54 protein-coding genes and 1 riboswitch (1 of these 55 running past the window's edge) are annotated in these 55,625 nt (G+C 71.5%); of the genes, 23 read left to right on the top strand and 31 right to left on the bottom strand.

What is annotated here, in order from left to right; all coding sequences use genetic code 11:
• The 8 genes from ACFYR3_RS26970 to ACFYR3_RS26935 form a co-directional block, all read right to left on the bottom strand.
• On the bottom strand, positions 1-1,012 hold the 5' portion of the coding sequence (locus ACFYR3_RS26970; protein WP_389284890.1) for a type IV secretory system conjugative DNA transfer family protein. The gene continues 788 nt to the left of window position 1, outside the view; the window shows 1,012 of its 1,800 coding nt (coding positions 1-1,012); it begins with the start codon at positions 1,010-1,012; the stop codon falls past the left edge of the window.
• Positions 1,009-2,517, bottom strand: a complete 1,509-nt coding sequence (locus ACFYR3_RS26965) for an ATP/GTP-binding protein (protein ID WP_389284924.1) — start codon at positions 2,515-2,517, stop codon at positions 1,009-1,011. The genes ACFYR3_RS26970 and ACFYR3_RS26965 overlap by 4 nt, the downstream gene beginning before the upstream one ends.
• 317 nt (positions 2,518-2,834) lie before the next feature.
• Positions 2,835-4,328: an SCO6880 family protein gene (locus tag ACFYR3_RS26960; RefSeq protein ID WP_389284889.1), complete on the bottom strand. Its 1,494-nt coding sequence runs from the start codon at positions 4,326-4,328 to the stop codon at positions 2,835-2,837.
• Between the two features lie 246 nt (positions 4,329-4,574).
• Positions 4,575-5,804 (bottom strand): hypothetical protein, encoded by a 1,230-nt coding sequence (locus ACFYR3_RS26955; RefSeq protein ID WP_389284888.1) that lies wholly within the window; start codon positions 5,802-5,804, stop codon positions 4,575-4,577.
• Between the two features lies 1 nt (position 5,805).
• Positions 5,806-6,558: a hypothetical protein gene (locus ACFYR3_RS26950; RefSeq protein ID WP_355841254.1), complete on the bottom strand. Its 753-nt coding sequence runs from the start codon at positions 6,556-6,558 to the stop codon at positions 5,806-5,808.
• A gap of 18 nt (positions 6,559-6,576) precedes the next feature.
• Positions 6,577-6,885, bottom strand: a complete 309-nt coding sequence (locus tag ACFYR3_RS26945) for a hypothetical protein (protein WP_355841256.1) — start codon at positions 6,883-6,885, stop codon at positions 6,577-6,579.
• Positions 6,886-6,964: 79 nt separating this feature from the next.
• Positions 6,965-7,246 (bottom strand): hypothetical protein, encoded by a 282-nt coding sequence (locus ACFYR3_RS26940; RefSeq protein ID WP_355841258.1) that lies wholly within the window; start codon positions 7,244-7,246, stop codon positions 6,965-6,967.
• Complete coding sequence (locus tag ACFYR3_RS26935) at positions 7,243-7,857, bottom strand: hypothetical protein (RefSeq protein WP_389284887.1); 615 nt, start codon at positions 7,855-7,857, stop codon at positions 7,243-7,245. The genes ACFYR3_RS26940 and ACFYR3_RS26935 overlap by 4 nt, the downstream gene beginning before the upstream one ends.
• 660 nt (positions 7,858-8,517) lie before the next feature.
• Between ACFYR3_RS26935 and ACFYR3_RS26930 the strand changes: the two genes are divergently transcribed.
• The 3 genes from ACFYR3_RS26930 to ACFYR3_RS26920 all read left to right on the top strand — a co-directional run bounded on the left by ACFYR3_RS26930 (position 8,518) and on the right by ACFYR3_RS26920 (position 11,052).
• Positions 8,518-9,345: a transglycosylase SLT domain-containing protein gene (locus tag ACFYR3_RS26930; protein ID WP_355841262.1), complete on the top strand. Its 828-nt coding sequence runs from the start codon at positions 8,518-8,520 to the stop codon at positions 9,343-9,345.
• 11 nt (positions 9,346-9,356) lie between these two features.
• Positions 9,357-10,256: a hypothetical protein gene (locus ACFYR3_RS26925; RefSeq protein ID WP_389284886.1), complete on the top strand. Its 900-nt coding sequence runs from the start codon at positions 9,357-9,359 to the stop codon at positions 10,254-10,256.
• Positions 10,257-10,443: 187 nt separating this feature from the next.
• A complete protein-coding gene (locus ACFYR3_RS26920; protein WP_355841265.1) occupies positions 10,444-11,052 on the top strand; it encodes a sigma-70 family RNA polymerase sigma factor in 609 nt (202 codons plus the stop codon).
• A 126-nt stretch (positions 11,053-11,178) separates the two neighbouring features.
• Here the strand turns inward: ACFYR3_RS26920 and ACFYR3_RS26915 are convergent, their stop codons facing one another.
• Together ACFYR3_RS26915 and ACFYR3_RS26910 are read right to left on the bottom strand one after the other, a co-directional pair.
• Positions 11,179-14,121, bottom strand: coding sequence for a BTAD domain-containing putative transcriptional regulator (locus ACFYR3_RS26915; RefSeq protein WP_355841267.1), 2,943 nt, complete (start codon positions 14,119-14,121; stop codon positions 11,179-11,181).
• 123 nt (positions 14,122-14,244) lie between these two features.
• Entirely contained in the window at positions 14,245-14,724 is a 480-nt protein-coding gene (locus ACFYR3_RS26910; RefSeq protein WP_355841269.1) for a GNAT family N-acetyltransferase, read from the bottom strand.
• A gap of 249 nt (positions 14,725-14,973) precedes the next feature.
• Here ACFYR3_RS26910 and ACFYR3_RS26905 point away from each other — a divergent pair, with 249 nt between their 5' ends.
• Entirely contained in the window at positions 14,974-15,627 is a 654-nt protein-coding gene (locus tag ACFYR3_RS26905; protein ID WP_355841271.1) for a rhomboid-like protein, read from the top strand.
• Positions 15,628-15,636: 9 nt separating this feature from the next.
• A complete protein-coding gene (locus tag ACFYR3_RS26900) occupies positions 15,637-17,043 on the top strand; it encodes an NAD(P)/FAD-dependent oxidoreductase (protein ID WP_389284885.1) in 1,407 nt (468 codons plus the stop codon).
• 21 nt (positions 17,044-17,064) lie between these two features.
• On the opposite strand, the gene ACFYR3_RS26895 is transcribed toward ACFYR3_RS26900, so the two are convergent.
• From ACFYR3_RS26895 to ACFYR3_RS26885, 3 genes are all read right to left on the bottom strand, one after another.
• Positions 17,065-18,564, bottom strand: a complete 1,500-nt coding sequence (locus ACFYR3_RS26895) for an MFS transporter (protein ID WP_355841275.1) — start codon at positions 18,562-18,564, stop codon at positions 17,065-17,067.
• A gap of 80 nt (positions 18,565-18,644) precedes the next feature.
• Positions 18,645-19,625, bottom strand: a complete 981-nt coding sequence (locus ACFYR3_RS26890; protein ID WP_389284884.1) for a zinc-binding dehydrogenase — start codon at positions 19,623-19,625, stop codon at positions 18,645-18,647.
• 234 nt (positions 19,626-19,859) lie between these two features.
• Positions 19,860-21,026, bottom strand: a complete 1,167-nt coding sequence (locus tag ACFYR3_RS26885; protein WP_355841279.1) for an NAD(P)-binding protein — start codon at positions 21,024-21,026, stop codon at positions 19,860-19,862.
• 186 nt (positions 21,027-21,212) lie between these two features.
• Between ACFYR3_RS26885 and ACFYR3_RS26880 the strand changes: the two genes are divergently transcribed.
• Complete coding sequence (locus ACFYR3_RS26880; RefSeq protein ID WP_355841281.1) at positions 21,213-21,935, top strand: pentapeptide repeat-containing protein; 723 nt, start codon at positions 21,213-21,215, stop codon at positions 21,933-21,935.
• A 72-nt stretch (positions 21,936-22,007) separates the two neighbouring features.
• Here the strand turns inward: ACFYR3_RS26880 and ACFYR3_RS26875 are convergent, their stop codons facing one another.
• Positions 22,008-22,508 carry a hypothetical protein gene (locus tag ACFYR3_RS26875; RefSeq protein ID WP_355841283.1) on the bottom strand — a complete coding sequence of 167 codons (501 nt, stop codon included), beginning with the start codon at positions 22,506-22,508 and terminating at the stop codon, positions 22,008-22,010.
• Between the two features lie 324 nt (positions 22,509-22,832).
• On the opposite strand from ACFYR3_RS26875, the gene ACFYR3_RS26870 reads away from it, so the two are divergent.
• The gene (locus ACFYR3_RS26870; protein WP_389284883.1) at positions 22,833-24,242 is read left to right on the top strand and encodes a M1 family metallopeptidase; all 1,410 of its coding nucleotides are present in this window, start codon (positions 22,833-22,835) and stop codon (positions 24,240-24,242) included.
• 178 nt (positions 24,243-24,420) lie between these two features.
• Here the strand turns inward: ACFYR3_RS26870 and ACFYR3_RS26865 are convergent, their stop codons facing one another.
• Positions 24,421-24,996 carry a TerD family protein gene (locus ACFYR3_RS26865; RefSeq protein WP_355841287.1) on the bottom strand — a complete coding sequence of 192 codons (576 nt, stop codon included), beginning with the start codon at positions 24,994-24,996 and terminating at the stop codon, positions 24,421-24,423.
• Positions 24,997-25,207: 211 nt separating this feature from the next.
• Between ACFYR3_RS26865 and arfB the strand changes: the two genes are divergently transcribed.
• Entirely contained in the window at positions 25,208-25,636 is a 429-nt protein-coding gene (gene arfB / locus ACFYR3_RS26860; RefSeq protein ID WP_355841289.1) for an alternative ribosome rescue aminoacyl-tRNA hydrolase ArfB, read from the top strand.
• A gap of 87 nt (positions 25,637-25,723) precedes the next feature.
• Positions 25,724-26,674 carry a sigma-70 family RNA polymerase sigma factor gene (locus ACFYR3_RS26855; protein WP_389284882.1) on the top strand — a complete coding sequence of 317 codons (951 nt, stop codon included), beginning with the start codon at positions 25,724-25,726 and terminating at the stop codon, positions 26,672-26,674.
• A gap of 88 nt (positions 26,675-26,762) precedes the next feature.
• Here ACFYR3_RS26855 and ACFYR3_RS26850 read toward each other — a convergent pair whose 3' ends face one another.
• Entirely contained in the window at positions 26,763-27,326 is a 564-nt protein-coding gene (locus ACFYR3_RS26850) for a flavin reductase family protein (protein ID WP_355841293.1), read from the bottom strand.
• Positions 27,327-27,808: 482 nt separating this feature from the next.
• On the opposite strand from ACFYR3_RS26850, the gene cdgB reads away from it, so the two are divergent.
• Positions 27,809-29,533: a diguanylate cyclase CdgB gene (gene cdgB / locus ACFYR3_RS26845; protein ID WP_355841295.1), complete on the top strand. Its 1,725-nt coding sequence runs from the start codon at positions 27,809-27,811 to the stop codon at positions 29,531-29,533.
• Between the two features lie 117 nt (positions 29,534-29,650).
• Entirely contained in the window at positions 29,651-30,607 is a 957-nt protein-coding gene (locus tag ACFYR3_RS26840) for a carbohydrate-binding protein (protein ID WP_355841297.1), read from the top strand.
• A gap of 104 nt (positions 30,608-30,711) precedes the next feature.
• Here ACFYR3_RS26840 and ACFYR3_RS26835 read toward each other — a convergent pair whose 3' ends face one another.
• From ACFYR3_RS26835 to ACFYR3_RS26820, 4 genes are all read right to left on the bottom strand, one after another.
• Positions 30,712-31,068, bottom strand: a complete 357-nt coding sequence (locus tag ACFYR3_RS26835) for a peptidase inhibitor family I36 protein (protein WP_355841299.1) — start codon at positions 31,066-31,068, stop codon at positions 30,712-30,714.
• A 134-nt stretch (positions 31,069-31,202) separates the two neighbouring features.
• Positions 31,203-32,120 (bottom strand): 1-phosphofructokinase family hexose kinase, encoded by a 918-nt coding sequence (locus tag ACFYR3_RS26830; RefSeq protein WP_355841301.1) that lies wholly within the window; start codon positions 32,118-32,120, stop codon positions 31,203-31,205.
• Between the two features lie 144 nt (positions 32,121-32,264).
• On the bottom strand, positions 32,265-33,449 hold the full coding sequence (gene nagA, locus ACFYR3_RS26825; RefSeq protein ID WP_355841303.1) for an N-acetylglucosamine-6-phosphate deacetylase: 1,185 nt from the start codon (positions 33,447-33,449) through the stop codon (positions 32,265-32,267).
• Between the two features lie 7 nt (positions 33,450-33,456).
• Positions 33,457-34,452 (bottom strand): ROK family protein, encoded by a 996-nt coding sequence (locus ACFYR3_RS26820; protein WP_389284881.1) that lies wholly within the window; start codon positions 34,450-34,452, stop codon positions 33,457-33,459.
• 194 nt (positions 34,453-34,646) lie between these two features.
• Between ACFYR3_RS26820 and ACFYR3_RS26815 the strand changes: the two genes are divergently transcribed.
• Together ACFYR3_RS26815 and otsB are read left to right on the top strand one after the other, a co-directional pair.
• Complete coding sequence (locus tag ACFYR3_RS26815) at positions 34,647-34,874, top strand: DUF3263 domain-containing protein (RefSeq protein WP_328669776.1); 228 nt, start codon at positions 34,647-34,649, stop codon at positions 34,872-34,874.
• 113 nt (positions 34,875-34,987) lie between these two features.
• Complete coding sequence (otsB, locus tag ACFYR3_RS26810; protein ID WP_355841307.1) at positions 34,988-35,842, top strand: trehalose-phosphatase; 855 nt, start codon at positions 34,988-34,990, stop codon at positions 35,840-35,842.
• A gap of 234 nt (positions 35,843-36,076) precedes the next feature.
• Here the strand turns inward: otsB and ACFYR3_RS26805 are convergent, their stop codons facing one another.
• Both ACFYR3_RS26805 and ACFYR3_RS26800 read right to left on the bottom strand, forming a co-directional pair.
• On the bottom strand, positions 36,077-37,528 hold the full coding sequence (locus ACFYR3_RS26805) for a trehalose-6-phosphate synthase (protein WP_355841309.1): 1,452 nt from the start codon (positions 37,526-37,528) through the stop codon (positions 36,077-36,079).
• 79 nt (positions 37,529-37,607) lie between these two features.
• Positions 37,608-38,552 carry a glucosyl-3-phosphoglycerate synthase gene (locus tag ACFYR3_RS26800; RefSeq protein ID WP_355841311.1) on the bottom strand — a complete coding sequence of 315 codons (945 nt, stop codon included), beginning with the start codon at positions 38,550-38,552 and terminating at the stop codon, positions 37,608-37,610.
• A gap of 205 nt (positions 38,553-38,757) precedes the next feature.
• A riboswitch (SAM riboswitch) is annotated at positions 38,758-38,914 on the top strand.
• Between the two features lie 15 nt (positions 38,915-38,929).
• Here ACFYR3_RS26800 and thrC point away from each other — a divergent pair.
• The 5 genes from thrC (at position 38,930) to ACFYR3_RS26775 (ending at position 44,631) form a co-directional block, all read left to right on the top strand.
• Positions 38,930-40,237, top strand: coding sequence for a threonine synthase (thrC, locus tag ACFYR3_RS26795; RefSeq protein WP_355841313.1), 1,308 nt, complete (start codon positions 38,930-38,932; stop codon positions 40,235-40,237).
• Positions 40,234-40,509: a MoaD/ThiS family protein gene (locus ACFYR3_RS26790; protein ID WP_261701880.1), complete on the top strand. Its 276-nt coding sequence runs from the start codon at positions 40,234-40,236 to the stop codon at positions 40,507-40,509. The genes thrC and ACFYR3_RS26790 overlap by 4 nt, the downstream gene beginning before the upstream one ends.
• Positions 40,510-40,951: 442 nt before the next feature.
• The gene (locus ACFYR3_RS26785) at positions 40,952-41,155 is read left to right on the top strand and encodes a cold-shock protein (protein ID WP_005315736.1); all 204 of its coding nucleotides are present in this window, start codon (positions 40,952-40,954) and stop codon (positions 41,153-41,155) included.
• A 439-nt stretch (positions 41,156-41,594) separates the two neighbouring features.
• The gene (gene groL / locus ACFYR3_RS26780) at positions 41,595-43,217 is read left to right on the top strand and encodes a chaperonin GroEL (protein ID WP_355766807.1); all 1,623 of its coding nucleotides are present in this window, start codon (positions 41,595-41,597) and stop codon (positions 43,215-43,217) included.
• A 292-nt stretch (positions 43,218-43,509) separates the two neighbouring features.
• Positions 43,510-44,631, top strand: coding sequence for an NADH:flavin oxidoreductase (locus ACFYR3_RS26775; protein WP_356780491.1), 1,122 nt, complete (start codon positions 43,510-43,512; stop codon positions 44,629-44,631).
• A 74-nt stretch (positions 44,632-44,705) separates the two neighbouring features.
• On the opposite strand, the gene ACFYR3_RS26770 is transcribed toward ACFYR3_RS26775, so the two are convergent.
• Both ACFYR3_RS26770 and ACFYR3_RS26765 read right to left on the bottom strand, forming a co-directional pair.
• Positions 44,706-44,975, bottom strand: coding sequence for a DUF397 domain-containing protein (locus ACFYR3_RS26770; RefSeq protein ID WP_356780489.1), 270 nt, complete (start codon positions 44,973-44,975; stop codon positions 44,706-44,708).
• On the bottom strand, positions 44,956-45,798 hold the full coding sequence (locus tag ACFYR3_RS26765) for a helix-turn-helix domain-containing protein (RefSeq protein ID WP_389284880.1): 843 nt from the start codon (positions 45,796-45,798) through the stop codon (positions 44,956-44,958). Before ACFYR3_RS26765 ends, ACFYR3_RS26770 begins: the two co-directional genes overlap by 20 nt.
• A gap of 121 nt (positions 45,799-45,919) precedes the next feature.
• On the opposite strand from ACFYR3_RS26765, the gene ACFYR3_RS26760 reads away from it, so the two are divergent.
• Both ACFYR3_RS26760 and ACFYR3_RS26755 read left to right on the top strand, forming a co-directional pair.
• On the top strand, positions 45,920-46,150 hold the full coding sequence (locus ACFYR3_RS26760) for a hypothetical protein (protein WP_389284879.1): 231 nt from the start codon (positions 45,920-45,922) through the stop codon (positions 46,148-46,150).
• Positions 46,147-46,347 (top strand): hypothetical protein, encoded by a 201-nt coding sequence (locus ACFYR3_RS26755; RefSeq protein ID WP_355841458.1) that lies wholly within the window; start codon positions 46,147-46,149, stop codon positions 46,345-46,347. Before ACFYR3_RS26760 ends, ACFYR3_RS26755 begins: the two co-directional genes overlap by 4 nt.
• A 96-nt stretch (positions 46,348-46,443) precedes the next feature.
• On the opposite strand, the gene ACFYR3_RS26750 is transcribed toward ACFYR3_RS26755, so the two are convergent.
• The 5 genes from ACFYR3_RS26750 to ACFYR3_RS26730 form a co-directional block, all read right to left on the bottom strand.
• Positions 46,444-47,031: a hypothetical protein gene (locus ACFYR3_RS26750; protein WP_389284878.1), complete on the bottom strand. Its 588-nt coding sequence runs from the start codon at positions 47,029-47,031 to the stop codon at positions 46,444-46,446.
• Between the two features lie 46 nt (positions 47,032-47,077).
• The gene (locus ACFYR3_RS26745) at positions 47,078-48,529 is read right to left on the bottom strand and encodes a PTS transporter subunit EIIC (RefSeq protein ID WP_389284877.1); all 1,452 of its coding nucleotides are present in this window, start codon (positions 48,527-48,529) and stop codon (positions 47,078-47,080) included.
• Between the two features lie 16 nt (positions 48,530-48,545).
• Positions 48,546-49,481 (bottom strand): N-acetylmuramic acid 6-phosphate etherase, encoded by a 936-nt coding sequence (murQ, locus tag ACFYR3_RS26740; protein ID WP_389284876.1) that lies wholly within the window; start codon positions 49,479-49,481, stop codon positions 48,546-48,548.
• A gap of 208 nt (positions 49,482-49,689) precedes the next feature.
• Positions 49,690-50,610, bottom strand: coding sequence for a MurR/RpiR family transcriptional regulator (locus ACFYR3_RS26735; protein ID WP_355841329.1), 921 nt, complete (start codon positions 50,608-50,610; stop codon positions 49,690-49,692).
• 60 nt (positions 50,611-50,670) lie between these two features.
• Positions 50,671-51,297 carry a TetR family transcriptional regulator gene (locus tag ACFYR3_RS26730; RefSeq protein WP_355841331.1) on the bottom strand — a complete coding sequence of 209 codons (627 nt, stop codon included), beginning with the start codon at positions 51,295-51,297 and terminating at the stop codon, positions 50,671-50,673.
• 148 nt (positions 51,298-51,445) lie between these two features.
• Between ACFYR3_RS26730 and ACFYR3_RS26725 the strand changes: the two genes are divergently transcribed.
• The 3 genes from ACFYR3_RS26725 to ACFYR3_RS26715 are packed head-to-tail and all read left to right on the top strand — an operon-like array spanning position 51,446 to position 53,303.
• Complete coding sequence (locus ACFYR3_RS26725; RefSeq protein ID WP_389284875.1) at positions 51,446-52,588, top strand: FAD-dependent oxidoreductase; 1,143 nt, start codon at positions 51,446-51,448, stop codon at positions 52,586-52,588.
• A gap of 59 nt (positions 52,589-52,647) precedes the next feature.
• Positions 52,648-53,043 carry a hypothetical protein gene (locus ACFYR3_RS26720; RefSeq protein ID WP_355841335.1) on the top strand — a complete coding sequence of 132 codons (396 nt, stop codon included), beginning with the start codon at positions 52,648-52,650 and terminating at the stop codon, positions 53,041-53,043.
• Complete coding sequence (locus tag ACFYR3_RS26715; RefSeq protein WP_355841337.1) at positions 53,040-53,303, top strand: DUF4031 domain-containing protein; 264 nt, start codon at positions 53,040-53,042, stop codon at positions 53,301-53,303. The genes ACFYR3_RS26720 and ACFYR3_RS26715 overlap by 4 nt, the downstream gene beginning before the upstream one ends.
• Positions 53,304-53,400: 97 nt before the next feature.
• Here ACFYR3_RS26715 and ACFYR3_RS26710 read toward each other — a convergent pair whose 3' ends face one another.
• Together ACFYR3_RS26710 and ACFYR3_RS26705 are read right to left on the bottom strand one after the other, a co-directional pair.
• On the bottom strand, positions 53,401-54,507 hold the full coding sequence (locus ACFYR3_RS26710) for a GNAT family N-acetyltransferase (protein ID WP_355841339.1): 1,107 nt from the start codon (positions 54,505-54,507) through the stop codon (positions 53,401-53,403).
• A gap of 192 nt (positions 54,508-54,699) precedes the next feature.
• On the bottom strand, positions 54,700-55,383 hold the full coding sequence (locus ACFYR3_RS26705; RefSeq protein WP_356780470.1) for a hypothetical protein: 684 nt from the start codon (positions 55,381-55,383) through the stop codon (positions 54,700-54,702).
• Between the last annotated feature and the right edge of the window lie 242 nt (positions 55,384-55,625).

Raw genomic sequence — 55,625 nt, 5'->3', positions numbered from 1 at the left:
CGGTCTCGTAGATGCCGTCCCGGGTCTCCACCGCGCCGCGCACCGTGCCCTGCAACTGCTCGGCCATCGCGACGAGTCCGACCTGGCGAAGGAGGTCGATCGGGGAGCGGTCGGCGGGGTCGGCGAGCCAGGCGAGGAGCTCGGTCAGCGGGGCCCTGCCGCGCGCGGCGGCGAGGAAGAGCGCGGTGAGCGTGTTCTGGGCGGCCGAGATCCAGAAGTCCTTCTTCGCGGTGTCGTCGTTGACGGACGCGACGAAGTGGCCGGCCATCCGGCGGGCGCCCTCGATGGTGTGGCACTCGCCGAGGATGTTCCACCACATCGCGCGCGGGGTGTGGGCGATGCCCTGCGGGTCGAACGTCCAGACCGTGCCCGCGTTCGCGCGCTCGGCGCGGGTGACGGCGTACACGTCGGCCTTGTTGGACGTGAGCAGGACGGCGCCCTGGGCGCGCAGCACCCGGGGCACGGCTATCCCGGTCGACTTGCCGGCCCGGGGCGCCATGAGGTCGAGCTCCACGTCCTCGTAACTGCTGCGCAGCTCGGGGCCCTTGGGCTCCAGGTCGCCGAGGAGGTTGCCGGTCTCGTCCGGGTGCACCCGGTCGCGGCCCTGGAGACCGGGGCGCAGGTCGCGGGCGCGGGCCTCGATGCCCTTGGGGCACAAGGCGGCGAGTTCACGCCGCCCGGCCAGGCCCTTGGGGCGGGCCGCACGGTCCAGGACGAGGCGTACGACGAGGGCGACGGGCACCGCGACGAGCGCCAGCAGGCCGAGCATGCCCGCGTAGACCGTGGCGGCCGGCGTCGTGGCCCACACCGAGCCCGGTCCGTCGGAGACCAGGTGGGTGACGGTGGACAGGGCGAACGGCGGGGCGTCCCAGCCGTTGCCGGAGAGCCCGGCCCCGAGGGTCCCGCCGGACCAGGCGACGGTGAACATCAGCAGACCGGTGCCGGCGAGAGCGACGATGGCCCACGGCAGCAGGTCGTGCAGGTCGCCGCCACCGCTGCGGGGGGCGCTCACGCGGTCCACCGCCCGGCCGCCGCCTCGGTGCCGGGGCCGCCGGGGACGCCGGGGAGTCCGTGGACACCCTCCTGGGCGGCCCTCGCGACCTGCTCGGCGGCACGGGCGGCGGCCTGCTCGACCGCCTCCTCGTTGGTCGTCCAACGGGTGTTGGTGTTGTGCAGGCGGCGCTCCGCGTCGGTGATGGCGACCTTGATGGGGATGCCGGGACGGCCGCCGACCTTGATGAGGAAGCGGCCGCGGCCCGGCGGCTCCTCGTTGTCGCCGTTGACGCCCCAGCCGGGCGGCGAGGACCAGGACGACACGAGTTCGATCTCGCGCCGCGACAGGCCGACCACCTTGCCCAGGTCCTCCATCTCGGTCTTCGGCAGCCCGGCGCACACCACCATCCCGGCCCGTTCGACGAAGCCGCGGGCCTTGGCGCGGTCGGCGTCGGTGCCCAGCGCCTCGGCGTCCTTGAGGGTGTGGGTGATCTTCGCGTCGCCGAGCCCGAGCGAGCGGTTCAGCCGGGTCAGCGCGTCGATGCGGTCGACGATGCCGGAGGCGGCGCGCAGCGGGCGCCACAGTTCGTCGAGGACGGTGAAGAACCAGCGCCTGGGCGCGAGTCCGGCGTCCGCGAGGGCGTGCGAGGCGGCCACCGTGCCGAGCCCGTCGGACCAGGCCGCGAGCATCGCGGCGGCGGTCAGCTGGGTGTCCGCCTCGCCGATGCCGGAGATGTCGATGCACACGGCGGGCGCGTCCGGGTCGATCCGGGTGGACGTCTCGGAGGCGAAGGTGTCGCCGAGCGGGCCGTCGAGGATGCCGAGCAGGGAGCGGTGCAGCGGGTCGACGGCGTCCCGGTAGCGGGCGTCGTCACCCCGGTCGAGGGTGACCGCGCGGACCCGGGGCGGGCCCTCGGTCAGCACCCGCAGCACGTCGGGCAGCAGCAACGCCCGGCCCTGGTGGGTGCGTTCGCGCAGGTGGTGCAGGACGGCGGAGAGCACGGACTGCTCGTGGTCGTCCATGGGCCGCCCGCGAACGATGGTGATGAGGGCGGCGACCATGTTCAGTACGCGTCCGTGGGCCTCGGCCTTCAGGACCTCGCCGGCCTCGCCGCCGATCTTCGCCGCGGCCTCGCCCATGGCGCCCGGATCGAGGACGTTGATGCCGCCCCGGCCGCGGCCGATGGAGATCACCTGGCCGCCGAGCGCGCGGACGGTGTCGGCGTAGTCCGGCTTGAGGTCGCCGAGGACGAGCGGGACGACACCGGTCGCGGCGAGCCCGATCAGCATCCGGTTGATGAGCGTGGACTTGCCCAGGCCCGGCATTCCGAGCATGAACAGCGAGGGGTTGGAGATGTAGCGGGCCCGGGTGAACCAGTTCAGCGGGTCGCCGCAGACGGTGGCGCCGGTGAACAGGTGCTGCCCGAGCGGTACGCCGGTCATGGGCGAGCCGGAACCGGCGGCGAACGGCCACATGCCGCAGGCCTGCACGGTAGTGGCACGCCACATGGTGGGCGGATCCATGTAGCCGACGCGCCCACCGCCCACGCCGTACCAGCCGCGATGCGGGACGAACAGTTCCTTGGGCTTCGCCGGAGCCTTCTCCCTGGCCGCCTTGCCTGTCCTGCCCACCTGGTCCGTCGTGCCGGCCTGGCCCACCTGGCCCGTCGCGCCGTCCCAGCCGCCGGGCCGGCCGTCCGACGTCCCCTTCGCGGCCTGCTTCCGCGCGGACGTCTTCGCCCGGCGTTCGTCCCGCCCGGAGCGGCCCCCGTCCAGCATCGTGAGCGCCTGCTCCTCGGCCAGCCGGTCGGCCCGCTCGGCCTGCTTCTGCTCGCGCCGGCTCACAGCGCCTCCTGAAGTTCGTGCGGGACGAGGGTCTGCTCCCAGGGGAGGATTCCGGCGGGCAGGGTGCAGCTGAACGCCGCCGCCTGCATCCGGTCCGCGGGCCGCATCAGCACCCGGGACGCGGCGGTCAGGTTGCGGACGGTGACGCTCGCGTCCGCCAGCTCCTCCATGCTGTCGACGGTGACCGTCAGCATCAGCGAGAACTCCACGAGTCCGGCGCCCGACGCCTCCTCGGCTGCGGTCTGCTCCGCCGCCCTCACCTCGGAGGCCGCGCGGGCCTGCACCATGCCCTTGCCGGACGACGCCATGAACTGGGCACTGCGCCGGTCCGCCTCGACGATGCGGGCCGAGGTGGCCGGGTCGATGGGCCGGTAGACCAGGGCGACCCGCTTGCGACGGGTGCCGGGCGCCGCCTCCAGCATGCCCCGGAGCACCGAGGAGCGGATGGTGCCGCGCGGCGCCAGGGTCAGCATCCAGGTCCGGGAGACGCCGGAGTCGTGCTGGTAGCTGTTCACGGTCTCGACGGCGGCGGCGGGGCCCGCGTCGTCCCACTCGAGGCCCGTTCCGCCCTGCTGGGCACGGGCGTTGAGGACGTCGGCGGCGACGGCGGGGTCGTAGGCGACCCGGACGACCTCGGCGATCCGCTCGGCCGACAGCGGGTACGCGGCACCGCCGCCGGCCGCGACGAGCCCGCTGAGCAGGCCCGGGATACGGATGGCGAGATCGGTGATCACGTCGTCCTTCTTGCGCCGCTGGCCCGGTGGGATGCCGTAGGTCAGGGTGATGTAGGTGTGCATCTCGGACGACGCGCTCGGGTACCGCTGTACGACCTCCTCCATGACCGCGCGGGCGGCCGGCGGAGCGTCGGGGTGGATGCGGGGCAGCACCTCGTGGGCGAGCCGGGTGCCCGGGTCGGGGGCGGTCTCCACGATCACGGTGGCGCCGCGCAGGCCGGGTTCGTGGGCCAGCCGGGCCAGCCACTCGCCCCACAGCGCGACCCAGACGTCGACCTGGTCCGGGTCGATGAGCGAGCCGCCGTCGGGGTCGCAGCCGAGGACGATCGTGTACAGGTTGCGGATTGGGTGGTGCAGGACGCCGAAGGGGCGGTCGTAGGCGTCCCGGCCCTCGGTCGCGGTGACCTTGTTGAGCAGTCCCGGCGGGCGGAACCGGCCGCCGGGGCGGGCGGACAGCGGGCCGGAGACGTACAGGTGCGCGCCCTTCGCCTTGCGGCGCCACCATCCGATGCGCAGGGTCATCAACTGGTAGACGTTGCGCCCGTCCTGGGTACGGACGGCGAGCGGTGCGAGGAACACGACGACCGGTACGAGCACGACCAGCGCCGCGTACAGCGAGATCAGCGACGCCAGCAGGGTGACGATGAGCCCGCCGAACACCCCGAAGGTGCCGACGAGTCCGAGCGGTCCGAGCCCCGGCCGCCGTGGCCTGCGCCAGTTTCCGTAGGTCGGATGGATGACGGCTTCCGTGGACATGAGTCCGGTTTCCCTTCGTGAAGTGACGGGGGGTACGGCGCGGCGGTGGGGAGACCGCCGGGCTCCCAGGGGGGAGCGGGAGCCCGGCGGCCGTTCATGGGGGGGGAGGTGAGACGACGGGGAGTCCGCCGCTCACCGGCGGGGACCGCCCGCCGGTGCCGACCGGTCAGCGGGGACTGCTCGCCGGTGCCGACCGGTCGCGCCCGCATCGGGCGCGCGGTCCGGCCGCCGTCGTCTCCCCGGGCATCACTTGTTGTGGCCCAGTTCGCCGTCGGCGCCCTCGACGGCGCCGGAGACGGTGGAACCGGCCACCTGTGCCGCGGCCACCGCCGCGAGGACGGCGACCCCCGCCGGTCCGGCCGCCGCGGCCGCGCCGCCCGCCGCGCCGCCGCCCGCCGCTCCGGCACCCGAGGCACCGGCCCGGCCCGCTCCGGCCGCGCCGCCCGATCCGGTCGCACCGGCATCTCCACTCGCCCCCGACGACCCGCCCGCACCGGACGAGCCGCCCGAGCCGCCGGATCCGGTCGCACCGCTCGGACCCACCTGCGCACCACCGCCGGAGCCGCCGCGGCTGCCGCCGAGCTGGACCGCGCCACTGGCCAGGCTGGAGCCCGCCTGTCCCATGCTGGCCATGGGGTTGCCGGTGCCCATGGCGGCGGTCGCGGGCACGATCAGCTTCAGCAGCGCGGGCAGGGCGATGGCGGACAGCAGCATCACGCCGATACCGGCGATCCGGGTGTTGATGGTGGCGGTGTCGCCGGTGCCGCTGTTCTGGCCCGAGGTGATCATCGCCATGCCCGCGTTCATGACGAGGGCGACCGCGGGTTTGTAGAGCAGCCAGGCGATCATCCAGCCGATGTGCTTGCGCCACCAGCCCGCGCCCCAGTCCGTCATCGAGGCCGCGGCGGCCATCGGAAGGGTGCCCAGCAGCAGCATCATCACGCCGAGCCGGATGTACATCAGGACCGTGTGGATGATCCCGGCGATCAGCAGCAGGAACGCGAGGACCAGCAGCAGGAAGGACTGGATCCCGCTGCCGTCCGAGCAGGCTCCGACGTTGTTCAGCGAATCCTGTACGGCGTTGTTGAACAGGTAGTTGGAGTAGCTGTCCCCCACGGCCGCGGCGGCCACGACGACGGTGGTGGCGGCACCCGAGACGAGCACCACGCGCATGATGCCCTTGAGCGCCGTGTGGCCCGCGTCGCCCTTCCGTTCGATGGCCATGCGGCAGGCGGCGAAGAGCAGCGAGCCGACGGCGAGGTAGACCACGATCCACTGCGTGTCGCCGCTGATGTCCTTCGACGTCTGGGTCTGCTCCAGTGTCGGGACGTTGGTGGTCAGCGCCGCGAACACCGCGACCGCGCCCGCGAGGATGGTCTTCGCGATCAGGTCGACGATGGTCCCGATGGGATCGCCGAGAAAGCTGAAGAACCCCTTCACCAGGTCGATGACCGGATTCCCGGACGTGCAGTTCACGTCAAACCCCCCAAAGGGTGAAGCCGTTGGTGCTCTGGACGGCCGACACCGGCGAGTGCAGCGAGCCGTTGTCGTCGGCCTTGACCTTCCAGTCGCCGCCGCTCCAGCGCAGGGAGATGTTGGTCGCCGCGTATCCCTGGGCGCTTTTGAGGAGCAGCCGGACGGTCGCCGCGGTGTCCGTGTACGAGGTCACCGTGAAGCCGGCGTAAGAGGCGACGGCCGTACCGCTGTTCTGGCTGTCGGTGCTCTGGACGGTGGCGCGCTGGAACTCGAACATCTCGCGGCCCTGCCCGGAGACGACCTGCTGCTCGGTGACGGTGCGCCAGTCGGATCCGCTCATCTGCGAGGGGATGATGTGGGCGGCAAGCGCGGCCCCGGTGGGCGTGTGCGCGTAGCACCACCACAAGGGTCCCTGGATCCGGGTCGGTCCCGCCGAGGCTGAGACGGGCACCCGCGCGACACCGAGCGTGCGCCAGGTCACGTCCTTGGGCGCGGCCCGGGGCAGCGCCGATCCCGCGCTGTCGTCGGTACGGCAGTCCCGGGGGCGGCCGTCCTTCGTGGCGGACGGGCCGGCCAGCGGGCCTTCGGAGGCCGCGGCGTTCGCACGGGCCGTGGTCGTGTCCGGGCCGGACAGCATGGTGACGATCCCGCCCACCACGACCACGACGCCCAGGAATCCCGCCGACAGCTGCCAACTGCGCTGCTTGTAGTACGGCCCGGACTCCGCGAGCCGGCGCTCCCTGCGTTTGAACATCACGACCGTCCGCCGGGCCTACGCGAAGACGAAGCTGATCAGCGGGCCCGCGGTGGCCACGAGGACACAGCCGCCGAGCACCATGCCGAGCCGGCTCATGTGCTCCGAACTCTCGCCCCGCTTGACGGAGACGGCCATCATCGCGCCGGTGATCAGCACCCCGGCGACACCGGCGGCGGTGCCGGCCCAGGCGGCTATGCCGAGGACCGTGTTGACCTTGGAGGTGAGCTCGCCGGGGGCGTTGGCCGCGGGCTGGGGGACGCCGGCGGAGGGCGCGGGGACGCCGGCGGCGAGGATGTTGGAGGCTTCGTAGAGCAGAGAGGACATGACGATCTCCGAGGGATTCGGCGCCCGCGACGAGCGGTGGGCGAGACGGTGACTGGCTTGACGAGAAGGCGTGTTGGGGTCAGGGACCGAGGAGCTGGAGGCTGCCGAGGGCCGCGACGAGCGGACCGGCGCACGTGGCGACCAGGCAGCTGAGGGTGACGAAGAAGACGCCGCGGAAGTGTTGGCCGCCCTCGCCGGGTTCGCCGCGGCGCAACTGGAGCGCCATCTGGATGCCGACGATGATCAGTCCGCCGACACCGCACGCCGAGGCGCACCAGGCGAGCAGGCCGAGAATCGTGTCGGCCTCCACCGGCGGGGTGTAGGCGGCCAGGAACCGCGCGTCGAGGAGGGGTTGGATCACGACACGGCTCCCTCGCCGTAGAGCTCGCTGCCCACCAGCTTGGCGAGCGTGACGAGTTGCCCGGGGGTGGACTTCGGGCGGCCGCCCGTACGCCATGCCGGTATCCATGGCACGCGGTGCACCCGGGCGACGGAGCGGAGTACGCGGATGCGGCGCAGCAGACCGAGCGGCAGCCGTCCGGGGGCGTCGGCGACGAGGACCACGCCGAGCAGTTCGAGTCCCTGCGGGGCGTTGCCGTCCTTGAATGCGCCCAACGCCTGGGAGACGGACCGCAGTCCACGTGCGCTGGTCCGGCCCACCAGCACGACCCGGCGTGGCTCGCCACGGGCGGGGTCCGGCCAGCGGGCCCCCACCTCCACTCCGCCGAACGCCTCGACCAGCGAGGTCGCGCCGGACCCGCCGTGCGCCTTGACCCAGCCGACCTCGTCCCGCGACTTCCCGCGCGCCGGCCCGGGCCGCTTCGACTGGCCCCAGGCCGCCTGCGAGGAAGCGGAAACCGACGCCGCGCGCCGCCCGGGGGCGGACTTGGGCGAGACGGCCTTGGGCCGGGGTGCGACGTGCGGGGCCGCGGCTGTGGACCCGGCCGCGGGCGCCGGGGCGACCGTGGCCACGGGCTGCACGGCGGCCTGAGCACGAGGTAGCGCCCTGGCCCGCCCCCCGGCTGCCCGCCCCCCGGCCTGTGGCACGGGTGCCGCGAGCTGCCTGTCGATCGCCTGCGGAGGTGTGGGCTGGGAACCGCCGGCCGATGTGAACACCGGCTGGCCGAGGGGAACTTGGGATGAGCCGGGCTGAACCGTGGGGACCTGCGGGGACGCGGGCTGAACCACGGGAGTGGGCGGCGATGCGGGATGACCTGCGGGCCCCTCAGGGAACGCGGGTCGGTCGGCGGGAAGTGCCGCCCGGCCGGCGGGGACCGGGGTTCCGGCCGGTGTCGCCGGGGTAGCCAGGGTGGCCGGAGTGGCCGGAACTCCTGGTGCCGCCGGCCGGCCGGTTCCGTCGGGGTCAGGAGCGGGCCGCGCTTCCGGGGGCGCCGGCTGTGGGTTCTTCGGTCCCCGTACCCATGGCCCCGGGCCCGACGGCATTGCCGAAGGAGTGCCCATATGTGCCCCGCCCCCCTTTTCGCTCGTTGATCCGCTGCTCTGGCTCATCTGGTTTCCACTGGTTTGAACTTATTTGCTCCGGGCCCCGTTTCGATCTGTCGAGCCCGTCGGACAGCACAACGGGCCATGTGGCCACAGCGGTTCAAGGCGAGGGGAAGAAGGCGGGCGCTCATGAGCGGAGAGAGCGGAGAGGGCGGTTCGTCGACCGCCGTCAGGAACGGGATCATCGCGGGCACCGGCTGCGGTTGCCTGCTGTCGCCGCTCGCCCTGGCCGGAACGCTGGTCGTCGTGGTGGTCCTGGGCGGGTTCGGCGTCCTGCTGGCGCCGCTCATCGCGCTGTACCTGCTCTTCCACGGCGGCGGCGGTGATCCCCCGAGCCAGGCCGACGCGGACCAGTCGCTCGGCATCTTCCAGGGCGACGGCAAGGGGCAGCTGGACACCTCCACCGTCCCCGCGGACCTGGTGGACCCCATTCAGAAGGCCGGCGAACTGTGTGGCGCGATCGGCCCGATCGTCATCGCCTCCCAGATCGAGAAGGAGTCCGGCTTCAACAGCGCGCTGGTCGGCCCGAACGGCGAGCAGGGCCTCTCGCAGCTGCCGCCCGAGATATTCACGCAGTACGGCAAGGACGACGACAGCAACGGCAAGACCTCCGCCCTGGACGCGAAGGACTCGATCATGGCGCAGGGCCGCTACCTGTGCGAACTGGCCAAGCAGGGGCAGCAGATGATCGACAACGGCGAGGTGAACCAGAGCGACGGGGACGGGACCACCAACAGCGTCCTGGACCTCGCCCTGGCTGGCTACGACGTCGGGATGGACGTCGTCCGCGCGGCCAAGGGGGTGCCGCAGACGAACGAGGCCCAGGGCTATGTCCTCGCCATCCGCGCCCAGTTCGCGAAGTACCAGGGCATCGGCGCCCCGCCCTCGGGCGCCACTCCGGGTGTCACGCCCGACCCGGACGCGACCACGACCGCTTCCACCCAGACCGCCGCATGAGGAGGACAGCCATGGCTCACTTCGATGTGTACATCTCCGGCGAAGGGCTCGCCGAGATCGACGGACACACCCTTGTCCCCGCGCCCGGCCAGTCCGTGCACGAGGTCGTCCTCGACCGGTTGCACGGGCACGCGGAGGACCGCGCCGGCGCCGTCGTGGCGACGGTGTACGACAGCCCCGGCGCCGCCCGGTTCGTCCTGGAGGTGCTGCCGGACGGGTCCAGCCGCGTCCTCGAACCGGAGGAGGAACCGTCCCCCGAACCCGAACCCGAACCCGAACCCGAACCCGAACTCGAACCCATGGCTCCGTCGGCGGCCGTTCCCGTCGCGACGGTCGTCGTTCCCGTCTCCGCCGCGGACACCGCCTCCGCCGTCGCCACCGCGGTCGCGCGGGCCCGTGCCACGGCCGCCGCCCGCGCCGAGGTACCGGACCCGGCCGCCGTCGCGGCCCCCGCCCCCGCCACCGGTCTCCCCCCCGACATCGCCGAACGGATCGGCCGTGTCAACGGTCTCGCCGCCGACGGCCGGCTCGACGAGGCGTTCGCCGACGCGACCGCGCTGCGCGAGAGCCTGACCGGCTCGATGGGTGCCGAGCACCCGCACGCCGTGGAGGCGCGGGCCGTCGAGGCGTACCTCGCGCATCTGCGCGGCGACCACCGGGAGGCCATCGTGCTGGCCCTGGCCGTGGCCCGGATCCGGTGCCGGGCCAGGGACGGCCGGGCACCCGCGGAGGTGGCGCGGGCCGCGGCCGCCTGGCAGCAGCTCGACGACGACCGGGCCGTCGTCGCCCACGGGCGTGAACTCCTGCACATGTGGGACACGTTGGACCGGCACGGCCTGCTGCCACCCGGCTACGCGGCACTCGTCGGACAGGTCCGCAGACAGGTGGACGCACTGGAGGCGTACGCATGAGTCCGGGTCACCGCGCGCAACCCGTCGCGTACCCCCGGTCACACCAGCCCCGACCAGCTCGTCCATCACTTCGTACATTCGACGTCAAACGAACGTGGAACGCCCCTCGGAACACTCCGTTCCCCAGGAGGCCCCGGCTCCAGTCCCCCTGACCGGGGCCGGTCTTCCCAAGGAACAGGAGCACACCATGAACGTCACGGTCATCGGATCGGCGAGCGCGGTCTCTCCCGAGGAACGGGCGCTGCGTGACCTCTACCTGGAACACGGCCCGGCGCTCTACACGTATGTGCTGCGCATGCTCGGCGGGGACACGCACCGCACCGAGGACGTCATCCAGGAGACACTGCTGCGCTGCTGGAACAAGCGGAACCTGGCCGACGACGAGGGGATGGCCGTACGCCCCTGGATGTTCCGGGTCGCCCGCAACCTCGTCATCGACGCGCACCGGACGCGGATGGCGCGGCCGTTGGAGATAGGCGGCGCCACCTGGCTGAGCGAACTGGGCGCCGAGGTGGACGACATCGAGCAGATGCTGTCGTCCATCGTGGTGCAGGAGGCTCTGCGGGCGCTCACTCCCGCCCACCGCGACGTGATCCGGGCGACGTTCTTCGAGGACCGCACCACCCAGGAGGCGGCCGAGGCCCTGGGGATTCCGCAGGGCACGGTCAAGTCCCGCGTGTACTACGCGCTGCGCAGTCTGCGGCTGGCGCTGCGCGAGCACGGTGTCGTCGCGCACGAGGACGGCCGACCTCGGCAGTCGGACCCGGACCCGGTGCCGGTCCGGTCCGCCGCCTGACCCCGCGGACCACGCCTGGCCGCGCCCGACCGCGCGGACCGCGCCTGACGACGACTGGCCACGGGGACCACGCAGACCCCGCGGACCACGCCTGATCTCACCCCGATCACCCCCGACCGCGGCCGATCACGCCGGACCGCTCCCGCCGGGCTCGGTGGTGTCCAGGTCGCGCAGGGTCTCCCGCAGGGCGGCGGCCTCCGGGTGGGAGGCCTCCTCCAGGAGGACGAGCGCCGCCCGGAATGCGCCGATCGCCGCGTCCCGGTCGCCGGCGGCGAGCCGGGAGTCGGCGATGTGGCGCAGGGTGTCGGCCTCCAGATAGTGGTCGTCGACCTCCCGGTACAGCGCCAGCGCGTGTTCGAAGCGTTGGACGGCGGCCTCGTACTGGCCGAGCTGGTGGTGGGCGTAGCCGACACTGTCCTGTGCCGCGGCCTCGCCGACCGGGTCGCCGATCTCCTGGTGCAGGGCGACGGCCTTCTCGCAGTGCTCCAGCGCCTTGTCGTGCTCACCGAGCAGGATGTACGTCCATCCGACCTCGTTCAGGACGATGGCCTCGCTGCTCGGGTCGCCCTCGGCCAGGTACAGCTCGCGGGCGTGCGCGTAGTGGTCCAGCGAGACGGTGAACCGGCCCTCACCGTTGGCCTGGTAGGCGAGGCAGCGCCGGGTGCGTGCCTCGCCGAACGCGTCGCCCTCGGCCCGGAACAGCTCCAGCGCGCGGCCGAGGTCCCGCCGTGCCTCGGCGGAGTGCGCGAACCGGGTGTGGAAGAACCCCAGACCGCGCAGGGCGTGCGCCTCGCCGACCCGGTCGCCGACGGCCCGGGCGGCCCGGAGCGCGGCACTGTTGATCTCCATCAGGTCGTGCCAGAAGCCGAGCCGGTCGAAGTACAGGTCGAGGCCGACGGCGGTGCGCCAGGCGTGGTCCTCGTAGCCGTGGGCGGCGGCGTGCTCGACGACCGCGCGCAGGACGTGCCGTTCCGTGCGCAGCCACTGCATGGCCTTCTTCCGACCGGTGAACCGCACCGCGCCGCCGTCCGTTGTGCTCGAGGGCAGGGGGAGGGTCTCACGGAGCGGGCTGATGATCGCGGAGGCGTGGTGGGTGGTGTGCAGATAGTGGTCGTGCATGCGGCGCAGCGCCGCGCCGCGCCGCTCCTCTGTGTCCTCGGTGTCGGCCAGTTCGCGGGCGTAGGCGCGCAGCAGGTCGTGGAAGGCGAAGCGGCCGGGCGCGTGTTCACCGAGCAGGCTGGCCCCGGTGAGCTCGGCCAGCAGCGCGCGGACCGGGCGCGGGGGCACGGCGGCCAGGGCGGCGGCCGCGGCCGTGCTGATGTCGGGGCCCGGGTGGAGGGACAGCCGGCGGAAGAGTTCCGCGGCGGGGGACGGCAGCGCGTGGTACGACCACGAGAAGACGGCGCGGGCGTCCGTGTGGGCGTCGCCGCCGGTGAACGCGTCCAGGCTTCCGTGGGTCTCGCGGAGTTCCCCGACGATGTCCGCGAGCCGGAAGCCGGGGTGGTGGGCGGCCCGCGCCGCGACGATGGCGAGGGCCAGCGGCAGCCGGGCGCACAGCCCGACGATGGCGTCGGCGGCCTCCGGTTCGGTGTCCACCCGCGCGGCGCCGATGCGCCGGGTGAGCATCGCGCGGGCCTCGCCGGTGGTCAGCGGGCCCAGGGTCAGCGGGTGGGCGCCGTGGCCGGCCACCAGCCCGGTCAGCCGGCTGCGGCTGGTGACGACGACGAGACAGCCCGGTGTGCCGGGCAGCAGCGGTCGTACCTGCCCGCTGTCACGGGCGTTGTCCAGCACGATCAGGACGCGTCGGCGGGCGAGGACGCTGCGGTAGAGGGCGGCCTGAGCGTCGAGTCCTTCGGGGACGGCCTGCGGGGCCACCCCGAGGGCGACGAGGAACGTCTCCAGCGCCTCGGAGGGTTCCATGACGGAGCCGCCCTGGTCATATCCGCGCAGGTTCACATAGAGGCTGCCGTCGGGGAAACGGTGGGCGACCCGGTGCGCCCAGTGCACGGCCAGGGCGGTCTTGCCGGCCCCGGCCATGCCGTTGATGAGGCCGATGACGGCCTTGTCCGGATGATCCTCGGCGGGCAACAGTGCATCCACCTGGCCGAGTTCGGTGTCACGGCCGGTGAACAGGGGGAGGTCGGCCGGGAGTTGGGAGGGGTGTACGTCGCCCGTGGCCCGCATCGGCTCGTCCCGGTCGGGGTCGTCCGCCGGCTCGGTGCCCTGGCCGTCCTCGGTGTCCGTGCCGCCGGTGTCCGCCGCCGGTACCGGGACCGGCGGCGGCGACAGGTCGGCGTCCCCGGCCAGCAGCCGTGCTTGCGCGGCCCGCAGGGAAGGGCCCGGTTCGATGCCGAGTTCGTCGACGAGCGTGCGGCGGGTGCTCGCGTAGACCTCCAGGGCCTCGGCCTGCCGTCCGCAGCGGTACAGGGCCACCAGCAGCAGTTCGCACAGGGCCTCGCGCAGCGGCTGCGCGGCGCGCAGTGTCACCAGTTCGGGCAACACGGCTTCGTGGCGGCCGAGTTCGAGCTCGACACGGAGCCGGTACTCAAGGGCGGTCAGGCGCCGCTCGGCCAGGCGCGCCCGTTCGGTCTCCGCGAACGGCCCGGGGACGCCGGCCAGGGGGGCGCCGTGCCAGCCGGCGAGCGTGGTGCTCAGCAGCCGGGCAGCCCCACGGCTGTCGCCTTTGGCGCGGCTTCGCTCGGCTTGGGCCAGGCTTTCCTCGAACTCGCCGAGATCGCTGGTGATCTCCTCGGTCCGCAGCGCGTATCCGTCACCGATGGACACCACGAGCCGGGGCGGGGCGCCCGGGCTCCGTTCGGACTCCAGCAGCTTGCGCAGTCGCGACACGTAGGTGCGCAGTACGGGGACGGCGCCGGCCGGCGGGGCGTGCCCCCAGATGCCGTCGACGAGTTCTGCGACACCGACCGCCCGCCCGCGGCGCAGGAGCAGCATCGCGAGCACGGCCCGTTGCTGCGGCGAGCCGAGTGCCAGTTCCGTCTCGCCCCGCCAGGCACGCAGTGGGCCCAGCAAGGAGAAACGGAGAACTTCCGCACCATCGGTAACCTTCACGACACCAGAGAGTAGCGAGGGCCGTTACGAACACTCTGTCGATTTGGCCAATTTCATATCCTCGTGTCGTGTACGCGGCGGGTCGGCAGGTCGCCCGCACCGGATCCCGGGAAGCGCCGGGCCTCAGCCGCGCTTTCCGAGGGTCTCCAGCGCCTCGTCCGTGAGCCGGTACACCGTCCACTCGTCCTGCGGGCGCGCGCCCAGCGACTCGTAGAAGTCGATCGAGGGCCGGTTCCAGTTCAGGACGGACCACTCCAGACGCTGGTAGCCGCGCTCCCGGCAGATCCGCGCGAGCTCGGTGAGCAGCGCCTTGCCGTGACCGGCGCCGCGCGCCGTCGGGCGTACGTACAGGTCCTCCAGGTAGATGCCGTGGACGCCGCGCCAGGTCGAGAAGTTCAGGAACCACAGCGAGAAGCCGACCGGCTCACCCGTGACGTCGTCCTCCGCGATGTGCGCGTACGCGGCCGGATTCTGCCCGAACAGGGCCTCGCGCAGCTGCTCCGGCGTCGCCCGCGCCTCCTCCAGGGCTTTCTCGTACTCGGCGAGTTCACGGACCAGGGCATGGATGACGGGGATGTCGTCGGGGGTCGCGGTACGGATCATGGGCCGAGACTAAGGGCTGTCCCGTAATCCCCGGCGGGCGCACGACGACAGCTACGGCACCTCGCCGCGTTGTCGGATCGCCCGAATACGCCCAGTATGAGGACGACCCTCCGCCTTGCGATGCACCGCATCTGACGCCGCGCGCTGATCCACCGGGGATTACGGGACAGCCCTTAGCTCCGCAACCCGTCCGGCTCATCCGGAATGTCGATCACATAAGGGACACTGCTGGCATGGGTGAATCGGACCATGCGCATTGACCGGGTCCTCCACAGGCTGTGGATGTACGTGCGCGGTGCGCCGGGCACGTACGTCTGGCTGACCATTCTCTTCATCACGACGGTGGCCTTGCACCACATGTCTCCGGATTTCGAAGAGGACTTCCTGCGGCAGCGCTCGACGAACATCCACGAGCTGTCGAACAATCCGGTGCGGGTGCTGTTCGCGAGCGCGATGTGGATCGACGGCGGGCACTGGGTGCCGTACGCCGTGCTCTACACCGTCTTCCAGGCGCCGGCCGAACGCTGGCTCGGAACGGCCCGCTGGCTCGCGGTCAACGCGGCCGCGCATGTCCTGTCGACGCTGGTCAGCGAGGGTGCGCTGCTCTGGGCGATCAAACACGGCGTGGCACCGCATTCCGCGGTCGACACCCTCGACGTCGGGGTGAGCTACGCCCTGGCGGGGGTGGTCGGCGTGCTGACCTACCGGATCGCGACGCCCTGGCGGTACCCGTATCTGGTGATCGTTCTGGCGGTGTACGGGATTCCCTTCATGACCGCGCGGACCCTCACCGATCTCGGGCATTTCACCTCCGTGCTGATCGGTCTCGCCTGTTATCCGCTGACCAGAGGGCGCGGAAAGGCATGGAATCCGAAGGAGACAGTGCACGCTCTGCGGGGTTAGCGTCCGCTCATGAGCAGCTCGGAGAGCAAGGCAGTGAACGGCGGCATCTCCTTCTGGTACGCGGACGACGGCCTCCCCGCCCCCCGGGAACCGCTGCCCGGCGACGCGTCCGCCGACGTCGTCGTGGTCGGCGGCGGCTACACGGGACTGTGGACCGCGTACTACCTGAAGAAGGCGGCCCCCTTCCTGCGCGTCACCGTCCTGGAGCAGAAGTTCTGCGGCTACGGCGCCTCGGGGCGCAACGGCGGCTGGCTCTACAACGGCATCGCGGGCCGCGACCGGTACGCGAAGCTGCACGGCCAGGAGGCGGCCGTACGCCTTCAGCAGGCCATGAACGCCACCGTGGACGAGGTCGTCAAGGTGGCCGCCGAAGAGGGCATCGAGGCCGACATCCACCAGGGCGGCGTTCTCGAAGTGGCGTACACGCCCGCCCAGTTGGCCCGGCTCAAGGCCTTCCACGCGCACGAGCTGTCGTACGGCGAGACGGACCGCGAACTGTACGGAGCGAAGGAGACCGCCGAGCGGATCCGGGTCGCGGACGCGGTGGGCTCGGCCTGGACCCCGCACGGGGCCCGGCTGCACCCGGTGAAGCTGGTCAAGGGCCTCGCCGCGGCCGTCGAGGCACTCGGTGTCACCATCCACGAGCAGACGCCGGTGACCGAGATCCGCCCGCAGCACGCGGTGACGCCGTACGGCACCGTCCGCGCCCCCTACATCCTGCGCTGCACCGAGGGCTTCACCGCGAACCTCAAGGGCCAGAAGCGGACCTGGCTGCCGATGAACTCCTCGATGATCGCGACGGAGCCGCTGACCGCCGGCCAGTGGGCGGAGATCGGCTGGGAGGGCCGCGAGACGCTCGGCGACATGGCCCACGCGTACATGTACGCCCAGCGCACCGCCGACGACCGCATCGCGCTCGGCGGCCGCGGTGTCCCGTACCGCTTCGGCTCGCGCACCGACAACGACGGCCGAACCCAGCAGGCGACCATCGACGCCCTGTACGAGATCCTCGTCCGCTTCTTCCCGTCGCTGACCGGCGTGCGGGTGGCCCACGCATGGTCGGGCGTCCTCGGCGTGCCGCGCGACTGGTGCGCCACGGTCACCCTGGACCGCTCGACGGGCCTCGGCTGGGCCGGCGGCTACGTCGGCTCCGGCGTGGCCACCACCAGCCTGGCCGCTCGCACCCTGCGCGACCTCGTGCGGCAGGACTCCGGCCAGGCGGGCGCGACCGACCTGACCACCCTGCCCTGGGTGAACCACAAGGTCCGAAAGTGGGAACCGGAGCCCTTCCGCTGGATCGGCGTCCACGGCATGTACGCGACCTACCGCACGGCCGACCGCCGCGAACTGACCACCCACAGCCCGGAGTCGTCCCGGCTGGCCCAGCTCGCGGACCGGGTGTCGGGGCGCCACTGACCGGGCGGCCCGGCGGAGTCGTCAGCCCACGGACTCCGGGACCGCCGCGCTCGACGCCGCTTGCTTCGGGGCCTTGGCCGTGACCATGAGGCCCGCGACCAGGCCGGCCAGCAGCAGGATGCCGGTGGCCCACCAGAGGGCCACGGTGTAGCCGTGGACGACGCCCTCCCGGACGATCAGCGCCTTCTGGGCGGGATTGTGGAGATGGGCGGCGATGTACGCCGTGCTGGTCGTGGTGGCGATGGTGTTCAGCAGCGCCGTACCGATCGAACCGCCCACCTGCTGTGAGGTGTTGACCGTGGCGGAGGTCACGCCCGCGTCCTGCGGGGCGACCCCGGCGGTCGCGGTGGCGAAGACCGGCATGAAGGTCAGGCCCATGCCGAGCCCCATCAGGAGCAGACCGGGCAGCAGTTGGCCCACGTAGTCGGAGTCGACGGTGAGCTGCGTGAAGATCACCATGCCGCCTGCGGCGAGGATCGTGCCCGGGACCATCAGCCTGCGCGGTGCCACATGGGGCAGCAGCCGCGCCGAGATCTGCGTCGAACCGATGATGATGGCGACGGTCAGCGGCAGGAACGCGAGACCGGTCTTCACGGGCGAGTACCCGAGGATGACCTGGAGGTAGTAGGTCATGAACAGGAACATGCCGAACAGGGCGATGACGGCGAGCCCCATCGTCAGGAAGCAGCCCGCGCGGTTGCGGTCCTTGACGATGTGCAGCGGCAGAAGCGGGCTCGGCGCCCTGTTCTGCCACCACACGAACGCGACCAGCAGCGCGACTCCGCCCGCGATGAGGCCCAGCACCAACGGGTCCGTCCAGCCGCGCGAATTTGCCTCGCTGACCCCGTAGACGATCGCCACCAGTCCGCCGCAGCCCAGCACCGCGCCGGGCACGTCGAGGTGGACGTTCTTGAAGCCCGGCCGGTCGCGCAGCAGCCCGAACGCGCCGATGACCGTAATGACCGCGATGGGGATGTTGACGTACAGGCACCAGCGCCAGTTCAGGTATTCCGTCAGCAGGCCGCCGACGATGAAGCCGATCGCCGCACCCGAGCCCGCCAGCGCTCCGTAGACACCGAAGGCCTTACCGCGTTCCCTCGGATCGGTGAAGGTCGTTGTCAGCAGGGACAGCGCGGAGGGCGCGAGCAGGGCGGCGAAGGCACCCTGGAGGGCACGGGCGCCGAAGAGCATGCCGGACGAGGTGGCCGCGCCGCCGATCCCGGACGCGACGGCGAAGCCGATCAGCCCGATGACGAACGTGCGTTTGCGGCCGACGAGGTCGGCGATCCGGCCGCCGAGCAGCAGCAGCCCGCCGAAGGCCAGCGTGTACGCCGTGATGACCCACTGCCGGTTGCCGTCGGACATGCCGAGGTCGTGCTGCGCGGAAGGAAGCGCGATGTTCACGATGGTCGCGTCCAGCACCACCATCAGCTGGGCGAGCGCGATGATCACCAGCGCCCACCAGCGGTGGGGGTCGGGACCCACGGGCGCCTCTGGTTCACCTGTCCGGGTGACACTCATTCGCCCAGAAGACCATGAAACATGATGAGTCGCATCTTTGGACGACATCGCCTCGCGGGACGCGTTCCACGGGCTCGCGGTCATGGTTCCAGCACCACCTTTCCGATCGTTGCCCTGTCCTCCAGGGCTCGGTGCGCCGAGGCCGCCTCGGCGAGGGGGAAGCGGGTGACGGCCGGGGTGAGGCGTCCGGCCGCGGCCTCGGCCAGGGCCCGCAGTTCCAGGGTTCGTACGGGGTCGGGTCCGCCGGCCTTCCGCATCATCACGGGGCCGAGCACCTGCTCGGACACCCCTTCCACGAGGTACGGGGAGCCGCCGCGGATGCCCTCGCCGGACCAGCCGAAGACGATGTGCCGGCCGCCGGGGCCGAGCAGTCCGATGGCTTCCCGGGCGACATCGCCGCCGACGCCGTCGAGCACGACGGTCGCCGCCCGGCCGCCGAGGTGCGCGCGGACCTTCTCCGGCCAGCCGGGGTCGGTGTAGTCGACGGCCGGATCGGCGCCGTTCGCGCGGGCCCGCGCCACCTTCTCCGGGCCGCCCGCGAGGCCGACCACGGTCGCGCCCGCGTGGTGCGCGTACTGCACGAGGAGCGTGCCGATGCCACCCGCGGCCGCGGGTACGACGACCACCGAGGAGGGGCCGAACTCGGCGAACTGCACGATCCCCATGGCCGTACGGCCCGTTCCGACCATGGCGACGGCCTGCGCGAAGTCGAGGTTCGCGGGAATGTCGTGGAGGCGCTCGACGTCCGTGACGGCCAGCTCGGCGTAGCCGCCGGGGGCGAAGCCGAGGTGGGCGACGACGCGTCTGCCGAGCCAGAGTCCGGCGACGCCCTCGCCGAGGGACTCGACGGTTCCGGCGACCTCGCGGCCGGGGACGGTCGGCAGGGTGGGCGCGGGAGCCGGGCCGCCCCGCATGCCCGCGCGCAGGGCGGTGTCCAGGAGGTGGACGCCGGCGGCGGCCACGGCGATACGGACCTGTCCTGGCCCCGGCTCGGGGTCCTCGGTCCGCTCGTGGACGAGATTCTCGGCGGGACCGAAGGCGTGCAGGCGGATCGCGTACATCGGGAACTCCTCAAAATCTGCGAGATCTGCGAGATCTGCGAGATCTGCGAGATCTCTGACGTCTGCGAGATCTGCGAGATCTGCGAGATCTCTGACGTCTGCGAGATCTGCGAGATCTGCGAGATCTGCGAGATCTGCGAGATCTACGAGGCCCGCAAGGCCCGTGAGGCCCCGCAGGTCCGTGAGGCCCGTGAGGGCACCTCGCGAGGTCGGTGGAGTAACCACTTTTCAACCTCAAGCTCGCTTGAGGTCAAGGCGCTCCCGGATGCGCAGGGCCAGCGCCACGGCCTCCATCGCGCTGTTGAAGGACACCTCCGAGAGCACTCCGGGGGCGGCGACCTGGTCGCCCACGAGATAGACGCCGTCACCGCGGTCGATGCGCGGGCGGTCCCGCCAGCTCGTGCCGGGCAGGTCGACCGCGCCCGTACGGCCGTTCGCGACGCTCGCGCGCCGCCAGGTGACCCGCTCGCGCCAGCCCTCGAAGGCGAGGTCGAGCAGCTGCTCGGCGCGGGCCACGCCGTGCGCCCCGGTCTCGCCCGGGGCGATCGGGATCTGCCCCTGGAGGAGCTGCTCCCCGGCCGGGGCGAGGGTGCGGTCCCGGGCGGTGAACCGTTCGATCCAGCCCGGCGCGTCCAGGTCGGAGACGGCGAACGCGTCGCCGCGGCGGCTCCGCAACGCCAGGTCGACGAGGGCGGTACGGCCGCTCGTCCAGGTCAGCGACGCGTCCTTGAGGAGGCGGCGGGCGGCGTCGAGCGAGGTGGCGACGATGACCGGGCCCCGGTCCGCGGGGACGGCGTCCACCCGGGCCAGCGTCTCCATCCGTACGCCGAGGTTCCAGGCCCGCCCCGCCATCCGGTCGATGACGTTCGCCCAGCCGCCCCGGGGGCAGTTCGCCTCCGTCGGCAGTTTCATGGCCCGCCGCAGCCGCTCCTGCACGAACGCCGCTGACAGCGAACCGGGATCGTGGTGGAAGAGGGCGACGGCGGAGTAGTGGGCGGCGGCCCGCGCGCCCTCCGCGCCGGCCTGCCCGGTCGCCCAGGTCATGAAGTCGACGTCCGCGGGAGCCTGCTGGCAGGAGCGGCGCAGCAGCTTGAGCATCGCGAAGGGCGGGGTGCGGCGCAGCGCCCCCTTGTGACGCAGCCGCAGCCGGGCGGCCTCCAGGGGCGGGATCGGGGCGAGCGCCCCGATCAGGTCCCGCTGTTTGAGCCAGGTCCAGTGCGGCCCGGCGCTGTAGAGGGCGTGCGGACCCTCGTTCGTCCGGTACGGCCCCTCGGCGGTCCGGGCCCGCCCGCCGAGGGTGTGGTGCGCTTCGTACACGGTGACCTTTGCGCCCGCCTCGGCGGCGGTGATGGCGGCGGTGAGTCCGGCGAAGCCGCCGCCGATGACGGTGATGCGATGCATGGCTGGAGGTCTCCTCTGCTCGGGGTCGATCTCAGGGTCGATCTCGGGGGCCGATGCTCGGCGTCCGGTGGTGCTCCGACAGCAGGCCTTCCTGTGCGTACGACGGGTCGAGGGCCCGGAATGTGACATGCGGGGAGTTCTCGCAGGTCGGCGCGGATTGTCAGTGGGTGCGGGCAGGATGGGGGCATGGCGAGGAGAGCGGCGGGCGGGCGCGGCGGGACGGGTGCGAAGGCGCCGGGGACGGGACCGAAGGCGGCACGGCGGCCGGAGGTGCGGCTGCCGGTGCTGGAGCCGCACGACGGCGCGGAGCTGGAGCCGGACGGCGACTACGACGGGCTGGAGTTCCGGGACGCGGACTTCGCCGGACAGGACGGCGGGGGAGCCCGCTTCATGGACTGCGCCCTGACGGGCTGCGCGCTGGACGAGACGCGGCTGCACCACGCGCGCGTGCTGGACTCGGTCCTGACGGGCATACGGGGTGTGGGCACCGATCTCGCCGAGTCGACGCTTCGTGACGTCGAGGTGATCGACGCCCGCCTCGGCGGAGTGCAGCTGCACGGCTCCGTCCTGGAGCGGGTGGTCGTGCGCGGCGGGAAGATCGACTATCTGAATCTGCGCAAGGCGAGACTCAAGGACGTCGTGTTCGAGGGCTGTGTCCTGGTCGAGCCGGACTTCGGGGGCGCCCGCCTGGAGCGGGTGGAGTTCGTGGACTGCGTACTGAAGGGGGCGGACCTCACCGAGGCCACCCTCGTGGACGTGGACCTGCGCGCGGCGGCGGAGCTGGACATCGCGCGGGGCGTGGACCGGCTCGCGGGAGCGGTCATCAGCACGGCCCAGCTCCTGGACCTGGCACCGGTGCTGGCGGCGGCGCTGGGGGTCCGGGTGGACGGCGGCGCGGAGGAGGTCTGAGACCTTCCTCGGCAGTCCCCGGGATTCCCGGGGAACGTCGGCGTGGGCTGGAAGGCCGGGTTCGGACGGGGACTAGGAGACGCGGGGGAAGCGGGCCTGCAGAGTCCAGATCGCCGGGTTCTCGGCGAGGTCGTCGTGCAGGTCGGTGAGGTCCGCGAGCAGGTCGTGCAGGAAGTCACGGGCCTCGCGGCGGAGCTCGGTGTGGGAGAAGGTCAGCGGCTCCTCGTCGCGATGCATCCAGTCGGCCTCGACGTCCACCCAGCCGAAGCGGCGCTCGAAGAGCATGCGGTCGGTCGACTCCGTGAAGTCCAGTTCCGCCTGCTGGGGGCGGGAGGCCCGGCTGCCGAGCGGGTCGCGGTCGAGCTGCTCCACGATGTCGCACAGTGCCCACGCGAAGTCGAGCACCGGCACCCATCCCCAGCCCGTGGACACCTCTCGGTCCGCCTTGGTGTCGGCGAGGTAGACGTCGCCGCAGAACAGGTCGTGCCGCAGCGCGTGGACGTCCGCGCGGCGGTAGTCGGTCTGCGGGGGGTCGGGGAAGCGGTTGGAGAGGGCGTAGCCGATGTCGAGCACGTAGGTGATGGTGTCACGCCGGGCGTACCGCTTCCCGCCCGTCGGTTTCCGGCCGCCCTCGGGTAGCGGGCCCGGGGGTCGGGGCTGTTCTGGGGGTGGGGCCGGAGGGCTGGTTCAGCACTGTTCCTGGGGATGGGGCCTGAGTGTTCAGGGCCGTTCTGGAGCAGCGGGGCGGGGTCCGGAGCCGACCGGGGACGCGGGGGCGGGGGCGTCCGCCGAGCCGGTGCCACCGGGGCGGCGTTTTCCGGCCGGCTTCGGGGGAGTGCGGCCGGTGGGGACGACTTGCCCCGCCCGCGGGGGGAGTGGCGGCCTAGGATCGCGGATGTGCCCCGATCTTCCGTCACCGTCCCCTTTGCCCTGGCCCTCACGCTCGTCGCCGGCCTCACCGCCTGCGGCGGGGACGACGTGCACGGAAAGCCCGGCGCGGCCGGTGTCGGCGACCCGTACTTCCCGAAGATGGGCAATGGCGGGTACGACGTCACGCACTACGGACTCACCCTCTCCTACGACCCCCGGGCCAGGCGGCTGACGGGGACGGCCGACATCACCGCGCGGGCCCTGACGGACCTCAGCGCCTTCCGTCTCGACCTGCTGGGACTGCACGTCTCCGACATCACCGTCGAGGGCCGGAGCGCCGGCTGGAGCCGGGCGGGCCAGGAGCTGACCGTGCGCCCGCACGACGACCTCGACAAGGGGGAGACGTTCAGTACGACGGTCCGCTACTCCGGCACCCCCGAGACGATCACCGACCCCGACACCTCCAAGGAGGGCTGGCTGCGCACGGCCGACGGCGCCCTCGCCCTCGGGGAGCCCACGGGGTCGATGGCCTGGTTCCCCGGCAACCACCACCCCTTCAACAAGGCGGCGTACGACGTCAGGATCACCGTCCCGGAGGGTCTCCAGGCCGTCTCCAACGGTGAGCTGAGGAGCGAGACGACCGCGAAGGGCCGTACGACGTACGCCTGGCACACGGCCGAACCCATGGCGAGCTATGTGGCGACGCTCGCGATCGGCAGATACGACATCACCCGCTCCACGACGAAGAAGGGGCTGCCGGTCTACGTGGCGGTGGACCCGACCCAGACGCAGGCCAGCAGGAAGGTGCTCGGGGGGATCCCCGAGATCATGGACTGGGAGGAGTACAACTTCGGCCCGTACCCCTTCTCCTCCACCGGGGCGATCGTGGACCGCGCCGACGACGCGGGCTACGCCCTGGAGACCCAGACGCGCCCCGTCTTCCCAGGCGCCCCCGACACCAAGACCCTGGTCCACGAACTGGCCCACCAGTGGTTCGGCGACTCGGTCACCCCGAAGTCCTGGCGGGACATGTGGCTCAACGAGGGGTTCGCCACCTACGCGGAGTGGCTGTGGCAGGAGGACCACGGCGGCGACACGGCCGACGAGATCTTCAACTCCCTCTACAAGGGCGACTATTACGAACCGGTCGACAGCAAGGAGATCTGGGCCTTCCCGCCCGCCGACCCGCCCGGCGCCGCGCAGATCTCCGACCCGCCCGTCTACTACCGCGGCGCGATGGTCCTGCACAAGATTCGCCGACTGGTGGGCGACGACACCTTCTACGACATCATCCAGGGCTGGGCCGCCACCCGTCGCCACGCGAACGCGGACACGGCCGACTTCACCGCGTACGTCGAGAAGAGCGCGCCGGACAAGGACTTCAGCGGAATCTGGAAGACCTGGCTGTACGGAAAGGGCAAGCCGGCCCATCCGTGAGCCGCCGGGCACCGTGCGGGGCGCAGCTGCCGGCATCACGGAGCACGGTCTCCGGGTGCCGCGACCGGTTCGGTTGCCGGGTGTCGAGGGCATCGCGGGTGGGGCGGGTGGGGCGGCCTCACGAGAAGAGCCCCCGGCCGAAGTCCGGGGGCTCTTCTCGTCGTGCGGGTGCTCAGGATCAGATGCTGACGCCGAAGTCCTGCGCGATACCAGCCAGGCCCGAGGCGTAGCCCTGGCCGACCGCGCGGAACTTCCACTCCGCGCCGTTGCGGTAGAGCTCGCCGAAGACCATGGCGGTCTCGGTGGCCGCGTCCTCGGAGAGGTCGTAGCGGGCGATCTCGGCGCCGCCGGCCTGGTTCACGATGCGGATGTACGCGTTGCGGACCTGGCCGAAGTTCTGCGTGCGGGTCTCCGCGTCGTAGATGGAGACCGGGAAGACGATCTTCTCGACGTCGGCGGGGAGGCCCGCCAGGTTGACGTTGATCGCCTCGTCGTCGCCGGCGCCCTCACCCGTCCGGTTGTCACCGGTGTGGACGATGCTCTGGTCCGGGGTCTGCTTGTTGTTGAAGAAGACGAAGTGGGCGTCCGAGTAGACCTTGCCCTGGGGGTTGACCGCGATGGCCGAGGCGTCGAGGTCGAACTCGGTGCCCGTGGTGGTGCGGACATCCCAGCCAAGGCCCACGGTGACGGCGGTCAGGCCCGGAGCCTCCTTGGTGAGCGAGACGTTGCCACCCTTGGACAGGCTTACAGCCATTGTTGGGAGTCCCTTCCCTCGTGACGTACGGGCTTCGTACTGGGGACGAAGCTACCGTCACCTCTATGAACGCCAAGGGGGGTACTCGAGGTTCCGCCTGTCTTTACCTTTTTTACCCAGACTCCCCTCTTCACCCCGAGAGACGTGCTTCACCCCGAGAGACGCCGAAAACCGGGTGACGCGGACCGGCCGGGCACGCGACCATGAACACATGTCCGGTCCCTATGTCATCCGCGGCTCCGTCTCCCTGCCCGAGGCCGAGCTCATGTGGCGTTTCTCGCGCTCCGGCGGGCCGGGCGGGCAGCACGTCAACACCAGCGACTCGCAGGTCGAGCTCCGCTTCGACCTCGCGAACACCGAGGCGCTGCCGCCCGTGTGGAAGGACCGCGCCCTCGCGAAGCTGGAGGGCCGGCTCGTCGACGGGGTCATCAGCGTCCGCTCCTCCGAGCACCGCTCCCAGTGGCGCAACCGCGAGACGGCGGCCGTACGCCTCGCCTCCCTTCTCGCCGAGGCCACCGCGCCGCCGCCCAAGCCGCGCCGCGCCACCCGCATCCCCCGGGGCATCAACGAACGCCGCCTGCGCGAGAAGAAGCAGCGCTCCGACACCAAGCGCGGCCGCACCGGCCGCGATTGGGGCTAGGACCCCCGCTCCCCGGCCGGCTGTCACATCTCCGGCGCGTGGTCCGTCACTTCCATGACGGACCGCGACAAGGAGTGGTGACCGGCGATGAGCGACAGCGCCCACGAGGACTTCCCGAAGGACGCGCGGACGGCGGACGGCGGGGGAGCGCACGCGCAGGACGGCATCGAGGTCCTCGCCGCGCGGTTCGAGAGCCACCGCAGTCGTCTGCGCGCCGTCGCCTACCGCATGCTCGGCTCGTTCGCCGAGGCCGACGACGCGGTGCAGGAGACGTGGTTGAGGCTCAGCCGCGCCGACGCGAGCGGGGTCGGCAATCTCGGGGGCTGGTTGACGACCGTGGTGGGCCGGGTCTGCCTGGACATGTTGCGATCGCGCAGGGCCCGGAGGGAGGAGCAGCTGGAGCCGGCGGCGGAGTGGCAAGGGGTGCGGATGCCCGATCCGGTGCTCAGTCCCCTCAGCGGGGTGGACCCGGAACAGGAGGCACTGCTCGCCGATTCGGTCGGCCTCGCGCTGCTCGTCGTCCTGGAGACGCTGACGCCCGCCGAGCGGCTCTCCTTCGTTCTGCACGACCTGTTCGCCGTGCCGTTCGACGAGATCGCGACCGTCCTGGGGCGGACGCCCGCGGCCTCCCGTCAGCTGGCCAGCCGGGCCCGCCGCCGGGTGCAGGGCGGCGCGCCGGTGTCGGACGCCGATCCGGCCCAGCAGCGGGAGGTCGTCGATGCGTTTCTCGCGGCGGCCCGCGACGGCGACTTCGAGGCGCTGGTCGCCGTCCTGGACCCGGATGTCGTGGCCCGCTCGGAGCGGGGTGTGACGGCCGGCGCCGTCGCCGTGGCGTCCAACGCGAGCAGCTTCGCGCGGCTGGCCCATATCGCGCGGCCCGCCCTCGTGAACGGCGTCGCGGGTGTCGTCGTGGTCGTCGACGGACACCCGGCCGGTGTTCTCGCCTTCACGGTCGTACACGGCAGGATCGCCGTGATCGACATCGTCAACGACCCGGAGCGACTGGCGGTCCTCGACGTCACGGTCCTGGACCGCTGAACCGGTCGGCCGTCGTCACCGGACCTGCCCGCCGAGCCGGTCGGCTCCCTTCGGCCGGCGGGTCGTACTGGAGGCCGCTCCGGCCGCCTCAGCCCAGTTGCCGGTAGCGGCCCTTGAAGTACGTCAGGGGGCCGCCGTCCGCGCTCGGCACGTGGGCCGTCAGGACGCGGCCGATGACGAGGGTGTGGTCGCCGGCGGGGATCCGCTGTTCGGTGCGGCACTCCAGGGTCGCCAGGGCGCCGCCCATCAGGAGCGCCCCGGACGTCTCGCCGCGGACGTACGGGATGTCCTCGAAGAGGAGCCGGTCACTGATGCGGCCCTTCATGGAGAAGCGGCCCGCGATGTGGCGCTGGCTCTCCGAGAGCACGGAGACGCCCCACAGGGGCTGTTCGTCGAGCAGGTCGTCCATCCGGGAGCCCTCGCGCAGGCTGACCAGGACGAGCGGCGGGTCCAGGGAGACGGACATGAACGCGGTCGCGGTCATGCCGACGTCCTCGCCGCCCGGTCCGTCCGGGGCCAGCGCGGGCTCGTGCGCGGTCACCAGGACCACACCCGCGGCCAGCCGGGTCATGGCGGCGCGGAACTCGTCGTTGCTCACCCCCTCAGCATGCACGGACGGGGTGACGGGCAGGGCGGGGGGAGTCGTGAGCACGCCGAAACGCTAGTCTCCGCTCCGGGGGCGGCGCATCGGACCTCGGCCCGAACCGGGACCTAGGTCCGGGGACGGAGAGCAGCCGGGAACGGAGCCGGGAACGGAGCTGGGGCGGGGTGGACGGAAGTGGAGACAGGGACGCCCGTACTCTCATCCGTACTCATTCAGTGGGCGCAAGAGTGCACAGGTTCTGCACAGTCGTCCAATAATGCATTCGATAAACGCACACTGAAATGCAGAAACTCCACTCAATTGCTCATGTTCCGTTGTGACTTGAGTCACAGGGGCCATATTTTGTTGACCCTGTGTACCGAGTGCGGAGCGCGCTGTGATTCAGTGGCGGGGGCGTTACGCAGGAAGCTACCAAGCAGTACGGCGTGAAGCGGTTCACAGGAAGCGCCGAGCAGTCAGTACGGAACCGAAGAGCACCTAGTACGCCGAGAGAACCCTGGAGTTGCTGCGAGGTCTCGAGGGGAGGGCGAATGGAGACCGAGTCGGAGCCCTACGTCCGTCTTGCGACCCTGCGGCAGCTGCACCAGGTGATGGCGGACATGAACACCGCCCGCAGCCTGGCCGACACGCTGCAGACCGTCGCCGACGGCGTGGTCACCGGGCTCGGCTACGAGCTGGCCTGTGTCAACCTCGTACGCCCCGACGGCGACCTCGTCGTCGCCGCTCTCGCCGGTAATTCCGCCGCCGAAGCCCTCATCACCGGCCGCGTCGGGTCCCGCACCTCCTGGGACCGCCGGCTGACCATGGGCGAGGCCTGGGGCGACCTCCGGTTCATACCGCACACCGAGGGCTGGGTCCTCGACGAGGACGACGTACCGCAGTGGTACACCGACGGTCCCGCGCCCCGCTTCGAGGACGAGTGGCACCCCTCCGACCGCCTCTTCGCGCCGATGTACACCCCGAGCACCTCCAGCGGCGGCGGCAGTGGCGGCAGCGGCCACGGCGAGCTGATCGGCGTGCTGTCCGTGGACCGGCCGCGCAACGGCCGCAGGCCGGGCGCCTGGGGCCGAGAGGCGCTCCAGATGTACGCCTTCCAGGCCGCGATCGCGATTAGCAACGCGCGTCTACGTGCGAATATGCAGCGCGCCCTGGTCCGCCTGGAGCGCGAGCAGCAGGCCCTGCGCGCCAGCGAGGAGTCCTTCCGGCAGGCCTTCGAGTACGCCCCCTCCGGCATGGCCATCGCCGAGATGGGCGGCGACCAGCACGGCCGCATCCTGCGCACCAACGACGCCCTGTGCCGGCTCCTCGGCCGGCCCGCCTCCGCGATGCGCCGCTACTCCTTCTCCGACCTCGTGCACCCCGAGGACATCGGCACCCTGCTGCGGACCTCCGCCGAGGGCGGCCGGGCCGAGCTGCGGCTCGGGCGCCGCGACGGCACCTACGTCTGGGTCCACCTGCGCAACTCCGTCGTCGCGGACGCCGCCGACGGCCCCCGCTTCCTCCTTACCCACGTCGAGGACATAGAGGACCGCAAGCGCCGTGAGCTCCAGCTCGCGCACCGTGCCTCGCACGACGCTCTCACCGGCCTGCCCAACTCCGCCGAGCTTCGCTCCAGGCTCGGCGCCCGTCTCTGTCAGCGCCCGCAGTCCCTGCCGCCCGGCGCGGTCGCCTCGCTGGACGCGGCGTACGGGCACGCGGACTTCGCGGAACTGACGACCGGTGAGTACGACGACAACGGCCACCCCGCCTACGACGGGAACGGGCACGGCTTCGACTTCCGGGCCGGCGCCGAGGCGTTCGAAGCCTTCGACCATCACGTGCACACCATCGCCCCGGAGGGTGAGACGGACGACGGCGCCAAGGGACTCGCGGTGCTCTTCTGCGACCTCGACGGCTTCAAGTCGATCAACGACCGGTTCGGGCACAACGCGGGTGACGAGGTTCTCATCGAGGTCGCCCGGCGCCTGACCCACGGGGTCCGGGACGGCGACACGGTGGCCCGGCTCGGCGGCGACGAGTTCGTGGTGCTCGCCGACGGTCTCGGCCGGGCGGACGCCCAGGACCTCGCGGTACGCCTGCGGAACGCGATCATCCCTCCCATCAGGGTCGATGGGCGGGCCGTCCGGGTGGGCGCGAGCTTCGGCATCGGCTGGGCCCACTGCGGCATGACGGCGGACGAGGTGTTGAAATCCGCTGACGAACGGATGTATGTCGAGAAACGTTCTCGTCCCAAACAGCACAGGCGTGCGGGATAAGGCACAGGTCAGTAGGTTGATGCGGTGGAGGCCCCCCGTTCGGCCCAGCGAAACCGGGTAGGCTCGCCATTCATTCGTGTACCGCATCAGTACCGCACCCGCTGAGGAGACCAAGGGATGACGCCCGGCAACAACGGCGCGAGCACGCCCGAGGACGACGACCCGTTCGGCTATCTGTACGCCGACGGTCAGGCCAACGGAGCCACGCCGCCCTCTGGAGGCGGCGGCTACGGCTACCCGGGCTCGGTCAACCGGGTGCGGGCGGTCGGCGAGCGCAAGTACGGCCAGCAGACCGCCCAGGGCACCTACGGCCAGCAGGCCGCCCCGACCGCCCCGTACGGCCAGGTGCCGCAGCAGGCCGGCTACGGCCAGCAGAACGCGCACTACGGAGCCCCCGAGACCGTTCCCGGCGGCGCGCAGACGGCGCGGACGCCGATGCCCGGTCACGGTGACGGCGGCGGGCGCGGCCGTGGCCCGAACACCAAGGGCCTCCTCATCGGCGCGATCGCCGTGGTCGCCGCGGTCGTGATCGGCATCAGCGTCGCCATGCTCGGTGGCGGGGACGACGACAAGGGCGGCAACCAGGCCGACCCGACCTCCTCGACCTCCCAGAGCGCGTCCCCGACAGAGTCGGAGACGAAGGGGTCCGACACGCCCGCGGAGCTCCCCAAGATCGACGCGAAGGCGCTGCGACTGGACGGCGGCGCCTCTCTCGCCTCGGATGTGAAGGGCGCCCAGGCCGACGGCGGGTTCTATGTGAGCGGCTTCAACCAGGTCGGTGCCAAGGTGACCTGGACGGTGAGCGGCATCCAGAAGGCAGGGGACTTCCGGCTGTACGCGCGGTACAGCATTCCCGGTGCCGATGCCAATGCGACGCTCACGGTGAACGGCAAAGCGAACAACCAGCCACTCGGTCTGAAGAATTTCATCGGTTCCCCGAAGGGGGACTATGAAAAGGGCTGGCAGAGCACGTGGGCTCCGGTCTCCCTGAACAAGGGGACCAACGTCATCGAGATAGCTTGCAATGAGGGCAATCAGTGCGACGCGCTCTTCGACCAGCTCTACCTGAAATAAGGACCTGACGGTACTGGACGCTTGAGCGCGGTGCCACCGCCCGTCATGGGCGGTGGCACCGTCGTCGTACCTCGGGATCGGCCGCCGGTATGAAGGCCGCGGCACTAACGCCCGTAGACTTCAATCCCCGTAACGGTGGATCCGGGGTTGTCCGAGTAGGTGTGCGGCTGCAGAGTGACCAGCCGGGTGCCGACGCCGCAGCCGGTGCCCGGGGTGATGTGCCAGAACTCGACGCGATAGGACGTCTGGTTCGAGACGGACCGGGCGGTGGTGAACGGATAGCACCCGGGCGTTTCGGAGATGACGGTCCTGGTGCCGGTCCTGTTCTTCCCCGACCATCCGCAGATCTTCCCTTGCGGGCAGGTGTTGGGATCAGCCGCCGCAGCCGGTGTGGCAAAGGCTCCGCCCAGCAATGCGCCGGTCACAGCCATCATCGTCAGGTTCTTCCTGAGCGAGTTCATGTGAATTCCCCTATGTTTTTCGCTATTGGTCGGTGTAGCGAACAATGATCATCCGACCGTCCGGCCGATGCGAGGGGAAGGTACTTTTCGGCCAAACTGCTAGGCGGCCATATCCGGTGAGGATTGCAAAGCTTTCACGACGCCGTCACCGACACGCACGCCAGGAGTTTCTCGTAGGTCGCGCGGTCGAAGTCGCCCGCCGCCGTGGACCGCACAGTGGCTGCCGACAGGGCGACCGCGCGGATGAGGCGGTCCGGCCAGGGAAGTTGTTCCACCAGGCCGGAGAGCAGGCCGGCCACCGCCGAGTCGCCCGCGCCGGTCGGGTTGCCGAGTTCCCGGGCGGGTGGGACGGCGCGCCAGCAGCCCTCCGGGGTGACCGCCAGCAGGCCGTGCGGGCCCAGTGAGGCGACGACGGCGCGCGCCCCTCGCCGCCGGGCGTCCTGGGTGGCGCGCGACGGTTCGTGGGAGCCGGTGAGTTCGGCCAGTTCGTCGGCGTTCGGCTTGACGATGTCGGGGCGCGCGGCGACCCCGCGCCGCAGCGGCTCCCCGCTGGTGTCCAGCAGGACGGGGACGCCGGCGGTCCGTGCCGTGCGCACCAGCCCCGCGTAGGCGCCCACCGGTACCCCCGGCGGCAGGCTGCCGCACAGGGCCACCGCCGAGGCGGAGCGCAGCAGGTGCTCGTACGTCTCCTGGAAGGCCGACCACTCGGCGGGGGCTATTGCCGGTCCCGGTTCGTTGAACTGAGTCGTGTCACCGGTCGTCGTGTCGACCACGGCTATCGTGCGGCGCGTCGATCCCTCCACCGGGACGAGCGCGTCCGCCACCCCGGCGGTCCCGGCCAGTTGGTCCCGCACCTTGCGGCCGGTCGCGCCGCCCGTGAACCCGGTGACCGTCACCTCGTGGCCGAGCGCGGCGAGCACCCGCCCCACGTTCAGCCCCTTGCCGCCCGGACGTTCGGTCACCTCGGTCACCCGGTGCGAGCTGTGCGGCCGCAGCGCCCGCACCCGATAGGTGATGTCGAGAGCGGTGTTCAGCGTGACCGTGAGGATCACCTGGGCCGACCTCCCCCGAAGAGTTCTGTGACGTGGACGCCGGTCGGGCGCCCGCCGGTGGTTCCGGAGGCTCGATCATGCCAAACGCAGCGGCGGTCGGCCCAGTCCCCCCGGGCCAACCGCCGTAGACAACAAAGGTGTGAATCACCCCAGTTGGGGATCGACCACCCATTCTCCGCCGCGCATCACGCCCTTGAGGTTGAACTCGGCGTCGAGGACGACGAGGTCCGCGTCCTTGCCCGGTTCCAGGGAGCCCACCCGGTCGTACCGTCCCAGCAGGCGGGCGGGGTTGGCGCAGATGGCAGCCACGACGTCCTCGACCGGCAGCCTGTCGACCGTCACCGCGCGCTGGAAGGCGCGGTCGAGGGTGAGCGTGGAGCCCGCGATCGAACCGCCCTCCACCAGGCGGGCCACGCCGTCCGCGACCTCGACCTCCAGCGGGCCGAGCATGTAGCGGCCGTCGCCGAAGCCCGCCGCGTCCATCGCGTCGGTGATGAACGCGACCCGGCCGGGACCCGCGTGATGGAACGCCAGCTCCAGCGAGGCGGGGTGCAGATGCGTACCGTCGTTGATCAGCTCGACGGTGATCCGCTCGTCCTCCAGGAGCGCGGCGATGGGGCCCGGCGCGCGGTGTCCGAGCGCCGGCATCGCGTTGAACAGGTGCGTGGCCACGGTCGCACCCGCGTCGATGGCCGCCTGCGTCTGCTCGTACGTCGCGTCGGTGTGCCCGATCGCGGCGATCACCCCGTGTTCGGCGAGCAGGCGTACGGAGTCGAGGCCGCCCGGCAGTTCGGGGGCGAGCGTGACCATGGCGGCCCGGCCGCGCGCCGCGTCGATCAACTTGCGGACCTCCGCCGGGTCCGGGTCGCGCAGCAGTTCCTCGGAGTGCGCGCCCTTGCGGCAGGGCGAGATGAACGGGCCCTCGAAGTGGATGCCCGCGATATCGCCCTGCTCGGCCAGTTCGGAGAGCATCCCTGCGCGCTCGGCGAGGCCGTGCATGTCACCGGTGACCGTCGAGGCGACGACGGTCGTGGTGCCGTGCCGACGGTGGGTGTGGATGCCCCGCAAGACGTCCTCGACCGTTCCCGAGGTGAAGGAGGCGCCACCACCGCCGTGGTTGTGGATGTCGACGAAGCCGGGGACCACCCAGTGGCCGGACAGGTCGGTCACCGGCGTGTCCGCGGGGGCTCCCCCAAGGACTCCGGCAGGTTGTGCCGAGGGGTCACCCGCGTCGGCGATCCGCGGACCGTCGATGATCACGCGGCCGTCGTGCACGATCCCGGTGGGCAGTACCACCCGGGCGCCGGCGAGAACCTTGCTAGGGGCCATCGGGTGGTTACCTCCGGGGAGTCGTAGGAGTGGTGTTCAGGAGGTCCCGGGCGAGGAGCCCGGCACCGAGGCAACCGGCGGTGTCCCCGAGGGCCGCGGGGACGATCGACGGCAGCTTCTGGAAGGTGACGCGTCGCTCGACCGCGGCCCGCAGGGGTGTGAACAAGGTTTCCCCCGCCTCGGCGAGCCCGCCACCGATGATCAGGATGCGCGGGTCCAGCAGGGTGAGCGCGGTGACCAGGCCGTCGGCGAGCGCGTCGACGGCCTCCTGCCAGACGGCCCGCGCCCTCGGATCGCCCGACTCGACGGCCTTGGCGCAGTCCGCCGCGTCCGCCTCCGGGTCGCCGGACGCCTCGGCCCAGGCCTGGCTGACGGCCGCCGCGGAGGCGAACCGTTCGAGACAGCCGCGCTGCCCGCAGGGGCACGGGGATCCGCCGGGCCGTACGACGATGTGGCCGATCTCGCCCGCGAAGCCGTGCGCGCCTTCCTCGACGCGGCCGTTGATGCCGATGGCGCCCGCTATGCCGGTGCCCAGCGGGACGAAGAGGAAGCGGTCCGCTCCCTGTCCGGCGCCGATCCTGCCCTCCGCGAGCCCGCCGGTGCGTACGTCGTGCCCGAGCGCGACGGGCACGCCGCCGAGTCGCTCGCCGAGCAGCCGGCGCAGCGGTACATCGCGCCAGCCGAGGTTGGCGGCGTAGACGGCGATGCCGTTCTCGGCGTCGACGATGCCGGGGACGGCGACACCGGCCGCCAGGGCGCTCTCGCCGAAGTGCTCCTCGCCGTACGTGCGCAGTTCGGCGGCGAAGTCGAGGATGTCCTCGACGACGGCGTCGGGCCCGCGCTCACGGCCGGTCGCCCGGCGGGTCTGGTACAGCAGCGCGGGGTGCCCGGGGGTCCGCGGCGGCGGCACGTCGGGGCGGCCCGGGGAAGGCTCGGTGTCCACCCCGACGAGGGCGGCCTTCATCCCGGTGCCGCCCACATCGAGGGCGATCACATGTCTCACGGGGGACAGTGTCGCCCTTTACCCCCAGAGAGGTCTAGTCCACTCACGTGGTACAGACCTTATGTCCCTATTCCGAGACGGACGCAAGAACGGATGCAGCAACGGATGCAGCAACAGATGGGGTAATCGCGGCCGATCCCTGTTCCGGTGCCCGTCCCCGGCGCCTGTCGGTGCCGGGGGCTACCGTGCTGTTCATGGAAGAACTGCCCGCGCGCGAACGGAGCATTCTCGCCCTGGAGCGCCGCGGCTTCCCCGGCCCGGGCGCCAAGGAGCGCGCCATACGCGAACAGCTGGGCCTCGCCCCGGTCCGCTACTACCAGCTGCTCAACGCGCTGCTGAACGACCCGAGGGCCCTGGCGCACGACCCGGTGACGGTGAACAGACTGCGCCGGGTGCGGGAGGCCCGCCGGGACGAGCGGTGAGGCCGGGGCATTCGGCCGGGCGAAGCCGTGAGACCGAGACTTTCCGGCCCACGGGTCCCCCGCTCGGCCATGAGTCAGGGGTGCGCCCGCCGCCGCCCGGATAGGGTCGACCCATGGGCAGCCACCCCGAATCCAAGGACTCCTTGCCGGCCCCGGTGACCCCCGCCGGGCGCGACGCTCTGGAGGCGATCCTCACGCGCCCCACCCGGACGGTCGTCGCACTCGACTTCGACGGAACCCTCGCCCCCATCGTCCCCGACCCCGACCGGGCCCGCGCGCACCCCGACGCGGTCCCGGCCCTCGCGGCACTCGCCCCCAAGGTCGCCTCCGTCGCCGTGGTCACCGGCCGCCCGGCCGGCGTGGCCGTGCGCCACGGCGGCTTCGCGGGGGTTCCCGGACTGGAGCACCTCGTCGTCCTCGGCCACTACGGCGCCGAGCGCTGGGACGCGGTGAGCGGCACCGTCACAGCCCCCGCACCGCACCCCGGTGTGGCCGCCGTCCGCGCCGAACTGCCGGGGTTCCTCGACCGGATCGGCGCCTGGCAGGGCACCTGGATCGAGGAGAAGGGCCGTGCGGTCGCCGTGCACACGCGCCGCGCCGAGGACCCCCAGGCCGCCTTCGAGGCGCTCCGGGAGCCGCTGGCCGAACTGGCCGCCCGGCACGGCCTGATCGTCGAGCCGGGCCGCATGGTCCTGGAGCTGCGCCCGCCGGGCATGGACAAGGGCGTGGCCCTCATGGAGTACGTCCGGGAGGTCGGCGCCGAAGCGGTCCTCTACGCGGGCGACGACCTGGGCGACCTGCCCGCCTTCGCCGCCGTCGACAAGCTCCGCTCCGACGGCGTACCCGGACTTCTGGTGTGCAGTGGCAGTTCCGAGGTCGGCGAACTCGCCGAACGCGCCGACCTGGTGGTGGACGGCCCCGCCGGAGTCGTCCACCTGCTCGCCGCTCTCGCGGCCCGCCTCACCTGACCCGGCCGCTCGCCGCCTGAGCGGGCGGGTGGGCCGCAAACTGGTTTCGCCCCTCCGCCCCTACCCGTCCCGCCCCTGGGGGCTCCGCCCCCGGACCCCCGCTCCTCAAACGCCGGAGGGGCTGAAATTTCCCCGGCCGGGGCTGAAAATCGCAGCCGCAGCCGCAGCCGCAGCCGCAGCCGCAGCCGCAGCCGCAGCCGCAGCCGGGATCCAGCCGGAGGGGCTGGACGGTGCTCAGGTCTCCAGTGCCTGGAGCTGGTCCAGGAACCACTGGGCCGGCGGCAGGGCGGTGGCCGCGGCGGCCAGCCGCTTGGTGCGCTCGGCCCGTTCGCCCGGCTGCATGACGAGTGCCTCGTGCAGCGCCCGGGCCGTACCGATCACGTCGTACGGGTTCACGGAGATCGCGTCCTCGCCCAGCTCCTCGTACGCCCCGGCCTCCCGGGAGAGCACCAGCACACAGCCCTCGTCGGAGACGACCGGGACCTCCTTGGCGACGAGGTTCATGCCGTCCCTGATGGGGTTGACGAGGGCGACGTCGGCCAGTCGGTACGCGGCGAGCGAGCGCGCGAAGTCGTCCTTCACGTGCAGCACCACCGGGGTCCAACCCGGCGTCCCGTACTGGGAGTTGATCTCGTCGGCGACACGCTGCACCTCGGCCGTGTAGTCCCGGTACACCGCGAGGTCCTGCCGCGAGGGATAGGCGAACGCCACGTGGACGACCCGCTCGCGCCACTCCGGGTGCTCGTCGAGGAGCTGCCGGTACGCCAGCATTCCGCGCACGATGTTCTTGGACAGTTCGGTCCGGTCGACGCGCACGACGGTCCTGCGGCCCTCGCCGATCTCCTCGCGCAGCGCGGCCATCCGCTCCTCGACGTCCGCCCGGTGCGAGCGCTCGCGCAGGAACTCGGCGTCCGCGCCGAGGCCGTGCACGCCGACGCGGGTCCGGCGGGGCGGGCCGCCGTCCAGGTGCTCGACCGCCCGCGGCTCCTCCGAGGGCGGGGTCACGCGGTAGCGCTCGGGGTCGATCTCGCCCGCGCAGCGCATGAAGGCCGTCGCCCACCGCCAGGTCAGGAACGCCAGCCGGTCGGCGCCGAGCATGCCGTCCAGCAACTCCGCGCGGATGTCGTCGGGGAGCATCCGGAAGTAGTCCTCGGGCGCCCATGGGGTGTGGGAGAAGTGACCGATGCGCAGGTCGGGGCGCAGCTCGCGGAGCATGCCCGGCACCAGGCACAGGTGGTAGTCCTGGACCAGCACGGAGGCGCCCTCTGCGGCCTCCTCGGCCAGCGCCTCGGCGAAGGCACGGTTGTAGGTCCGGTACGACGCCCACTGGCGCCGGAACTCCGCGTCGAAGACCGGCTCCAGCGGGGTCTGGTAGAGCATGTGGTGGACGAACCACAGCACGGAGTTGGCGATGCCGTTGTACGCGTCGGCGTGCACCTCGGCGTCGATGGCCAGCATCCGTACGCCGTCCTCGCCGACTCCGCGCCGTACGGCCTCCCGGTCGCCGTCGCCGAGGGCCGAGCACACCCATAGGGCGCCCGCGTCCGGCCCGATCGCCGAGAGTCCCGAGACGAGGCCGCCACCGCCGCGCCGGGCGTGCAGCGAGTCGTCCTCCCGTACCTCGTAGGTGATCGGGCCGCGGTTGGACGCGACCAGAATCCGGTGGGCACCGTGCGTTGAAGCCATGCCTCGAAACCTAGCCCCGTCTCGAAACGCTCAAACGTTCCCTTCGGCCGTATGCGATCGCGCGGCCGGTCGGGCTGGTCTACGCGGCCCTGCGCCGCTGGTACTCGGAGATTTCGGTCATCGGTGGCCTTTCCTCCGTGTCCACCGAGTACGTGCGCGGCTGGAAACCGTCCCGGCCGCGCTCGAACTGGGTGAGGGCGGGGCGGATCAGGTGGCCGCGCGCCAGCCGGAGCTGCGCGGTGCGGTAGATCGCGGCGGCCATCCGGCCCAGCGCCTGGCCGTCCTGGTGGCGGTGCTTGCGGACGCCGACGTCGACCTGGGCGAGGGCGTCCAGGCCCACCAGGTGCAGGGCGTCGACGAGCATGCCCAGTTCGACGCCGTAGCCGACGGGGAACGGGAGCTGTTCGAGCAGCGAGCGGCGGGCCGCGTACTCGCCGCCGAGCGGCTGGACGAAGCCCGCGAGCTGCGGCCAGTGCATGTTCAGCAGGGGGCGGGCCATCAGCTCGGTGACCCGGCCGCCCTGGCCGGTGGCGCCGCCCAGCGGACGGTCGTACATGGCCTTGACCAGATCGACGCCGGGATCGGTGAGCAACGGGCCCACGATTCCGGAGACGAAGTCGGACGAGAACTCCTTGAGGTCCGCGTCGATGAAACAGACGATGTCCCCGCTCGTCACGAGCAGCGACCGCCACAGCACCTCGCCCTTGCCGGGCACGGCCGGAATCCGCGGGAGGATGTCGTCGCGGTGCACGACACGCGCGCCCGCGGCGGCGGCGACCGCCGAGGTACGGTCCGTCGAGCCCGAGTCGATGACGACGATCTCGTCGACGAGGGGCACCTGCTGCATCAGGTCGTGGCGGATGATCGCGACGATCTCGCCGACCGTCTCCTCCTCGTTGAGCGCGGGCAGCACGACACTGACCGTCGACCCGGTGATGCGTTTCGCGGCCATGAGCCGGTGGAGGGGGCGGTCGGTCACGGACCAGGAGCGTGTGCTCAGCCAGCTTTCGACTTCTTTCAGCACGGTCTGCGGCTCCTCACTGTCTGATCACACGCTCTCATCGGCGTGCCCGCTGCGGCCAGCGGCAGATCGATTGCCGTCGTCTCGCGGTTCGGACGACTATCTCAACTGTCCTGGCCTTCGGTTACAGTCTTGAACAACGCGGATGACCATCGCATGTCCTGGATCGTCGGCACGTATCGCGTTCAACAGTTCAACAATCAAATACCGCTCATCCAGAGGGGCAGAGGGATACGGCCCGATGAAGCCCCGGCAACCCTCCAGCCGGTCTCGTACCGATCGATGTCGATCGCGTCGCGAGGCTCCCGGCTCGGGAAGGTGCCAAATCCGTCTCACGGCGAAGTGCGTCGTGAGGAAGATGAGGAAAGGGCCTCGCCTCCATGGCTGCGCAGACAGATGCAAGTACCACGAACTCCGTGAGCTCCGCCGATGCGGTGGACCTCGGCCCGGCCGCGGCGCTTTCCTGCCGCGAGTGCGGACAGCGCGTCCCGCTGGGCCCGGTCTTCGCCTGCGAGGAGTGTTTCGGCCCGCTGGAGATCGCCTACGACTTCTCGGCCTACGAGACCGAAGAACTCCGGAAGCGCATCGAAGCGGGACCCACGAACATCTGGCGCTACGCGCCCCTCCTGCCCGTCCCCGCGGACGTGGCGGACAAGCCGAACATCAACCCGGGCTGGACCAAGCTCGTCCAGGCGGACAACCTGGCCCGCGAGCTCGGCGTCGACGCCGGAAAGCTCTTCGTCAAGGACGACTCCGGCAACCCGACGCACTCCTTCAAGGACCGCGTCGTCGCCCAGGCCATCGAAGCGGCCCGCGCCTTCGGCTTCACCACCCTCTCCTGCTCCTCCACCGGCAACCTCGCCGGTGCCGTGGGCGCCGCGGCGGCCCGCGCCGGCTTCCGCTCGTGCGTGTTCATCCCGCACGACCTGGAGCAGGGCAAGGTCGTCATGGCCGCGGTCTACGGCGGCGAGCTCATCGGCATCGAGGGCAACTACGACGACGTGAACCGCTTCTGCTCGGAGCTGATCGGCGACCCGGCCGGCGAGGGCTGGGGCTTCGTCAACGTCAACCTGCGGCCGTACTACGCCGAGGGCTCCAAGACGCTGGCGTACGAGATCTGCGAGCAGCTCGGGTGGAAGCTGCCGGACCAGCTCGTCGTGCCGATCGCCTCCGGCTCCCAGCTCACGAAGGTCGACAAGGGTCTGCAGGAGCTGATCAAGCTCGGACTCGTCGAGGACAAGCCGTACAAGATCTTCGGCGCCCAGGCCGAGGGCTGCTCCCCGGTGTCCGTCGCCTACAAGGCCGGCCACGACGTCGTACGGCCGCAGAAGCCGGACACCATCGCCAAGTCGCTCGCCATCGGCAACCCCGCGGACGGGCCGTACGTGCTCGACATCGCGCGGCGCACCGGCGGTGCGGTGGAGGACGTGAACGACGAGCAGATCGTCGACGCGATCAAGCTGCTCGCGCGCACCGAGGGCATCTTCGCGGAGACGGCCGGCGGCGTGACCGTCGGCGTCACCCGCAAGCTGATCGAGAACGGTCTCCTCGACCCGACCCTCACCACGGTCGTTCTGAACACCGGCGACGGCCTCAAGACCCTGGACGCGGTGGCCTCGGACACCGGACTGACCGCGACCATCCGTCCGAACCTCGACTCCTTCCGAGAGGCTGGCCTCGCATCATGAGCGTCAACGTCCGCATCCCCACCATCCTGCGCACCTACACCGGTGGTGCCGCCGAGGTGACGGCAGAGGGTACGACCCTCGCCGAGGTCATCACCGACCTGGAGAAGAACCACACGGGCATCGCCGCGCGCGTCCTGGACGACCAGGGCAAGCTGCGCCGCTTCGTCAACGTGTACGTCAACGACGACGACGTTCGGTTCGAGCAGGGTCTGGAGACGGCGACCCCGGACGGTGTGGGCGTCTCGATCATTCCGGCCGTCGCCGGCGGCTGATCGTTACCCTCGGTAATGCCGAACACGCTGAGTTCATAGAATTGCCCCTTCCGTGAGAGAAACGGAGGGGGCAATTCTGCATGGTTGAGCGCGCTACAGTTGGGGAAGCGACTTCGATTTCGATGTTGGTTTCATGCCGGACGCATATGAGTACCCGTTCGGCGGCCGACAAGAAGTAGCCAAACTGCCTCCCCTTTATGGGCCGTTTATGGCATTTACGGGGCCCGACTTGCCCCGGATCCTTGCGGATTCTCCGCATATCATTGATCAGCCATGCCCAGAATTCTCGTCCGATTGACCTGTTGCAGACGGCAGTTGGACAGATACATTCAGCCGCGGTCGACGCGTTCCGGCGCACACCCCCAACCGTTTGGGGGGTGAGGTCTGACCCGGATCCGCGAAGTGTGGATCTGTGCAAGGGCCAGTAATAGGGGAGTTAGGCATGGCTCAGGGCACCGTCAAGTGGTTCAACGCGGAGAAGGGGTACGGCTTCATCGCGGTCGACGGTGGTGCGGACGTCTTCGTGCACTACAGCGCGATTCAGATGGACGGCTACCGCACCCTTGAAGAGGGTCAGCGAGTGGAGTTCGAAATCTCGCAGGGCCAGAAGGGTCCGCAGGCGGACATGGTCAAACTCGCCGTCTAGTCCGGGCGCGAACGGCCACCGACGCACTCACGCCGAGGGGCCCGCATCCCACCAGGGATGCGGGCCCCTCGTGCGTCCCCGGCGGTCTTACCCTCTCTCGTGCGCGCCCGCGCGCCCGCGAGCGCCCCCGTGCGGGGCCTACGCCCAGCACCCGTGTGGAGGCTGCTCGTGGGGCCCGTTTTCAGGAGAGGCGTTTGCGCCGGCCCGTCACCCGACCGCCACCCCTCAACGAGCTCGCTTCGCGAGCACACCTTGCACTCGACGGGGTCGAGTGCTAATCATTGGCGTTAGCACTCTCCCAGTGAGAGTGACAGAACTTGGATCGGGCCAGTGAGGCCCGCGGGCCTGTGGGGCAAGGAACCACAAGGCTTGCAGGCCGTCCGTCGCGGGCGCGGGCACGATCCGGAGAAATCCACCCCGTCCGGGAGGACCACTTCACATGGCCAAGATCATCGCGTTCGACGAGGAGGCACGGCGCGGTCTCGAGCGCGGGATGAACCAGCTCGCCGACGCCGTCAAGGTCACCCTTGGCCCCAAGGGCCGCAACGTCGTCCTCGAGAAGAAGTGGGGCGCGCCCACGATCACCAACGATGGTGTTTCCATCGCCAAGGAGATCGAGCTCGAGGACCCGTACGAGAAGATCGGCGCCGAGCTGGTCAAGGAAGTCGCCAAGAAGACGGACGACGTCGCCGGCGACGGTACGACCACGGCGACCGTGCTGGCCCAGGCGCTCGTGCGCGAGGGTCTGCGCAACGTCGCCGCCGGCGCCAACCCGATGGCTCTCAAGCGCGGTATCGAGAAGGCCGTCGAGGCCGTCTCCGGTGCCCTCCTTGAGCAGGCCAAGGATGTCGAGACCAAGGAGCAGATCGCTTCCACGGCCTCCATCTCCGCCGCCGACACCCAGATCGGCGAGCTCATCGCCGAGGCGATGGACAAGGTCGGCAAGGAAGGCGTCATCACCGTCGAGGAGTCCCAGACCTTCGGTCTGGAGCTGGAGCTCACCGAGGGTATGCGCTTCGACAAGGGCTACATCTCGGCGTACTTCGCCACCGACATGGAGCGTATGGAGGCCGTCCTCGACGACCCGTACATCCTGATCGCGAACTCCAAGATCGCGAACGTCAAGGACCTGCTCCCGCTCCTCGAGAAGGTCATGCAGGGCGGCAAGCCGCTGCTGATCATCGCCGAGGACGTCGAGGGCGAGGCTCTGTCGACCCTGGTCGTCAACAAGATCCGTGGCACCTTCAAGTCCGTCGCCGTCAAGGCTCCGGGCTTCGGTGACCGCCGCAAGGCCATGCTCGGCGACATCGCCATCCTCACGGGCGGCGAGGTCATCTCCGAGGAGGTCGGCCTCAAGCTGGAGAACGCGGGTCTGGACCTGCTGGGCCGTGCCCGCAAGGTCGTCATCACCAAGGACGAGACCACGATCGTCGACGGCTCCGGCTCTGCCGACCAGGTCGCCGGCCGGGTCAACCAGATCCGTGCCGAGATCGAGAACTCGGACTCGGACTACGACCGCGAGAAGCTCCAGGAGCGTCTGGCGAAGCTGGCCGGCGGCGTGGCCGTCATCAAGGCCGGTGCCGCCACCGAGGTCGAGCTCAAGGAGCGCAAGCACCGCATCGAGGACGCCGTTCGCAACGCGAAGGCGGCCGTCGAGGAGGGCATCGTCGCCGGTGGTGGCGTGGCCCTGCTCCAGGCTTCCTCGGTCTTCGAGAAGCTCGAGCTCACGGGTGACGAGGCGACCGGCGCCAACGCCGTGCGTCTCGCCCTGGAGGCCCCGCTCAAGCAGATCGCCGTCAACGGTGGTCTCGAGGGTGGCGTCATCGTCGAGAAGGTGCGCAACCTGCCCGTCGGCCACGGCCTGAACGCCGCGACCGGTGAGTACGTCGACATGATCGCCGAAGGCATCATCGACCCGGCGAAGGTGACCCGCTCTGCTCTGCAGAACGCCGCCTCCATCGCCGCGCTGTTCCTGACCACCGAGGCCGTCATCGCCGACAAGCCGGAGAAGGCCTCCGCGGCCGCTCCGGGCGGCATGCCGGGCGGTGACATGGACTTCTGATCGACCCCGGTCGATCATCGTCCTGACGTTCCGAGGGCGGCACCTCCCGCGAGGGGGGTGCCGCCCTCGGGCGTTCCCCGTACTTCCCGCTCTCCGTGCGCTCCGCGTCTTCCGTGGGTCTTCCGTGAGCGTGGTCCGGATCACAGCGGCAGGTTCCGGGACGGCGGAATGCCGTGCCCGGTGCGGCGGTTGACGCTGAAGAGCAGTTGATGCATGTGCACATACCGCACGGAATCTCCTGCCTCGCCGACCACTCGACGTCATACCGACCACCTGTTCGAGGAGCCCCCACGTGACCGCTGACGCCGCGTCCCGCGCAGCCGAGATCCTTTCCCGTCCCGTCTCGATCAACGGCCTGACCGTCCCGAACCGGATCGCCATGGCCCCGATGACCCGGATGTTCTCGCCGGGCGGTGTGCCGGGGGAGAACGTCGTCGGCTACTACTCCCGCCGCGCCGCCGCGGGCGTGGGCCTCATCGTGACCGAGGGAACGTACGTCGGCCACGACTCGGCCGGACAGAGCAACGACGTGCCGCGCTTCCACGGCGAGGACCAGCTGGCCGGCTGGACGAAGGTCGCCGACGCCGTGCACGCGGCGGGCGGCACGATCGTCCCGCAGCTCTGGCACATCGGCATGGTCCGCAAGGCGGGCGAGCCGCCCTTCGCGGACGCTCCGGCCGTCGGCCCCTCCGGCCTCTACAAGGAGGGCGCCGAGGTCACCGGCAAGAGCATGACCCAGCAGGACCTCGACGACGTCATCGAGGCGTTCGCCAAGGCCGCCGCCGACGCCGAGCGCATCGGCTTCGACGGTGTCGAACTGCACGGCGCCCACGGCTACCTGCTCGACCAGTTCCACTGGGCGGGCACCAACCGGCGCGAGGACGCGTACGGCGGCGACCCGGTGGCCCGTACGAAGTTCTCGGCGGAGATCGTCGCCGCGGTGCGCGCGGCGGTCTCGCCCGAGTTCCCGGTCATCTTCCGCTACTCGCAGTGGAAGCAGCAGGCCTACGACGCCCGGATCGCCGAGACCCCGGAGGAGCTGGAGGCGATCCTCGCCCCGCTCGCCGCGGCCGGTGTGGACTCCTTCCACGCCTCCACGCGCCGCTACTGGGTGCCCGAGTTCGACGGTTCCGACCTCAACCTCGCCGGCTGGACGAAGAAGCTGACGGGCAAGCCCTCCATCACCGTCGGCTCGGTCGGCCTGGACGGCGACTTCATCAAGGCCTTCGCGGGCGAGGGCTCCCCGGTCAAGGGCATCGACGACCTCCTCGACCGCATGGAGCGCGACGAGTTCGACCTCGTCGCCGTCGGCCGCGCGCTGCTCCAGGACCCCGAGTGGGCCGCGAAGGTCCTGGGCGGCCGTTTCGACGACCTGGCCCCGTACGACGCGGCGGCGCTGGGTTCGCTCAGCTGACCTGAGCGGACTCGCTGACCTGCTGTCCCGGAGGGACGGTGCCCGCTGCGACGCGGGCGCCGTCCCTTTTCCGGTCAGCCGGTCGCGCCGAGGTGACCGACGAAGGTGCCCCAGGCGGCGGCCCCGAAGGTGATCACCGGCCCGAGCGGATTCTTGGAGTCCCGGACGGGGACGAGGGTGGGGTGACCGTCGGCGACTTCGAGGCAGTCGCCGCCGTCACCGGCGCTGTACGTCGACTTGCGCCAGCGAGCGACTTCGAGGCAGTTGCCGCCCTCGCCCCCGCTGTAACTGGACTTGTACCAGGTGGCGGTGGTCAGGTCGTTCTCACGGGTGTTGGTCTCCATGCTCGTAATCCTGCGCCACGGATTCGATCAGGGCCAGGGACTCTTGCGGGGAGAGGGCCGCAGCCTGGAGGAGGTTGAAGGTGAGGCTGTGCCGGGCGACTGTTGCTGGATCGTCCAGCAGCTTCCCCATGTCCGGCCCTTCGACGAACGACAGCGGTGGTGCGTCCTCGAACTCCATTAGCTTCAACGGGCCGGTCATCGATGCGTGCGCCCCGGAACTGAACGGCAGCACCTGAACGATGATCCGGTGCCGTCGAGCCAAGCCGGTGATGTGCTGGAGGGCTCCTGACATCACCGGACCGCCGCCGACTTCACGCCGGAGTACGGCTTCGTCCAGAACCACCCACAACAGCGGCGTTGTTGGATCGTCGATGAGATGAGCGCGTTCGAGTCGGGCCAGCACCAGTGCCTCGATCTCGCTGTCGGGCACGGTCGGCTTGTACGCGCGGAAGATCTCCTCCGCGTACCCGCGGGTCTGCAACAGCCCGGGAACCAGCAGTGTTGCGTACTCCCTGATCGCCGTAGCGATCGCCTCCGCCTCCGCCGCCTCGGCGAAGTGGTCCGGGTACTTGGACCTGGCCAGCGCCCGGCAATTGCGCTCGAAGAACCCGTTCGTCCCCAGGATCTCGTCTATCTGGACGGCGTATTCGAGCTGCAACCGCCGCGTCCCCGACTCCAGTTGACCGATGAACGAACCGCTGACGAAGAGCGGTTCGCCCAGTTCGGCCTGGCTGAGGCCGGCGTTCTCGCGGGCGTGCCGCAACTCTGCGCCGATCATGGCGCGCGGTGAGGAGGAGGGATCGAGGTCCTTGGGCCCGGGCATGGCAACTCCCTGTCGCACAGGAGGGGTTGTTGGAGCGCCGACTCTTCCCAGGCTAGAGGGGGTATGGCCACGCTGGGTGGTGAATGCGAACACTCAGCGTGGAAGGTGCGGTGCGATGGAGATGACGTCGAGTAGGCGCGTGCGGCCGACGGAGGAGATCGTCGAGGAGCTGCGGGCGGCACTGACCGGGGTCGGTGTGGTGCTGCCGTCGCTGCGGGTCGATCCGGTGACCGGCGCGAGCGACGAGCCCTTCGCCCTGGTCGCGCTCGGCCGCTGCAACGTGGGCACCGCCCAGAAGCTGACCGCCGTACTGCGCGCGTGCGGCACCGGCGACGGTCGTGGCGAGGCGTGAGCGCGGAGTACGCCGTCGACGTGCGGGACGGGCGGCTCGGCCAGGTGATGGGGCGCGGGGGCGGCCTCGTACAACTGCGGCCGCCCGGCGGCGGTTGCGAGTGGGACTGTCCCGAGGATGCCCTCGGGGAGGCGCCGCCGGGGGAGGTGCTGCGGGAACGGGTGCGACGGCTCAACGCGGAGGGGCGCCTGCCGTGATCCCGCGTCCGGGACGGGCCCGGTCCCCGGCGGACCCGTCGGCGGGTTTCCCGGCGGCCCTGTTCGCGGGCTCCCCGGCCCTCCCGGACCGCTCGCCTACAGGTTCCCCATCGGCTCGATGTCGACCTTGACCGGCGTGCCCCAGATGCGGAGCACCTCGTAGTCGGTGAATTCGTGGACGAGGCGGTAGGCCATGCCGGGACGGGGGGTCCGGCGCTCGGCGGCGAGGTAGCGCTCGGCTTCCTGGCGGTCGCGCCGGGGGGTGCCGCACAGGTGCCACTCCTGGCCGCTCCAGACCTCCGGGAGCCAGCGCTGCTGGGGCTGGGGGCGGTCGGCGCGGACTCCGTAGCGGGTCATCGTGCGGTCGGGCAGCTCGTCCGGGGAGGGCACCCGGCCGTGCCCGTACGCGTCGTTCACCTCGGTGCGGCGGGCGGTGCGGCGGCGGGTCTCGCAGAGCAGACAGCGGTCCGGGGCGCTCTCGTCCACCGGGCCGTTCGGATGCTCGGCGCAACGGGTGGTCGGCTTGGCCGTTGTCACCGTCTCGTCGAGCAGGCTCAGGGCCCGCTTCAGGTCCGCCTTGACCTCGTGCAGCTTGGCGTCGGGGGTGTCGGTGCTCAGGGCGTCGCCGTGCTCCCCGAGCACCCGCAGGGCGCGGCCCAGTTCGGCAAGCTGTGCGTGGTTCATGCTCCCAGCCTCGCACGCGCCACCGACAGTCCGGCCGGGACAGGTCCTAGACGGCGGCCTGTTCCGCGGCCTGTTCCGCCGGGCGGGCCGGTGTCACGTTGCCGAGGCCGAAGAAATAGGTGGCCGCGAACCCGACGGCGTACCCGGCGAGAAGGCCGCCCGCGTAGATCGCCGCGGTGAGGGCGAGACCCCGGTTGCCGGACAGCAGCGGGAAGAGGGCCAGGCCGGAGGGCCCGATGGCCGTCGAGCCGACCCGGTCGCCCAGCATCGAGAAGAAGCCGATGAACGCGCCGCCCGCCGCTCCGCCCGCGCAGGCGGTGACGAAGGGGCGGCCGAGGGGGAGCGAAACACCGTAGATCAGGGGTTCGCCGACGCCGAGGAGGCCGGCCGGGAGCGCCGATCTGATCGTCGTACGCAGCGAGGTGTCGTGGCGCAGCCGGACGTACACCGCGAGGGCGGCGCCGACCTGGCCCGCGCCCGCCATGGCGAGGACGGGGAGCAGGACCGTGTAGCCCTGCTGCTCGATGAGCGTGGTGTGGATGGGGATGAGGGCCTGGTGCAGGCCCAGCATCACCAGGGGGAGGAACAGGGCGCCGAGGACGAGCCCGGCGAAGGCGCCCGTGGTGGAGAGCAGCCAGGCGGCGGCCGTGCCGATGGCGGAGGAGAGCGCACCGGCCGCGTACATCAGCGCGTACAGCGTCACCAGGCCGGTCAGCAGCACGGTGAGGGTGGGGGTGACCAGGACGTCCAGGGTGGGCGGTACCCAGCGGCGGCACCACTTCTCCACGTACGTCCCGAGGACGGCCGCGGCCAGGGCGCCCAGGACACCGCCCTGGCCGGGGGCGAGCGTCACGCCGAGGACCGTCACCTTGGCGACCCCCGCGTACACGACGACGGAGGCCACCGCGCCGCCCAGGATCGGGGTGCCGCCGAACTCCTTGGCCGTGTTGTAGCCGACGAAGACGGCGATGAGCGCCATGAATCCGGCGGCGATTGCGGTCAGCGCCGGGGTGAGACCCGGCAGTACGCCGAGGTTCACCAGCAGGCCGTTGAGGCCCGCGATCACCCCGCAGCCGATCAGGCCGGGGATCAGCGGCACGAAGATGTCCGCGATCCGCCGCAGGAGAAGCTTGAGGGGGGTGGCGTTGCGGCGGGTCCGGGCGGCCTTCAGCTCGGCGCCGCGCAGGGCGAGCAGGTCCGCCGTGGTGGTTTCGGCGTCGTGCGGGGCGAGCCGGTCGGCCGTGGTCGTCAGCAGCGCCTCGAACTCCGGCGTCACCCGGGCGACCGTGCCGGGGCCCAGCACGATCTGGCAGGTGTTGTCGTCCTTGACCAGACCGAGGACGGCGGGCAGGGCCCGCAGGCCCTCCTCGTCCACCAGGCTCCGGTCCCGCAGGCCGAGCCGGAGCCGGGTCATGCAGTGGGCGACGGTCAGGACGTTCGCGGGGCCGCCCACGAGGGGGAGGATCGCCGCTGCTGTGGTGGAGTCCGGTGTGCGCACTCCCCGAGCGTGCTGGTCAGCCGGACGCCTTCGCCAGCGCGGCGCGCAGATGGCCCTCGGACTCCTCCAGAAGGCGGGCGGCGGTGGGCCCGTCCACATCGCCCAGGATGGTCAGGATGGCGTTCTTCACCTCGCCGTCCGTGGCGGCGAGCGCGCGCTCGATCTCCTCGTCGGAGGCGCCGGTGGCGAGCGCGACGATACGGCGGGAGCGGGCCCGCAGCTTCTCGTTCGAGGCGCGTACGTCGACCATCAGGTTCCCGTACGTCTTGCCGAGCCGGATCATCGTGATCGTCGAGAGCATGTTGAGGACGAGCTTCTGCGCGGTGCCGGACTTCAGACGGGTGGAGCCGGTGAGCAGCTCGGGGCCGACCACGACCTCGATGCCGTGGTCGGCGGCGGCCGCGAGCGCGCTGTGCGCGTTGCAGGACAGGCCGATGGTGAGCGCGCCCTGTTTGCGGGCGTGCTCGACCGCGCCCACGGCGTACGGGGTGCGGCCCGACGCGGAGACGCCGACCACCGTGTCGTCGGCCGTCACGGCGAGCGCGTCCAGGTCGGCCGCGGCCAGCTCCCGGGAGTCCTCGGCGCCCTCGATCGAGGTGACCATGGCGGTCGGGCCGCCCGCGATCATGCCGACGACCTGGGAGGGCTCGGTGTTGAAGGTGGGCGGGCACTCGGAGGCGTCGAGGACGCCGAGGCGGCCCGCGGTGCCGGCGCCCGCGTAGATGAGGCGCCCGCCGCGGGACATGCGCTCCGCGATGGCGTCGATCGCGGCGGCGATGAGCGGGAGCTGCGCGGCGACGGCCGTCGGCACCGTCGTGTCCTCCCCGTTCATGAGCCGGGCGATCTCCAGTGTGGGCAACCGGTCGATCTCGGACAGTTCCGGGCGGAACGCCTCGGTGGTCAGCGTCTCCAACTCTGCTCGAAGATCGCCGTAGTTGGACATGGAGGTCATGGTTGGAGCGGCTCTTTCCGGTGAGGTGTCGTACCGCGCCCCGGGGGCGGGGTGCGGGCCGGGACGACGTGCGGCACCGCCGCGCGGGCGCGACCAGCCACCCACGGACCGGACCGCGGTCTCCCCGCTGAATCAAGTCCCCGGTCGGTTTGCGAGGCCGGTCGTTCGCGAGGCCGGTCTGTTCGCGAGGCCGGTCCGCGCGGCGCGGCTATCGGCCGCTGCGTGGGGAGTGGCGGTGCGCCAGGGCCTCGTACGAGGCGGACAGCGCGGGTGCCGCCGTCTCGTAGGTGCGCTGGGCGACCCCCACGAACAGACAGTCCACCACCAGGAGCTGACTGGTGCGCGACGACATGGCCGCCGGGCGCAGTTCGCTCTCGCGGGCGGTCGAGGTGGTGAGGATGTGGTCGGCGTACTGCGCGACCGGTCCGCCGGGCCGGCCGGTGATCGCCACCGTCGTCGCCCCGTGCTCGAAGGCGACGCGGAGCGGTTCGATGACGTCGCCGGTCGAGCCGGAGTGCGTGATGGCTATCGCCACGTCCTTGGCGCGCAGCTGCACCGCGTTGGTCACCGCGAGGTGCGGGTCGCTGTGCGCGTGGACTATGAGCCCGATCCGCATGAGCTTCTGCAGGAGATCCTGGGCGACGAGCCCGGACGCGCCGACTCCGTAGATGTCGACGCGGCGGGCGGTGGCTATGGCGGCGACGGCATGGCCGAGCTGGACCGTGTCGAGCGCGGCGGCCGTGTCCGCGAGGGTCTGCTGCTCGTCGTACGCGAGCTTCGCCACGACGTCGGCGATCGGGTCGTCGACCGCGATGTCGGCGGTGACGGCGGGGGCCCGGCCCGACTGCTGCTGGGCGGCGAGCCCGGCGAGCGCGAGACGCAGGTCCCGGTATCCGGGGTAGCCGAGGAGGCGGGCCGTGCGCACGACCGTGGCCTCGCTGGTGCCGGTGAGTTCGGCGAGTCCGGTGACCGTGAGGGCCGCGCAGCCGGCCGGGTCACCGGCGACGGCCTCGGCGACCCGCTGCATGGAGCGCGTCATGGAGGGGGCGAGGGTGCGCACCTTGGCCGCGAGGGCGGCGGGGGCGGGCGGTGCCTCACCCGCGAAAATTTCCTTCACGTCATGGGTCACATTATGAAAGATATTTTCCGTCGGGGTATCGGTCAAGGGTGCGCACGGGGCGTCAGGCGCTCACCCTCTGGAGACGGCCGCGCCCCAGCCCTTCTCCAGGAGGTCGAAGGCGCGCGTGACGGCCTGGCGGGGATCCTGGCTGCCGCGGGCGATCCGGGGTGCTTCGAGGGCGAAGTGGGCGAGGGCGGCACAGGCCGGGTCGTCGGCCGGAAGTCCGCTCTCCTCGGCAATGGCACGAGCGAGGGCGGTTTCGTGGCGCAACCACATGCGCTGGACGTAGTCCCGCAGTGCCGGGGTGTTGTCCACCAGTTCGATGAACGCGGTGAAATCGGCGTCGTCGTCCACGGCTGCGGCGCGGTGGCGCAGGGCATGCTCGCGCAGGGCCGCGGGGATGGACCGGCCTTGGGGCCGCTCGTGCACGGCGGCGAGCAGACGGGCTTCCTGGTCGGCGTCCTCGTCGAAGACGAGGGCTTCCTTGACCGGGAAGTGCTTGAACAGCGTGGTGGTGGACACGTCGGCGGCGTCCGCGATCTCACGGATGCCGACCTGCTCGTATCCCCGCTCGACGAAGAGGCGCAGGGCGGCGTCGGCCAGGGCTCGGCGGGTGGCGGCCTTCTTGCGTTCGCGGCGCCCTGCCGGTGCCGGTGTCGGTGCCGTCGCCGGGGTGCCGGTCGTCGCGTTGGTCATGCCACGACCCTACACATTTGATTGCCCAACTTCAAAAGTTGAGTCGTTGCACTTATTGAGTTGGTGTGCTCTTCTGGAGTGGCGGCGCCGCGTGGCACAGCCCGGCCCGCTCCGCATGCTCCCCTCTGCCCGAAAGGCGTGACCAGCCATGCCCACCCACCGCATCGCGATCATCGGCGCCGGCCCCGGCGGCCTGACCTGCGCCCGCATCCTGCAGCAACACGGCATCACCGCGGCCGTCCACGACCTGGACACTTCCCCCACCGCCCGCGACCAGGGCGGCACCCTCGACATGCACCCCGACTCCGGTCAGCACGCCCTGCGCGCGGCCGGCCTCTGGGACGACTTCCTTGCCCGAGCCCGCCCCGAAGGCCAGCAGATGCGCCTGGTCGGCCGCGACGGCCGCATCCTGTTCGACGCTATCCCGCCCGAGGCCGACGGCGCCGAAGGCAACCCCGAGATCGACCGCGGACAGCTCCGCGACATCCTCCTCGACTCACTCAAACCCGACACCGTGCGCTGGGGACACAAACTCAGCCGCATCGAAGTCCTCGGCAACGGGACCCACCGCCTGCGCTTCGCGGACGGCACCAGCACCGACGCCGACCTCGTCATCGGAGCCGACGGCGCCTGGTCCCGGGTCCGCCCCCTCCTGTCCGACGCGACGCCCCTCTACACGGGCGTCACCTTCGTCGAGACCGGACTCGACGACGCCGACGCCCGCCACCCCCGCCTCGCCGCACTCACCGGCAACGGCACCATGATGGCCCTCGACGACAACCAGGGCTTCGTCGCCCAGCGCAACAGCGGTGGACACATCCGCGTCTACATCGGCATGCGCACCGCACAGGACTGGCATCAGCAGGCAGGCCTCGACCTGACCGACACCGCCGCCGTCCGCGAGGCCCTCCTGAAGAAGTTCACCGGCTGGAGCCCCGACCTGCTCGGCCTCATCACCGCCACCGACACCGGCTACACCAACCGGCCCCTGTTTGCCCTGCCCGTCCCCCACACCTGGACCCACACCCCCGGCGTCACCCTCCTCGGCGACGCCGCCCACCTCATGTCCCCCTTCTCCGGCATGGGCGCCAACCTCGCCATGCTCGACGGCGCCGACCTCGCCCACGCCCTCATCGAAAGCCCCACCATCGACGACGCCATCCGCGCCTACGAAACCGTCCTGCGGCCCCGCTCCATCGAGGCAGCCGAAGGAGCCGCGGAAGGCATCAACGGCGCCTTCTCCCCCGACGGCGCCACACAGATCCTCACGCACATGGCCCAGCACCACTGACGGCGAGGACCACGGTCCCGCCCTGCCCGAAGGTCAGGATTCCCTGCGAAGATTGAGGGATGGACCCCACCGGTAACCCCCTCAGCCCCCTGGAACAGGCGTTGCACGCGGCGCGCGCCCGTGTGCTCGCCGACCTGATCGCGGGCCAGGTCGCCGAGGCGGACGTCGTGTCCCTGGTCGAGGACTCGGTGGTGCAGCGCCGCTGGTGGGTCGAGCAGTGGCCGGAGGGCGCCGGATTCGTCGCCGGGCTCGTCGCCCAGGACGTACAGGACGCGCTCCTGGAGCGGTACGGACGGTGGCCGCTCTGCCCGGTGTGCGCCGCAGGCGACCCGCACGCCCTCGAAGTCGAGCCCGAGTTGGGTCCCGACCCGCACTGGGTGTGCCACCAGGCGGGCGTGAAGGTGTCCCCGGTGGGCTCCCTCGCCTCGGCGACCGGCGGAAACCCACCCTCGTGACCGTCTACATCGATCCACCCACCTGGCCGGGCCACGGCCGGGTGTGGTCCCACCTGATCAGCGATGTCTCCTACGACGAACTCCACGCTTTCGCCGAGGAGTTGGGCGCACCCCCGCGGGCCTTCGAGCGCGACCACTACGACATCCCCTCCCACCGCTACTCCGACGCGGTCGCCGCGGGAGCGGTGGAGGTCAGCAGCCGCGAGGTCGTACGACTGCTGCACGGCGCGGGGTTGCGCCGCCGTAAGCGCGCGGAATGACCGGGCTGGGTGACCGGTCGGGACCTTTCGAGCAGGGCTGGGGCGGGCCTGGCTCGGGGTGCTCGGGGTGCTCGGGCGGGACCTTCTTGTGCGGTGCTCAGCTTTCCCGGGAGTACAGCCGCAATGACCCCTCCAGGCCGTGCAGTTCGCGGGCCGCCTTCTCCAGGTCCTCGCTCACGCGCGTGTACCCGGCGCGGGCGATCACGCGCTGGGAGGGGGCGTTCTCCCGGTCGATGGCGGCGAACAGGAGCTTGACGTCGTCGCGGGCCAGGGCCTGCTCGGAGAGGGCGCGCAGGGCCTCGGTCGCGTAGCCCCGGCCGCGGGCGTCCTCCGCGAGGTCGTAGCCGACCTCGGCGCGTCCCTCCTCGTCGGGCACGCCGTGGAAGCCGATCCCGCCGACCGCCCGCCCGTCCTCGCGCCGTACGAGGACGAACATTCCCCACTCCGGCCGGTGCACCCCCTCCTCGTACGCGCCGACGATCATCCCCGCGGCGTCCCGCGTGCCCTCGAACGGTCCGCTCTCGACCCACTCGAAGCCGCCCGTGCCGCCCGCGCGCAGATCGGCGGCGGCGGCCGGGGTGACCCCTTGGAGGGTGAGCCGCTCGGTGTCGATCACCAGGTTGTTGCTCCAGCGCCACTCCGTGAGCGGTTCCCGGCCGGGCAGTTCACCGCGCCCGGTGGCCCACCGGAGGGTGCTCCACGGGGCGTCGGGCTCGGGCCGCACCTGCGGGAAGATCCGGGTGAGGACCCAGGTGCACAGCTCGTCCGGCGGGCTGTACGGCAGGCCGAGTCCCTCGGCGATGTCGTGGGTGTGCAGCAGCACCTCGGTGACCCCCATCGCGGCGAAGCCCTCGCGGTTCGCGCTGCGGAACGGGTACGGATGGAAGGCGCGCACCTCGCGCGGTGTCGTCCGGACGGCGGCGGCGAGCAGTCCGCCGGTCGCCTCGATCACGTCGACGACCCCGGCGTTGCCCGTGCCGTCGTCCAGCGTGATCTCGAACGGCACGTACGCCGTGGTGGCCCGCCCGGCCAACTGCCCGGCGTACGCGATGAGATCACTGGCGATGTGCTCGGCGGTCCGCCGACAACTCCACTCCAGCCGCCCTGCCCGTACACCCTCCCAGTCCCGCCCGGCCGCCTGCCGCAGCAGCGCGGCACAGCTCGCGACGGCCTCTTCCACCCGGTCCCCACCCATGTCTGCCATACGGCCGAGAGTAGGACGGATCACGCCTGGGACGTACGGGATTCTTCGCCGAGCCCGCCCTGTCCACGACCCGCGAGCCCGGCGTGGTGCCGTGCTGCCGCAGGGAGCCGAGGGAGCCGAGGGCCGGGCCGTCGGCGGCGGCCGTCAGCGCCGCACCCGCCCGGGCTGCGGACGGGCGCCCGGGACGACCCGTCATGCGTCCGTCAGTGCCGCCAGCTCGTCGCCCATGTTCCGGCGGGCCGGCCGCGCCCACACGCGTTCCCCGTACGGCGTTCTGAACAGTCTTGGCAGGTCGAGGAGTTGGCGCAGTACGGCCGCCCGGCCCACGCGGAATGCGTCGTCGGGGACGAAGGCGTACTCCTCGCGGACGGCGGCGGTGTAGGCGGCGTACGCGGCCGGGGGCGACGCCAGGATCGCGAGATCCGCGTCGCACAGGACGGCGCCGTCGGTGTCGTCGTCGGCCGGGTCGTGGGAGACGGTGAGCCGGACGAGTCGGGCGACCTCGGCCGTGCGGTCCGCGCCGACGCCCAGCTCGGCCAGCGCGCGTTCGGCGAGCCGGGCGGAACGCTCCTCGTTCTCCGAGCGGTCCGGAAGGTACACGGCGTCGTGGAACCAGGCCGCCAGCCGCACGGCGGCCGGATCCTCGGCGCGCTCCCCGTGCGCCTCCAGTACGTCGATGTGGTCGAGGACCGCGAGGAGATGGTCGGTGGTGTGGTACCGGCGCCGGGGTTCGGCCCAGCGGTCCAGGAGGTTCGCCGCGTAGGGCCCGGGCGCGGGGCCGGACCCGCCGTCGCCGTCACGCGCGGCCAGCACGGTGTCCGCCCAGCGCTTCGTCAGCTCCGCGTGGGCCGGGTGGCGGTTGCTCTCTGCTGCCATGACGCCATTGTCCCCGCCGAGCGGCGGGCCCGTGCCCGGCGCCGCGGCCGTACGCGACCGTCCACGGGCTGCTGGGGCTGCTGGGGCTGCTGGGCTCTTGGGCTGCTCGGGCTGCTCGGGCTGCTCGGGTTGCTCGGGCCGCCGGGAGGGGGGTGCCCCTATCTGTTTCGTCAACCCTGGCGTGGGTGGTCCGTAAGGGTTCGTGCTGGTTTTCGGGAGCGTCCCGCGAAGCGGGACGCTCC

It is taken from the genome of Streptomyces sp. NPDC005784, assembly GCF_042871525.1.
Taxonomy (GTDB): domain Bacteria; phylum Actinomycetota; class Actinomycetes; order Streptomycetales; family Streptomycetaceae; genus Streptomyces.
The sequence above is the reverse complement of the archived record's forward strand: the minus strand, read 5'-3'. Positions and strand labels throughout refer to the sequence as shown.

Coding starts and splice junctions, on each gene's coding strand:
- ACFYR3_RS26765 (WP_389284880.1), bottom strand. CDS start 45,798: ATGCCCGGGCCCAAGGACCTCGATCCCTCCTCCTCACCGCGCGCCATG.
- ACFYR3_RS26710 (WP_355841339.1), bottom strand. CDS start 54,507: ATGGCAGACATGGGTGGGGACCGGGTGGAAGAGGCCGTCGCGAGCTGT.
- ACFYR3_RS26930 (WP_355841262.1), top strand. CDS start 8,518: ATGAGCGGAGAGAGCGGAGAGGGCGGTTCGTCGACCGCCGTCAGGAAC.
- thrC (WP_355841313.1), top strand. CDS start 38,930: ATGGCTGCGCAGACAGATGCAAGTACCACGAACTCCGTGAGCTCCGCC.
- ACFYR3_RS26890 (WP_389284884.1), bottom strand. CDS start 19,625: ATGTACGCGATCCGCCTGCACGCCTTCGGTCCCGCCGAGAATCTCGTC.
- ACFYR3_RS26880 (WP_355841281.1), top strand. CDS start 21,213: ATGGCGAGGAGAGCGGCGGGCGGGCGCGGCGGGACGGGTGCGAAGGCG.
- ACFYR3_RS26855 (WP_389284882.1), top strand. CDS start 25,724: ATGAGCGACAGCGCCCACGAGGACTTCCCGAAGGACGCGCGGACGGCG.
- ACFYR3_RS26725 (WP_389284875.1), top strand. CDS start 51,446: ATGCCCACCCACCGCATCGCGATCATCGGCGCCGGCCCCGGCGGCCTG.
- ACFYR3_RS26770 (WP_356780489.1), bottom strand. CDS start 44,975: ATGGAGACCAACACCCGTGAGAACGACCTGACCACCGCCACCTGGTAC.
- groL (WP_355766807.1), top strand. CDS start 41,595: ATGGCCAAGATCATCGCGTTCGACGAGGAGGCACGGCGCGGTCTCGAG.
- ACFYR3_RS26910 (WP_355841269.1), bottom strand. CDS start 14,724: ATGATCCGTACCGCGACCCCCGACGACATCCCCGTCATCCATGCCCTG.
- ACFYR3_RS26705 (WP_356780470.1), bottom strand. CDS start 55,383: ATGGCAGCAGAGAGCAACCGCCACCCGGCCCACGCGGAGCTGACGAAG.
- ACFYR3_RS26920 (WP_355841265.1), top strand. CDS start 10,444: ATGAACGTCACGGTCATCGGATCGGCGAGCGCGGTCTCTCCCGAGGAA.
- ACFYR3_RS26750 (WP_389284878.1), bottom strand. CDS start 47,031: ATGAACCACGCACAGCTTGCCGAACTGGGCCGCGCCCTGCGGGTGCTC.
- ACFYR3_RS26785 (WP_005315736.1), top strand. CDS start 40,952: ATGGCTCAGGGCACCGTCAAGTGGTTCAACGCGGAGAAGGGGTACGGC.
- ACFYR3_RS26760 (WP_389284879.1), top strand. CDS start 45,920: ATGACGTCGAGTAGGCGCGTGCGGCCGACGGAGGAGATCGTCGAGGAG.
- nagA (WP_355841303.1), bottom strand. CDS start 33,449: ATGGCCCCTAGCAAGGTTCTCGCCGGCGCCCGGGTGGTACTGCCCACC.
- ACFYR3_RS26790 (WP_261701880.1), top strand. CDS start 40,234: ATGAGCGTCAACGTCCGCATCCCCACCATCCTGCGCACCTACACCGGT.
- ACFYR3_RS26925 (WP_389284886.1), top strand. CDS start 9,357: ATGGCTCACTTCGATGTGTACATCTCCGGCGAAGGGCTCGCCGAGATC.
- cdgB (WP_355841295.1), top strand. CDS start 27,809: ATGGAGACCGAGTCGGAGCCCTACGTCCGTCTTGCGACCCTGCGGCAG.
- ACFYR3_RS26835 (WP_355841299.1), bottom strand. CDS start 31,068: ATGAACTCGCTCAGGAAGAACCTGACGATGATGGCTGTGACCGGCGCA.
- ACFYR3_RS26945 (WP_355841256.1), bottom strand. CDS start 6,885: ATGTCCTCTCTGCTCTACGAAGCCTCCAACATCCTCGCCGCCGGCGTC.
- ACFYR3_RS26720 (WP_355841335.1), top strand. CDS start 52,648: ATGGACCCCACCGGTAACCCCCTCAGCCCCCTGGAACAGGCGTTGCAC.
- ACFYR3_RS26950 (WP_355841254.1), bottom strand. CDS start 6,558: ATGTTCAAACGCAGGGAGCGCCGGCTCGCGGAGTCCGGGCCGTACTAC.
- ACFYR3_RS26730 (WP_355841331.1), bottom strand. CDS start 51,297: ATGACCAACGCGACGACCGGCACCCCGGCGACGGCACCGACACCGGCA.
- ACFYR3_RS26840 (WP_355841297.1), top strand. CDS start 29,651: ATGACGCCCGGCAACAACGGCGCGAGCACGCCCGAGGACGACGACCCG.
- murQ (WP_389284876.1), bottom strand. CDS start 49,481: ATGACCTCCATGTCCAACTACGGCGATCTTCGAGCAGAGTTGGAGACG.
- ACFYR3_RS26815 (WP_328669776.1), top strand. CDS start 34,647: ATGGAAGAACTGCCCGCGCGCGAACGGAGCATTCTCGCCCTGGAGCGC.
- arfB (WP_355841289.1), top strand. CDS start 25,208: ATGTCCGGTCCCTATGTCATCCGCGGCTCCGTCTCCCTGCCCGAGGCC.
- otsB (WP_355841307.1), top strand. CDS start 34,988: ATGGGCAGCCACCCCGAATCCAAGGACTCCTTGCCGGCCCCGGTGACC.
- ACFYR3_RS26805 (WP_355841309.1), bottom strand. CDS start 37,528: ATGGCTTCAACGCACGGTGCCCACCGGATTCTGGTCGCGTCCAACCGC.
- ACFYR3_RS26960 (WP_389284889.1), bottom strand. CDS start 4,328: ATGTCCACGGAAGCCGTCATCCATCCGACCTACGGAAACTGGCGCAGG.
- ACFYR3_RS26895 (WP_355841275.1), bottom strand. CDS start 18,564: ATGAGTGTCACCCGGACAGGTGAACCAGAGGCGCCCGTGGGTCCCGAC.
- ACFYR3_RS26865 (WP_355841287.1), bottom strand. CDS start 24,996: ATGGCTGTAAGCCTGTCCAAGGGTGGCAACGTCTCGCTCACCAAGGAG.
- ACFYR3_RS26900 (WP_389284885.1), top strand. CDS start 15,637: ATGAGCAGCTCGGAGAGCAAGGCAGTGAACGGCGGCATCTCCTTCTGG.
- ACFYR3_RS26885 (WP_355841279.1), bottom strand. CDS start 21,026: ATGCATCGCATCACCGTCATCGGCGGCGGCTTCGCCGGACTCACCGCC.
- ACFYR3_RS26965 (WP_389284924.1), bottom strand. CDS start 2,517: ATGGATCCGCCCACCATGTGGCGTGCCACTACCGTGCAGGCCTGCGGC.
- ACFYR3_RS26905 (WP_355841271.1), top strand. CDS start 14,974: ATGCGCATTGACCGGGTCCTCCACAGGCTGTGGATGTACGTGCGCGGT.